Source organism: Acidovorax facilis (assembly GCF_023913775.1).
In the GTDB taxonomy this organism is placed as follows: domain Bacteria; phylum Pseudomonadota; class Gammaproteobacteria; order Burkholderiales; family Burkholderiaceae_C; genus Acidovorax; species Acidovorax facilis.
Genome location: NZ_JAMXAX010000037.1, coordinates 1 through 41,034 on the forward strand (window position 1 = coordinate 1; position 41,034 = coordinate 41,034).

Sequence of the window (41,034 nt, forward strand, 5' to 3'; positions counted from 1 at the left end):
TACCTCGATTCGTACCTGGGGTGGTTCAGGTTGTTAGACCGATCAGGCCCGATGGGTCCACAACCCGCCCTGGTGCTGGGTGCGGCCATGGGGAATCAAGACGTCACTAGCATTCGCTAGAAGAGCCCATTTTTTCTTGAACTTTTGACCCACGCCACGCCGCCAGGCCCTCAGCGGCCCACCATATTGCCCGGCACCACCCACTGGTCGAACTGCTCGCCCGTCACATGGCCCGAGGCCACGGCCGCTTCGCGCAGGCTGGTGCCTTCCTTGTGGGCCTTCTTGGCGATGAAAGCGGCCTTGTCGTAGCCGATGTGGGTGTTGAGCGCGGTCACCAGCATCAGCGAGCGATCCACCAGTTCGGTGATGCGCTCGCGGTTGGGCTCGATACCCACGGCGCATTGGTCGTTGAAGCTGGCCATGCCGTCGGCCAGCAGGCGCACGCTCTGCAGAAAGTTGTGGGCCACCATGGGGCGGAACACGTTGAGCTCGAAGTTGCCCGAAGCGCCGCCGAAGTTGATGGCCACGTCGTTGCCGAACACCTGGGCGGCCAGCATGGTCACCGCCTCGCTCTGAGTGGGGTTGACCTTGCCGGGCATGATCGACGAACCGGGTTCGTTCTCGGGGATGCTGAGTTCGCCAATGCCGCTGCGCGGGCCGCTGGCGAGCCAGCGCACGTCGTTGGCGATCTTCATCATGCTGGCGGCGAGGGTTTTGAGCGCGCCGTGGGCATGCACCAGCGCATCCACAGACGCCAGGGCTTCGAACTTGTTCGGCGCGGTGACGAAGGGCAGACCCGTGAGGCGCGCCAGCTCGGCGGCGGCCTGCTCGGCATAGCCCTTGGGCGCGTTCAGCCCTGTGCCCACCGCCGTGCCGCCCAGCGCCAGCTCGACCAGGTGGGGCAACGCCGCGCGCACATGGCGCTCGCCATGGTCGAGCTGGGCCACGTAGCCCGAGAACTCCTGGCCCAGCGTGAGCGGGGTGGCGTCCTGCAAATGGGTGCGGCCGATCTTGACGATGCCGTCGAAATCGTGCGCCTTCTTGGCCAGCGTGGCGCGCAGCTTGGCAATGGCGGGCAGCAGGCGGTGCGTGAGGGCTTCCACGGCGGCCACGTGCATGGCGGTGGGGAACACGTCGTTGCTCGACTGGCTGCGGTTCACGTCGTCGTTGGGGTGCACCAGGCGGCCTTCGCCGCGCTCGCCACCCAGGAGTTCGCTGGCGCGGTTGGCCAGCACCTCGTTGACGTTCATGTTGGTCTGCGTGCCCGAGCCCGTCTGCCAGACCACCAGCGGGAATTCGCCGGGGTGCTTGCCCGCGATGACCTCATCGGCAGCGGCCACGATGGCCTGGGTCTTCTTCGCGTCCTGCAAGCCCAGTGCCTGGTTGACCACCGCCGAAGCCCGCTTGACCTGGGCCAGTGCCTTGATGATCTCGCGCGGCTGCTGCTCGCCGGAGATGTCGAAGTTCTGCAGCGAGCGCTGCGTCTGCGCGCCCCAGAGTTTGTCGGCCGGGACTTCGATGGGGCCAAAGGTGTCGCGTTCGGTGCGGGTGGTCATGGGCAGCGGTTCTCCAAGTGAAATAACAGGTGGGCCACACGGTTGGGCGCCCCCGTGTGGCCATGGGGCAAGCAGGGCGGGCCAGCGTCTGGACGGAAACAGGTGCGGCCTGGCAACGGGGTCGCGCCCCGCAGAATAATGCAAAAAATAACCATTCTCATTTAATACGCAGCACTGCTGGTGCGCAAGCATGCGCTCGTCAGTGTGTGGCAAGCCCCGCTGCAGAGCGCAAAAAACGGTGCCGTCATCACTACCGGTGGGGGCTTCGCTTCGGCCCGCTGTGAGGTCTTGACAAGGCCCCACACCTTCTCGCGCTCAATCGTCGGCTTGTTCTTACACCGCACGGGCGCCAGCGGGCACACCATGGCAGTGCAGCAACTTTCCTCGCCGCGAATCCACGGAGACCACCATGGCCAAAAGCAGCCTGCTTGGCATCGATGCCGACAACCTTTCTCCCCTTCACAGCGCCAAGGGCAACGACAGCCTGGGCCCCAGCGATGCGTCCGACTCGGGCAGCGACAGCACCGGGCTGTATGGCACCGACCCCGACAATGACACCGACCGCTACGGAACCGGCGAACGCGCGAGCGTGGAGCCCGAACTGCAGCTGGAGTCGCGCGACATCCTGCCCGACCATCTGGAGTCGATGGACACCGACGACGACACCGCTGAAAACGGCGATGTGCGGGCGGGAGCCGACCGGTATCCGGACGATGACCCGGCGGACGACCCGGAGCTGGATCCGGACTCCGGCGACGGTGCCGAAGCGTAAAAAGCACGGCGAGGCCTCCAGCCAATCTGCCGTTGAGGCTACTGAGCTTTGAGAGGCGGGCCAGACTGCGATAGCCGCGTTGTCCACAGGTAGTCTGCGCCAAGGCCGCGCCAGCGCCGTGTCAGCAGGGGGGTGGGATAATTGCGGGCTGCGTGCCCCGGCATGCGTTCGTTCCCGCCTCACGACAGAACCACGATGACCACCACAATCCAATACGACGACCTCGTCGAGTCCATTGCTGCCGCGCTGCAGTACATCAGCTACTACCACCCCACTGACTACATCGCCCACTTGGCCCGTGCCTATGAGCGCGAGCAGAGCCCGGCAGCCAAGGACGCGATAGCCCAAATCCTGACCAACAGCAAGATGAGCGCTACCGGCCAGCGCCCCATCTGCCAGGACACCGGCATCGTCAATGTCTTCCTGAAAGTGGGCATGGACGTGCGGTGGGAGGGCTTTACCGGCAGCCTGGACGACGCCATCAACGAAGGCGTGCGCCGGGGTTACAACCACCCCGACAACACGCTGCGCGCCTCGGTCGTGGCCGACCCGCAGTTCGCCCGCAAGAACACCAAGGACAACACGCCCGCGGTGATCTTCACCGAGATCGTTCCCGGCAACACCGTGGACATCACCGTGGCCGCCAAGGGCGGTGGCTCGGAGAACAAGTCCAAGATGTACATGCTCAACCCCGGCGACAACGTGGTGGACTGGGTGCTCAAGACCGTGCCCACCATGGGCGCTGGCTGGTGCCCGCCCGGCATGCTGGGCATCGGCATTGGCGGTACGGCCGAAAAGGCCGTGCTCATGGCCAAGGAAAGCCTGATGGACGACCTGGACATGTATGAACTGCAGGCCAAGGCCGAAGCCGCCAAGACCGGCGGCCCCGCGCTCGACAAGGTCGAGGAGCTGCGCCTGGAGCTGTTTGAAAAGGTCAACGCGCTGGGCATTGGCGCCCAAGGCCTGGGCGGCCTGACCACGGTGCTGGACGTCAAGATCAAGATGTACCCCACGCACGCGGCCAGCAAGCCCATCGCCATGATCCCGAACTGCGCCGCCACACGCCACGCGCACTTTGTAATGGACGGCTCGGGCCCCGTGTACCTTACGCCCCCGAGCCTGGACCTGTGGCCCAACGTGAACTGGGCGCCCGACTACAACAAGAGCAAGAAGGTCAACCTCGACACGCTAACCAAGGAAGAAGTCGCCAGCTGGAAGCCCGGCGACACGCTGCTGCTCAACGGCAAGATGCTCACGGGCCGCGATGCTGCGCACAAGCGCATTCAGGACATGCTGGCCAAGGGCGAAAAGCTGCCCGTGGACTTCACCAACCGCGTCATCTACTACGTGGGCCCCGTGGACCCCGTCAAGGGCGAGGCCGTGGGCCCTGCCGGCCCCACCACCGCCACGCGCATGGATGGCTTCACCGAGATGATGCTGGCCCAGACCGGCCTGATCGCCATGGTGGGCAAGGCCGAGCGCGGCCCGGTCGCCATCGAGGCCATCAAGAAGCACCAAAGCGCCTACCTCATGGCTGTGGGCGGCGCCGCCTATCTGGTCTCCAAGGCCATCAAGGCCGCCAAGGTCGTGGGTTTTGAAGACCTGGGCATGGAAGCCATCTACGAATTTGACGTGGTGGACATGCCCGTGACCGTGGCCGTGGATGCCGGCGGCACCAGCGCCCACGTCACCGGCCCGGCCGAATGGCAAAAGCGCATTGCCTCGGGCGAATTCAAGGGCATCGGGGTCGCCGCGGCCTGAGGCCCCACTCGGCGTCGCCCTGGCGGCAGACTCGACGCTGGTACCAGGGCAACCGCTCTCCCAACCGCCTTCGGGCGGTTTTTTCTTGGGGCTCGCCCAATCCGGCACGAAGGCTGCGTCTTTCCTACAATCCACGCTTTCCTCCAAATGCCAGAGCTTGGTTCCTCGATGCCGCAGGCCTCTTCTCCCATCGGTGTATTTGATAGTGGCGTCGGTGGGCTGAGCGTGCTGCGCGCCCTGCTGGCCGCCATGCCCCACGAACGTTTCGTGTATCTGGCAGACAGCGCCAACGCCCCCTATGGCGAGCGCGGCGATGCCTTTGTGGCCGCCCGCACCCACGCCATCACCGAGTACCTGCGCGAGCAGCACCACATCAAGGCGCTGGTTGTAGCCTGCAATACCGCCACGGCAGCGGCTATCCACGAAGTGCGCAGCAGCCACCCGGAATTACCCCTTGTGGGCCTGGAGCCCGCCATAAAGCCCGCCCTCGCGGTGACAAAGACAGGCCACGTGGGTGTGATCGGCACCCGGGGCACGCTGACCAGTGCGAAGTTCGGCAAGCTCATGGCCTCGCTGGCTGACCAGGCGCATTTTGTGGTGCAACCCTGTGACGGCCTGGCCCATGCCATCGAGCGCAGCGTGGCGCTGCCAGTGGCCGACCAAGGCAGCCCCGTCCATGCCACTGAGACCGGGGCGCTGTGCGCGCGTTATGTCCAAGCCATGGGCAGCTTTGGCACCGCCCCGGGGCAGATGGACACGCTGGTACTGGGCTGCACGCACTACATCTTTGTGGCGCACGAGCTGCGCGCACTGGTCGGGCCGGGCGTGCAGTTCATCGAGACCGGTGAGCCCGTCGCCCGCCAGACGCGGCGCTTGCTGGAGACTGCGGGGCTAAAGGCCGCGCCCGATGGTGCCGTGGCCACGGATGCACCACGCACCCGCCTGTTGACCACCGGGCCGGTGGCCATGCTTCAGGCGGCTGCAGAGCGCTGGCTGGGTTTGCCCGCAGACTGCTGTGAAACGGTGTCTGTGCCTTGACCAACCACTGTTTTAGGGCCTGGCGCTTTGCCAGCAAGCGCAAATTGCAAAGTGCCATCAACAAAGTGGCGTTCAACTTTTCTTCTACCCAGAACTAGTTTCAGCAGCAGCGCTCCACAGCCGTTCACCCGCATGCTCCACATGGGTGAGGTACAGGCGCAGGTCGAACTCGTATTGGTGGTACTGCGGCTCCATGTGAGTACACAGTTGGTAAAAAGCCTTGCCGTGGTCCTTCTCACGCAGATGGGCCAGCTCGTGGACCACAATCATGCGCAGAAACTCGTCGGGTGCTTGTTTGAACATCGACGCAATGCGGATCTCATGCTTGGCCGCCAGCCGGTTGCCCTGCACGCGCGAGACCGCCGTGTGCAACCCCAAGGCATGGCGCACCACGTGGATCTTGTTGTCAAAAAGGACCTTGTTGACCGTGCCCGCATTGCGCAGGTAACGCGCCTTGAGTTCCTGCGCGTAGTCATACAGCGCCTTGTCGCTGCGCACCGCATGGGCCTGGGGATACTTGCGCTGCAACATGCCCCCCAGCCGCCCCTGCGCAAGCAGATCACGCGCCTGGTCCTGCAAAGACACCGGATAGGAACGTAGATACGGTAGATCAGAGGTCATGGAAAGCACGACAGTTCGAAGAGATCACAGAACTGCGCAGGACCGCATTGAATACAACGCACACGGGCACAAGTCATTGCCACAGCCTGTCGATCAACTTTTGCCACCAGCACATGCAAGGCAACCCCACACGGGGACACCAGTGTGAGGTTGAATGAAAGAATCAGTGCAGGTGGCGCGGACGGCGACCACCACCGCCACCATGACCACTGCCGGAGCCGCCCCCACCAGGGCCACGCGGCGGTTTTCCGATCTCCAGCGAGTTCACCAGCGCATCAAAGCGCTGGCTGAACAGCTTGTCGATCTCGGCCACCACGCCGCCCAGTTCGGCACCATCAAAGTGGCGCTCCATCATGTTGACAACGTCCTGCACCAGCAAATCACGCTGCACCTGCATGATGGCGGCGGGCGTGGGGCCGACAAACAGCATGACGAAATCGTCGCGCGACTCCGCACCCTGCTCTTCCTCGTCCTCGTCGAAATCTGCGTCGTAGAACGTGACTTCGATGGCAGCACCTTGCTCGGCAAGCTCATTGAGGCTCATGCACATTTCGTCCAGAACTTGGCGAAAGTCTTCATCCCCCCGCACCGTCCAGCACATCTGCAGCAAGTGTTCCTGCGCGTCGTATTTGATGCCGGGCTCTTCTTCGTAGGCGCTGGCTGCGCCATCAGCCAGCGAGCGGGCTCCGGCGTACTTCCACAAGGGTTTGAGCGCCTCCTGGAGTTGGTCAAAGCTCACATCAGCGCGCAGCTGGACTTGTCCGTGGACGTGGATTTCGAAGGGAGCGTTGTAACTTGACATGATTGAATCCTAGAGCCTGTTCAATGTCCTTTTGGAGTCGCACAAGTACCTTACCGGGATGGGCTGCTAGGCGCGGTGCGCAGTTGATAGCCCGGCTATCAACAAGCGCCGCAACGCCGCAGACCGCCCGGCAAGGCACTTGCCCAAAGGGTTGGAGTGAAATCGGGCGATTGGACGCCCCGGCTGCTTGCATGGGCATGAGCCCATACTGCGCAGCCGGAGCATCCACTCATCCCGATTGCACTCCAATGCGATCTCCAAAAGGACATTGAACAGGCTCTTCGTGGTGCCCCGAGCCGGGGTCGAACCGGCACGCCCCTTTTCAGGAAAGCGGCGGATTTTAAGTCCGCAGTGTCTACCAATTTCACCATCGGGGCGCCGGCTGCCCAACGCACTCCTGCGTCGCAGCGTAACCCGGGCAGCGCATGCGCGCAATGCCCTGTCGTATCTCTGGTCACAGGGCCGACGCCCCGCCGAGCCGCCCGCCTTGCACCACCAAGAAAAAAGGGAAGCCGAAGCTTCCCTTACAAATATGGAGCGGGAAAAGAGTCTCGAACTCTCGACCTCAACCTTGGCAAGGTTGCGCTCTACCAACTGAGCTATTCCCGCATTCGCCTACTGCACCCGACGTTTCCATCAGAGCTAATCAGCAAGCCTCAAATTATATCGCTATTTTTTGGCTCTATTCGATTGCAAACCAAAAAATCAACCAATCACCATCCATCCTTCAACAGTCATCTTGATTACGACGATCACAGAAGATCTTCAGACATCAAGACACAGACCGTATCTGGAGGCGCGGTCCGGAGTCGAACCGGACTAACCGGATTTGCAATCCGGGGCATAACCGCTTTGCTACCGCGCCAGAAATTCACATTTCTCTGACAAAAAAGGGAAGCATTTGCTTCCCTTTTTGTGGAAATTGGAGCGGGAAAAGAGTCTCGAACTCTCGACCTCAACCTTGGCAAGGTTGCGCTCTACCAACTGAGCTATTCCCGCATTTTACCGAAGCCTCACATTGTACAACGTTTGCTGCGATGGAATGAATTGTAGCGCATTTTTTGGGGTTCTCAAAAAAATTTGCGTCAATGTTTCAGGCCATCTGTCGCGGACGACGCTGCAACGGCCTTGTCCGTCGAGGGCGCAGCCACGACCGCCACTTCCTCATCCGTCAAGGGCACAGGCTTGGTTTCCAAGGCCACTTCCAGCACCTTGTCGATCCAGCGCACAGGCACGATCTCAAGTCCACTCTTCACGTTGTCCGGAATCTCGGCCAGGTCTTTGACGTTCTCTTCGGGGATCAGCACCGTCTTGATGCCGCCGCGCAGAGCCGCCAGCAGCTTTTCCTTGAGGCCACCAATGGCGGTAACTTCCCCGCGCAACGTGATCTCACCGGTCATGGCAACATCGCCGCGCACGGGAATACCCGTGAGGGCCGAAACAAACGCCGTCGTCATCGCAGCGCCCGCACTCGGACCATCCTTAGGGGTTGCCCCGTCTGGCACATGGATGTGGATGTCGCGCTTCTCAAACGCTTCGTCCTTGATGCCCAGAATGCGCGAGCGGCTGCGCACCACCGTGCGGGCAGCCTCCACCGACTCCTTCATCACATCACCCAAAGAACCGGTGCGCGTGATCACACCTTTTCCGGGCATGGCGGCGGCTTCAATGGTCAGCAGATCGCCGCCCACCTCGGTCCAGGCCAGACCAACCACCTGGCCCACTTGGTTCTGCGCCTCGGCACGGCCGTAGGTGTATTTGCGCACGCCCAGAAAGTCAGGCAGGTTGTCGGCGGTGACAACGACCTGGGGTTCGAGCTTCTTGAGCTGCAGACCCTTGACCACCTTGCGGCAGATCTTGGACAACTCGCGCTCCAGCGAACGCACGCCGGCTTCCCGCGTGTAGTAGCGCACCATGTCTCGCACGGCAGGCTCGGTGATCAGCAGTTCTTCGTCCTTCACGCCATTGTTCTTGAGCTGCTTGGGCAGCAAGTACTTCATGGCGATGCTGGTCTTCTCGTCCTCGGTATAACCCGACAGGCGGATCACTTCCATGCGGTCGAGCAGGGCCGGCGGAATGTTCATCGAGTTCGACGTGGCGACGAACATCACGTCGCTCAGGTCGAAGTCCACTTCGACGTAGTGATCGCCAAAGGTGTGGTTCTGCTCGGGGTCCAGCACCTCCAGCAGCGCACTCGACGGGTCGCCTCGGAAGTCCGTGCCCAGCTTGTCGATTTCGTCCAGCAGAAACAGCGGATTGCGCGTGCCCACCTTCGACAGGCTCTGCAGCACCTTGCCAGGCAGCGCGCCGATGTACGTGCGGCGGTGCCCACGGATTTCAGCTTCGTCGCGCATGCCACCCAAGGCCATGCGCACGTACTTGCGGCCCGTGGCCTTGGCAATGGATTGCCCCAACGAGGTCTTGCCCACGCCAGGTGGCCCCACCAGGCACAGGATGGGAGCCTTCACCTTGTCCACGCGCTGCTGCACCGCAAGATATTCAAGGATGCGGTCCTTGACTTTGTCCAGGCCAAAGTGGTCTTCGTTGAGCACGCCTTCGGCATTGACCAGGTCGTGCTTGATCTTGGTCTTTTTGCTCCAAGGCAGCGCCGTGAGCACGTCAATGTAGTTGCGCACCACGGTGGCCTCGGCCGACATGGGCGACATCAGCTTGAGCTTCTTGAGTTCTGCATCAGCCTTCTTGCGTGCCTCGGCAGGCATCTTGGCGAGCTTGATCTTTTTCTCGATCTCCTCGATGTCCGCGCCTTCGTCGCCTTCGCCCAACTCCTTCTGAATGGCCTTGACCTGCTCGTTCAAGTAGAAGTCGCGCTGGTTCTTCTCCATCTGGCGCTTCACACGCCCACGGATCTTCTTGTCCACGTTGAGGATGTCCACCTCGCGGTCAAGCTGCTCGAACAGGTTTTCAAGGCGCGCCTTCACATCCGACAGGTCCAGCACCACCTGCTTGTTCTCGAGCTTGAGCGGCAGGTGCGCGGCGATGGTGTCGGCCAGACGGCCTGGATCGTCGATGCTGGAGATCGATGTGAGGATCTCCGGGGGAATCTTTTTGTTGAGTTTGACGTACTGGTCAAACTGCTGCATCACAGCACGGCGCAGCGCTTCAATCTCGCTAGGCTTATTGGCCTCGGGTGTGGCTTCTACCGGCGTGACGGTGGCCGTGAAATGGGTCTCAGCGTCCTCGATGGACGTCACCAGAGCGCGCTGCTGGCCTTCGACCAGCACCTTCACGGTGCCGTCAGGCAACTTGAGCATCTGCAGGATGGTGGAGACGCAGCCGACATCGAACATGTCCGACACCGAAGGCTCGTCCTTGGCTGCAGCTTTCTGTGCCACCAGCATGATGCGACGGTCGGCCTCCATGGCCAACTCAAGCGCCTTGATGCTCTTGGGACGCCCCACAAAAAGCGGGATGACCATGTGGGGAAACACCACCACGTCACGCAAAGGCAACAGCGGTAGATCGATAGGGGTGGCTGGCAGGGGGGTATGTCCGGACATGGAAATCCTCAAAGTGCTCTGTGGAAATGGGTCCACATGTGGGGATTTTCAACCCTTACGCGCAAGCCGCGCTGGCACAAGGGTTGATGGTTCAATGGGCGACACCAATGCGCCCGCTCCGGTCATCTCAGACGGTGTGAAGGATTCCGGCGTGTCCATGCGGGCATCGCAGACTCCTTCACGCCTTCTCAGGCCTTCTTGGCCGCTTCGCGATAAACGAGCAGCGGCGGCTTGTTTTCTTCGATGGTGGACTCGTCCACCACCACTTTTTCAACGTTGCTCGTATTGGGCAAGTCGAACATCGTGCCAATCAGCGATTGCTCCAAGATTGAGCGCAGGCCGCGGGCTCCGGTCTTGCGGGCCAAGGCCTTGCGAGCGATGGCCTTAAGCGCGGCAGGACGGATTTCGAGGTCCACACCTTCCATGGCCAGGAGCTTGCTGTATTGCTTGACCAGCGCGTTCTTGGGCTCCGTCAGGATCTGCACCAGCGCATCCTCGCTGAGTTCAGCCAGAGCCGTCACCACGGGCATGCGCCCCACGAGTTCAGGAATCAGGCCGAACTTGATCAGATCTTCGGGTTCGATCTCGGTGAACACCTCTGTCAGCGAACGCTGCTTCTTGCTCTTGACCGATGCGCCAAACCCGATGCCCGAGGCTTCGGTGCGGTTCTCGATGACCTTTTCCAGTCCCGCAAACGCACCGCCACAGATAAACAGAATGTTGGTCGTGTCGATCTGCAGGAAGTCCTGATTCGGGTGCTTGCGTCCGCCCTGCGGCGGCACGCTGGCCATCGTGCCTTCGATGAGCTTGAGCAGCGCCTGCTGCACGCCCTCGCCCGAAACGTCACGTGTGATGCTGGGGTTGTCCGACTTGCGCGAGATCTTGTCGATCTCATCGATGTAGACGATGCCGCGCTGCGCGCGCTCCACCTCATAATTGCAGCTTTGCAGCAGCTTCTGGACGATGTTCTCCACATCTTCGCCCACATAACCGGCTTCCGTCAGCGTGGTGGCGTCGGCCATCACAAACGGAACGTCCAGCATGCGGGCCAGGGTCTGCGCCAGCAGTGTCTTGCCCGAACCCGTGGGCCCAATCAGCAGGATGTTGCTCTTGGACAGCTCCACATCGTCTTTGTGGGCCTTGTCCTTGTGGCGCAGGCGCTTGTAGTGGTTGTACACCGCCACCGCCAGCGTGCGCTTGGCCACGTCCTGACCAATCACATAGTTGTCGAGGTTGGTCTTGATCTCTACGGGGGTGGGCAGGTCACTGCGGCCTTCGCGCGCCAGGTCGCCAGCCGGGAGCTCATCGCGAATGATCTCGTTGCACAGGTCAATGCACTCGTCGCAGATAAAGACCGACGGACCGGCGATCAGCTTCTTCACTTCATGCTGGCTTTTGCCGCAGAAAGAGCAGTAAAGGGTTTTTTCGCTGGAAGAGCCTTTTTTCTCGGCCATGGGGGCAATGCCTTGCTTGTTACGGAAAGTTGTCGGGATGATAACCAAATAAAAAACGGCGTCTTCCCCAAAGGAAAACGCCGCTGTTTGACCCTCTGGCTATCAGGAGCGCTTGCTGATCACCTGATCGACCAAACCGTATTCCTTGGACTCATCAGCCGACAGGAAATAGTCACGCTCGGTGTCGCGCTGGATCTTTTCCAGCGGCTGGCCTGTGCGCTCGGCAAGGATCTTGTTGAGCTGCTCGCGGGTCTTGAGGATTTCGCGGGCGTGGATCTCAATCTCGGTTGCCTGGCCCTGCATGCCGCCCAGAGGCTGGTGGATCATGACCTTGGAGTTGGGTAGCGCAAAACGCTTGCCCTTGGCTCCTGCGGCCAGCAGGAAGGCGCCCATGCTGGCGGCCATGCCGGTGCACAGGGTCGAGACATCAGGCTTGATGAAGTTCATGGTGTCAAAGATCGCCATGCCGGCGCTTACCGAGCCACCTGGGGAGTTGATGTAGAACGAAATGTCTTTGTCGGGGTTTTCACTCTCCAGGAACAGCAGCTGAGCCACCACCAGGTTGGCGGTCTGGTCGTTGACCGGACCCACCAGAAAAATCACGCGCTCCTTGAGCAGGCGCGAGTAGATGTCGTAGGACCGTTCGCCACGGCCCGACTGCTCGATGACCATGGGAACCATGCCCAGGCCTTGTGTTTCCAATGCGCTCATGTTTTTCTCCAGACAAGCAGGTACTGTACCCAGAAATGAATTGGGGCTTGTGCACGAAAGCACAAGCCCCTGTATGCAACGGCAACAACCGGGCAATTCGATAACAAGCCGCCCAGTCGACAGCCTATCAGCCTTGCTGGGCCATCAGTTCGTCAAACGACACGGCCTTCTCGACCACCTTGGCCTTGGACAGCACAAACTCGGTCACGTTGTTTTCGATCACAACGGCTTCGACTTCCGCCAGGCGCTGGCGGTCGCCGAAGTACCAGCGCACCACGTCTTCGGGCTTCTCGTAGCTGGCAGCCAGCTCATCGATGTGGGCCTTGAGCTGTTCGGGCTTGGCCTGCAGCTCATTGGCACGCACCAGCTCGGCCAGCACCAGGCCCAGGCGCACGCGGCGCTCAGCCTGGGGGCGGAACACGTCTTCAGGGATCTCGGCCTTGTCGGCGTCCTTGATGCCGCGTTGCTTGAGTTCAGCGCGGGCACCTTCCAGCAGGCGGGCGATTTCAGCTTGCACGCTGGAGTTGGGCAGGTCCAGCTCAGCCTTGGCCACCAGGGCATCCATCACGGCTTGCTTGTTACGGGCCAGCAGACGGAACTTGACTTCACGCTCCAGGTTCTTCTTGATGTCGGCGCGCAGGCCTTCCACGGAGCCATCGGCAATACCGAGCGACTTGGCCAGGGCATCGTTCACTTCGGGCAGGTGGGCAGCTTCGATCTTCTTGATGGTCACCAGGAAGTCAGCTGTCTTGCCAGCCACATCCTTGCCGTGGTACTCCGCAGGGAATGCCAGGGGGAAGGTCTTGCTTTCGCCAGACTTCATGCCACGCACGGCGTCTTCGAACTCCTTGAGCATCTGGCCTTCGCCCACCAGGAACTGGAAGTCTTCGGCCTTGCCGCCTTCAAACGGCTCGCCGTCAATCTTGCCTTCGAAATCGACCGTCACGCGGTCGCCGTCTTGCGCAGCAGCATCCATGGCGCGCTGGGCGAAGCTGCGGCGCTGCTTGCGCAGGATGTCGATGGTCTTGTCGATGGCAGCGTCCGTCACTTCAGCCGACAGCTTTTCGACTTCGGCATCAGACAGATCGGCAATCTTGACTTCTGGGAACACTTCGAAAATGGCATCGAAAGTGACCTGGCCTTCAGGAGCGCCTTCCTTTTCGGTGATGCGGGGCTGGCCAGCAACACGCAGATTGGCTTCGTTGGCAGCCACGGCAAAGGCTTCACCCACCTTGTCGTTCAGCACTTCGTACTGCACCGAGTAGCCGTAACGCTGGGCCACCACGTTCATGGGCACCTTGCCGGGACGGAAACCGTCCATCTTGACCGTGCGGGCCAGGCGCTTGAGGCGCGTGTCGACTTCGGACTGGATCAGGGTGACGGGCACGCTCAGCGTAATCTTGCGCTCGAGCTTCTCAAGGGTTTCAACAGTAACGGCCATGGCTATTCCTCTTATGAATGTGGATCGTGCTGGCTGCAGCGCAGCAGCGCCGTGTTCCGCAAAGTCTCACATGGGTGGTGCGCGGGGGGGGACTCGAACCCCCACACCATTGCTGGCGTCAGGACCTAAATCCGAATCAACCAAACGCGCACGGATTAAATTTTCATAGGGGAAGTCGAAAAAAACGGACTGATTTTTTCGACTTTCCCAAACTATTTCCCAAACTCGAGCAGAATCCCAAACAGGTCCCTACCCGCTTAGAGAGGCAATGCCTCCCTCTGGGGAACTCGGCATTCTAACTGACCAGACTTTTCAGGTAAGGCAGAACCCATGGCAAACATTTCGAATCGCTCCCCTTGGCAAGTCAAGCTGGCCGGTCAAAAGGAGCAGAGGTTCCGCCTCAAATCCAAGGCCGTGGAGTACCTGGCAAGCCAGGGACAAACCGACCTCAGCAAGCTGCCCAAGAACGCGTTGAAGCAACTGGAAACGGCCTTCGAGGTCCAAATTAAGCTGGCCGACAAGGATGGCAATGTCGTTATCCGAAGTGCCACGCACGACACCATGGACAAGGCGAAAGCTTGGGCCAAGGAGCAAGAGGACGAAATCAAGAGCATCCGCACGAAGCACGGCGGGTTCGTTGCCGAGTACGAGACCATCACCATTGAGCAGGCGCTCAAACGGTTTCACACCCAACATTACGCGGGCAAGCGCTCGTTTAAGGAAGTGAGCTACCGCGTCACGCACCTGTCCGAATGGCTGGGCAAGAACACCCTCTTACGGGACCTGACCAAAAAGGACTTCATGCGACTCAGGGACCAACTGCTCGAACAGAAATACTCTGCCTCGTCAGTTCGGAACTACTTCACGGTCCTGACCTCCCTCTACTCCCACGCGGCCAATGAGTGGCTTTACCCCGTGGACAACCCGCCCAGTGGGATTTCGCTTCCCAAGCCTCAGAACAATGTCCAGCGCTCATGGATGGGCAACGAGTACGAGCGCCTGATGGCATCGCTCGAAGACCACTCCCCTTGGATGGTGCCCATCGTGAAACTGGCGCTGGCCATGGCTTTTAGGCGGGGGGAAATTGTCCAGAGCGCCAAAGACAAGAAGACCGGCGAACAATCAGGCGGCATGCGCTGGGAAGACGTGGATTGGGACAATAACGTCCTGCGACTGCCCCGCGAAAAAAACGACCACACCAAGAGCGTGACCCAGTCCCTCGGGCGTTCGGTCCCACTCACCCCCGAAATGCAAGACATCTTGCGGCCCCTCTACGAGGCCAGCGAAACGAAATCAGGATTGATTTTTACGAACACCATCAACTCCGTGACCGGCGCGTTCACCATCGCTTGCACCAAAGCCAAACCGCCTATCGAAGACCTGACATTCCACTCGCTGCGCAAGATTGCGACCAAGAACCTGTCCAAGAAGGTCAACAACCCCATGGAGCTAAGCCGACTGACCGGCCACAAGAGTTTGGATGTGTTGAATCGGCGGTATTTCGATGTGCAGGTTGAGGAGCTGTACGCCCTCCTTGTTGAGAACTCGGGCACGGTTCGGCATCGAGGCATCAGCGCACTGACTAAGGTACTAGGGCTGGCGGATGCCAAGAAGTTCATCGAGGAAATCCGCGAGCTTTCGTCGGTTGAGGATGCATTCCGTTGATGCGCGGCGTTCAGGGATTTTTAGCCATAACAGGCCCGACTTTGTCAAGTCTGTGGTTCTCTGTGGTTCCGTACAAAAACACCACGCTTTGAAATCATTCGTCCTGTCAACCAAACGAAAGGACGAACATGAACCACACAGCAACAGCCTCCACGATTCCAACATCCCCCGTTGCAATGAACGCCACATCAACGGACACGGACGAGCTGGTTTTTGCATTGAGCAACGACGAGCCCACCGCGCAGAGCACCCCCCTGCCCCAACTAACCCAAATGGCTACCAACTTAGTTCAGGCCATTAGCTGCACGACGCAGCCACAACAACAACAACCCCAAAATCCCCGCGACTTTCGCCCAGGTGAAATCGGCTTCGCGGACCGGCTGGCCGACCAATTCGGTGACCTGTTGCGCTTCGATGCCTCTCACCAAGCGTGGATGGTTTGGACCGACACGCACTGGGAAAAAGACGAAACCGGTTTTGCAGTGGAATGCATGAAGAACGTTGCTACCCGAATGAAGGAGGTAGAGGTTCCTGTGATGCGTGCTCAGATTCAGAACTATGGAGACCACTTCACACTTCGCGCCAAAGAGCTGGATGCGGATGCCAAACGACTGCATGGCAAAAACGCAATCTGCGCCGCCCTTGCGCTGGCGCAGTCACTGCCACAGTTGGTGACCAAGCACCGCGACTATGACGCCGACCCTCTTTTGCTCAATTGTCTCAGCGGTACCGTAGATTTGCGCGATGGTTCACTGCGCTCTCACAACCGAGACGACCTCATCACAAACATCACAAGGATTCCCCTGGCCGAGACCTCAGAGGGTTGCCCGCGCTGGAAACGATTCTTGCTCGAAATCATGCAAGATGACGTTGAAATGGTCAGTTATCTCCAACGCATGGTGGGCTACATCCTGACCGGGTCTACTCAAGAGCAAGTTTTTTTCTTGCTCCACGGCACTGGGGCCAATGGCAAATCGGTGTTTTTGAACGTGCTGCACCGTTTGCTGGGCGACTATGGAAAGGTCGCCGACTTCACCACGTTCTTGGATATGAACCGAGGTGGAGCGCCGCGCAACGATTTGGCTGGCTTTGCGGGAAAGCGCTTGGTCGTCGCATCGGAGTCGGCCCAAGGCAAGCAACTCGACGAAACCGTCATGAAGCAGTTCACTGGTGGCGACGTCATCTCTGCGCGTATGTTGTACAAGGACTTTGTGGAGTTCAAGCCCGTCGGAAAACTTCTGCTGGCCACCAATCACAAACCTAAGGTGCAAGGTACCGACTACGGCATCTGGCGGCGAATGCGTCTGATTCCTTTCTTGGCTTCATTCAAGGACGAGCAGCGTGACCCGCATTTGGAACAGAAGCTGATGGAAGAAATGCCAGCCATCTTGCGCTGGGCTGTGGAGGGCTGCATCCAGTGGAGAGAAATGGGCTTGGGCATGCCAAAGGCGATTGAAGAAGCGGTGAGAGAGTACCAATCCAGCATGGACACGTTTCAACACTTTCTGGACGACATCTGCGAAACCGGAGACAACCACAAAGAGTCGTCGCAACGACTGTACGATGCTTACAAGACCTGGGCACAGAACTCCGGGATGCGTTTTCCAATGACTCAGCCCGTGTTCAACAGCACACTTGCACAGCGTGGGTTCACCCCCAAGCGCACTAGCCGCAGCAACGTCTGGTTGGGTCTGCAACTGTGTGCCAACAAGAGCGAGCAAGTCAGAGGTGACCTGTGTTTCGACTGACCCAACACATCGACCAAGCGGCGCATGGCGTCGAAGAATTTGGTAGGAGGCCGAATTTCGCTTGGCCGATGCTGGACCACCATAAGCGAATACGACCACATAGAGTCCACACATCCGGTGAGTGGTCGAAGAATCCAAAGCAACTGCCCCACAGGCCATCTTTATAGGTGGCCTTTTTCTTTTCTCAAGCAGTTGGCATGAACGCAGCGACACTGACCAAGGACTCGCAAAGCTCCGTAGTACCCCTCTCGGGACGGGGTAAAAACGGCGGAATCTCCGCCAGTCACTTGAGTTGTGTGGGGGATGGAACCAATGTAGGCTTTTTAAACTCTTTTTTACTTCTTCTGTCCTTCTAACCAAAGTAAAAAAGGCTCCATTCCCTCCACTGACTCCACAGTGAGGTACTGCGAGCGCCAACGGTTCGACACCCGTAGGCGGCCAAGCACAAAGCGCAAAACCCATACGTGTTCGATAGTGTGGAAAAGGTCACAAATACGCTGTCAGGAATGCCGCCCCCCCCTCGAAGAAGGAGCATCAACTCAAGGCGGGAATGGGTAAAGTAAGACACAGTCATGAGCGATTCCATGCGATGACTGTCGAGAAGTAGCCTAGTCCGTCTGGAAGGCCCTTCGATTGTTTTTTACTCAATGAAAATTCATGTCGCGGTCAACACACTCAGTCAACGTCCTGTTCACAGGCTTGATGCTTTTGCTGGCATCAATAGGTGTCACTCAAAACGCATATGCATGGAACCCTGGGACCCCGCCTGCTGCGTTCGATGTCGTAGTGAAGCGCATTCTGACCCTCAGGAATTGCCAGCGGCCTGACCGCATCACGCTAGTTCGGCTTGTCGATGAGGAAGCACAGCGCATCTCACCTACTGAGGCTGCATCAAAAATCACGAACAAGAGTGTTGTCTTGATTGCCATCGACACAGAGACCTGGTCCGATGAGACTCTTCTTTTTGGCCCTGTCAGCAACGTACCGTCAAAGCATCAACTTGATGGACTGATTGGGAAAGCGACTTGCGTGCAATAGGGTGCGCTGGGACTAGCTCGCACGGACACACAAAGTGCACCGGTGTGAACAAGGCATCAACTGATGCGCAAAAGCCACAGATAGCCTCGTGCAAACCACCGTTGACGCGAAAAAAGTCACGGCAGGAACGGCTGGCGATTGCCTTTGCCATAAAACATCTGCTACATTTTTAACTGAATGTAACTGATTTTATTGTTGAAAACTCCCAGATGAAGCAAAAAGCAAACCAATAAAATTATTGAGTATGGCATTTCGACATTTCTTGAAGAAATTATTTTTCACAAATAACCAAATTAAATAAAATAAACCACACCTCCAAAATGTCTGAAAATGCAAAATTTGAAATTAGCACAGCTTGTAGCACATTAGAAATTTCATTTGAATTAGGCACAGTAAAAAGCCGCCAGCCATTTGAATATAAGCAATCATCCCACAACCATGATTGGATTGGAAAAAATATCCAATGCTCTGCCGTTTCATGGATTGAATGGGATAACAAACAATTGCCGGACAAGGTTGTTTTTGATGACGCCTTTGCCATCGGTCAAAGAGTGGCGATTTTGGATGTCAACTGCAGAAACAAAGGCGGTGAAAGTGAGCTTGAAAAAGCGATGGTGCTGATAAATCTATCAACACGAAGAGCATATCACAATGCAGAAATCGAATCACCACAGTTTGGCCAATCCTATATTCCAGACCTATCAGAAAAACGCTGGACAGGAATGAGAGATTTCTCCGTTCAATCGGAGAGCGCACGTGGATATTCATTTGCACGAAAAATCGGCTTAGCGGGTGGCTTCATCTTCACTCTCCTCCACTATTTCAACACCCTCTATGTCAAAACCATACAAATCATTGTTAATTTTGTCGGTGTTGGCCTCGTTTCGTATTTTATAGGAATACTAATCGCACTAGCACTGGGGTTATTTGGAAAAACAACAAAATATAATCATGAGTTCAACACAAAATTCAAAGAAATAGTAGATAAAACCATTTCAATTATAAATTCAACACAGACAGCCTAAAAAATCATGAAAATTTCCTCTATTGCCATCTCAATCATTGCAACCACTCTTTTAACAATCGGATGCGGTGCGAACGCTCAAAATAACCAATCAAATCCGCTCTTGGGAACATGGGTATTTGTTTCATGCACACCAGTCGAGAAAAATCCTTGCGCCGACCATACAACATCGACAAGCGAATTTTCAAAGCTTATATTCAAGTCCAAACATATGGAGTTCGCGGACGGTGATGTCCTCCCTATAAGGTACATCATAGAGGACGGCGAAGTTATTGTTGATTCAGATGGCACTTTCAATTCCGAAAAATTTACATTTCCCAGCTCTAAAAATGAGGCGACGTTGAATTTCAGAAACATCATAAGCGGCAAAGCCATCATCAAATATAAGCGCCCTTAAAACACTAACTCCTAAAAATTTAGAAAGCCAAATATGAAATCACTTTCACTCGTTGCACTTGGCATCGCCATCGCCGCGTTTAGTTCCCACATAAACGCCCAGAGCAATGACATTATTTTCAGCGAACTGAAGCCTTCTGACAAACCGATTATTATTGACATAGCTCGCAATCGCTTGCCGAAGGGCGATGGAGGCTCAACCTGCCCTGACACTCAATTATGCCAATATATTTTAGACGGATGGATTATGGGATTGAGGGAAGAGCCACAAGGTCAAAAATATCTGCAAGCACTTGAGAGCAAGCCCCCTCACATAAAAAATCAAAATTTAACTGCTGATTTTTCAAAACGATATGAACAACTCTCAAATTTGAAAAACAGCACCCTATGTTTTGACGACGACGGATGGAAAATGTACAACGACAGGAGCGGGTACTACTTTGGACAGGAACGGAACTTCGCAGGCGACTTGACCGTGTTCTCTAACGACCTCCCTTCCTTAGCCAACGTAGTTCTTCGAGATAATCAGAAATTACTTCAAAAGATACCAAATGAATACATTACGGAAGATGTCTTTAAGAAGATTTCATCATTAGGAAACGAGCGGTTTATGAGGATATGCGGAAAGCTTACTTCCGCCTTTGTTTCGGAAAAATATCGCAAAAGAAAACTTCAACTGCACGAAATTGGCGTTGAGCCAGCGCTATACGAATTCACAGTAGAAAGGCCAATTGAATTTTTCAAGAAGGGCGACAAAAAACCCACTCTGACAATTCCTCTTGCTTGGTTTAAGTGAGTAGAACAAATCGCCTTATCACCTCACACAATTTATTTCCAATTTGGTATCGAAACGACGTCGTTAGGCTGTCGTTTCGATACCTCCGCAAGCCACATGAGTGCGGCAAGGATGCGCTCCCTGTCATACGGCAACGAAATATCACCCAAATGACTGGCTAACGTATCCGAAACGTCGTCGTTTTGACGATGAGAGTGCTGCGAGCCTGCAAGCACCCAATCCAAACCGGCTTTCTGTACCAGTGCACCGAGGATAATTTTCTGGTGCGCATCCACCTTTCTGGCAAGCCTGTTCTGGTGCGCATCGCGCACCCGCATCAAATGCGCTGCACGCGCTTGAAGTTCCTGTGCCTGAGCTAGCAACATGACCTCTCTTTTCCGAAGCCGTGCCAGGGTGTCTGTCCCGGGGTCGTCGCGAGCGGTTGAATCTGCGGATTGAGTGGTCGTCATGAAGTCCTCCCCCTGTTAATGCTTGAGTTGTTGCTATCAACCTGGCACCTTGAAGGGAGACAGTCAAGCATTTCCCAGAGGCAAGAGCTGACAAGCGCACTGATACAAACTGAAGTTTGTGTGCGCCTGCCAGGGGGCAAAAACCGAATTCCGCAAGACGGATTCGCGAACGATAGCCCTTCCCTTCCATTGTTGTGCCGACCGTCGGCCATCAACAAAGGAGGTACCCATGGCCATCTTTCACTCAACCACCAAAATCATCGCTCGCAGCGATGGTCACAACGCAGTTCAAGCCGCCGCTTATCGGGCGGGAACTCGACTGCGATGCAAACGCACGGGTCAAGTTTTCAACTTCACCCGAAAAACCGAGGTGACCCATCGGGCCATTCTCGCTCCACCGGGCTCCCCGTCCTGGGCAACGGACCGTTCAGTTCTTTGGAACCAAATCGAAAGCAGCGAGACGCGAAACAACAGCCAACTCGCCCGCGAGGTAGAAATCGCCCTCCCTGTGGAGCTGACCCATCAGCAGCACATCGACCTCATCACTGAGTATGTGTCTCAGCAGTTTGTGGCAATCGGCATGGTGGCTGACATAGCCATCCACAGCAAAGTTGGGAAAAACGGAAAACCTGACAACCCTCACTGTCACATCATGCTCACGCTGAGGCAACTAACACCGGACGGTGTCGGAGCCAAGCGACGTGACTGGAACCAAAAATCCTTGGTGACTAAATGGCGGGCTGCATGGGCGGATGCCTGCAATAGTGCATTGCAGACCATAGAGACCAGTCAGCGCATCGACCACCGGAGTAACCGGGTACGTGGCATTGAACGCCCGGCCACTGTTCACGTGGGGCGCCAGACCCCTTGGAACGCCGAAGCATTTGAAGAGCGAATAGAACACAACAGAACAGTGGAAGCTTGGACTCAGGCGAACACTAAACTTCAGCGGGTTCTGGCTGAGGTCAAACACGTTCAAAGTCAGTTGCTGGACCTCACCAGCTCCATCAGCCAAGCACTGGCAATGCGGGACGCACCAACACCGACCACGTCAATTCCGCCAGCAGCGATTTGGACCCCGCATTCTGGAACCCTCACCGCCCCAGTTACAGGAGCGGAGCTGAGAAAACGTCCAGGCGCATTGCGCCATCCAACCCAACGCAAAAAATCGACACACCCCACTATTTCCAGCATCTCCATTTTGCCCAGTGGGGGGCACGGCCCATCAAACGGAAACGGGGGGGCGCCATGCTGACTCTACTTCTTCGATTGCTGGCCGAACTGTTCTGCGCACAACGACCAGAGGGAATGACCCAAGGCCAGCAATCACCTCACGCTGAACGTGCTGTCGCCGAGATTGAAAACCGCTACCTCTCAGCACACCCCATCAAGTGGACAAAGCCCAATGAACATTTGATTGCAGCGATGCGGTTGGCCGAGTGCATCAGGGACCGACATGACCTGACAGCCTTTCGCCGCCAAGCACCTGTCACTTTCCGAGCATCGCCATTGGGACAGGAAGGAGGCAATCTATGAACATCGAAACATTAAGCACGCCTTCGGTCAAAGCCAATGAGTTGCCGCCATCCATTGCGCCAGGCTCATGTTGGATGCCGTCCATGTACTTGCACCGGGTAGCAGACCAACAGGGATTCGACTGGCTCTCAAAACTCCGACCAGGTGTTGAGGGTACGCCAGCAGGTGTTGCACAGGCCTTTGGAATTCACCTCGCATACCTGCACCATGATGTGTTGACCCACTATCCGCGAGAACTGGTGTTGTCGCTGCCTTCCCTGCGAGCGCCCCCCGTAGACCATTTTTTTGTCTGCACGTCCAAAGGGCAGCGATGGTTTTGGGTTGTTGTACTGCGACGCAATGCCGCAGCCTCCTATGGACTGGTGTTTGAGGTTTCGCCGATGGTGCTGATGTTGCCCATCACGGGACTGCGAGACCAAAGCGGTACACATATGGCGATTCAATATCGGCCAGAGGTTTTGGCTCCGATGGATGGCCAACAAATCTGGTGCCAGAAACTCAACCCGTCAACAGGCGAATACTTTGTTGTTCACGAGATGCTGTCCGACGGTCCGCAAAGAGCAGGCCAAGCACAGACTCCTCAGGCGGTATTGGCCGAAGCACTTGGGCTTGCTCCAAGCACACAGCCCACAGCCCAATTGGAATTCTCAGTTGGCTCACCGGCGTTTTGCATGCCCATCCAGGTCAATACAGATGCGGCCTTGCTGAATCTCGTTGCCTCGATGGGTCCACATTCCGGTCAGGACACCCAGGCAGGAGGCGCCCTATGAGCAAAAAAGGCACATTAGAACGTGGCAAAAACAAGCCACGGCGCGACCTCTATCAAGAAGTCACTGACAAAATCATCGCTGCCATTGAAGCAGGGACTGCACCATGGCAGCGCCCTTGGAAAGATGTGCAAGTCTCTGGCATGCCGATGAACGGAATCAGTGAACGGCACTACAACGGTGTCAATGCGCTCTTGCTGATGATGACGGCTCAGTCCGAGGGATATACCGACCACCGCTGGTACACGATGAAGCAGGCTAACGATATGGGGCTCCGTGTTCGCAAGGGCTCCAAATCAACACCTGTGTATTTCTTCAAAATGCTGGATGTACCAGGGCGCGAATCTGAACGCGATATCCCACAGCCCCGCGAGTCCTCCGAAGACACGCGGCGCATCCCATTCTTGACGGAGTATCGCGTTTTCCATGCGAGCCAGATTGAAGACCTGCTACCTCTCGCAGCGCCTGAGCACAAGTGGCAACCCATTGAAGCGGTGAACGACATAGTGTCTCGATTGCAGCCAGAACTTCGCCATGGCGGAAATCGAGCCTTCTATTCGCCATCGGGCGACTTCATCCAGATGCCACACAAGGGAGCTTTTGCAGATGCAGCAAGCTACGCAGGGACTTTGCTCCACGAACTTTCGCACTGGTCTGGCCATGAGTCCAGACAAAATCGCTCCTTCGGGCGATGGGGAACAGATGCATACGCAGTGGAGGAGCTGAGAGCTGAGCTTTGTTCCACGTTCATGTGCGGACTCCTTGGGGTGCCGGGACCAGTGGACTCGCATGCCAGCTACATTGAATCGTGGGTGAAGGTACTCCGCAGCGACAACCGAGAAATTTTCCGGGCTGCCAAAGATGCACGCCTCATGGCAGAATATCTCACGGCAAACTCAAGCCTCAACGCCACAGCGACCATCGACACGAAAACAGATGCCTTACCCGTTTTTGGACAATCGGCCACAGCCGGAAACGTTGGCATCAAGTTAGACGCCTCTACTGAACCTTCACTAGCAGTAGCCGCTGTGCTGGCAAAGGCAAGAAGCGGAACAGGAGTTGGCCGCTCGCGGCAAGCAGTTAGAAGAAATGCACTCACTCCAATTTCTGCTGTGCCACAGCCCTCACCAGCGCCTTGAACGACAAGGCGGGCCACACACCAGCGTTGTCGTTCATTCACCGAATGGCATGTCCGTCGCATCAGTGCCGTGGGATGCCAGTTGACCTGCTGTCGGAAAAAGCTGCTCGACAATTTCAAAGGGCAGCAGGAAATGGTCAATGGCCTGCTGAATTTTAGGCACGAGCGGTATGAGGTCCGACGATTCGAGCCTGCCCGCCATGGGCATGCTCATCCCAGCCATGAAGGTCATACTGGGAGACTCGTCCTCGACGTCCAACGTCAACGAAATCAATGTATCTGACTGCGTAGACTTCACGGCTTCCAATGTCACCATCAAATCGTTCCAATAGAGGTAGGCGCGGCCCAAACCACCTTCGATGAATACAACGCTCCAATCCAGCAATCGGCGATTGGGTGACTCACTTGAAACACGGGGGACTTGATAAGACAACTTCATTGTTATTTCCTAAATGCATTATGAATAACAAATTAACAAACAAAAAATCATATAGTCAAGTCATGGTCCAGTCGCTCATTTGCGGGATGGAGCGAGATTCCAATGAGCGCTGAGCCGCCCATGGGCACTAGACACGACCCAAGCCACCGTTGGGACTTATTGCTTGCAATACAAAACCCCACCGATGCCGACTGCCTGTCAGCTTTCGCGACCACCGAAGGAGTAGAGATGCTTTCGGAATACTCGAACATCGTGGCGCGAGCCGCCAAAGTATTCCCACGATTGCCCGAACTGCTTTCGACGCTACCAACCGAATTGGTGGCAGCGGGTGTTCAAGCAACTTTGTCAGGAGCGGACATATTTGCACCAGTCAACCTGGACGACGTCGGCGATGTGTTCAGCTGATGCCGATGTGGTTGCCTCAGAGAGCCAAAAGTGCCTGCCGCCTATGGTCCGCCACTAGCTGCGGAACCGTGGAAGCATTCATCGCACAGTTTTGGATGGTGGCTAGACGTGCAGACTCGTCGTTCCACACCATGGCCAGACCTTGAACCCAAGTTCGCCACAACACTTCCGTTTTCCTGGATAAGAACCAATCGGACGTTTGTTGCGCTGAATTCCAAGCAGGCCCCAGAACCAAGCCTGCCTCGTCCTCAAAAAATGGGAAGTCAGCCTCGCCAGAATCCACCGAAACCACTGTGGTTCCCCATGCCATGCAATGCCCGACTGGGTCATCGCTAAGTAGATGGGAAACAACTGGCCGGGAGAAGAAAGCACGCGACAGAGGGTCAAGCTGTGGAATGCCAGGGCTCTGACTTTTCTCGGACTTACTCATCAGGCGTTCAAACGTTTCGTCACCCGCATGAGCATCCTTGACAAGGAAGTCCACCAAGGTGCTTAGTCGGTACAAAACACGCTTGCCTTTTTCACCGCCAGCAAATCCGCCAACCGGTGGTGGCGGTACTTTCTTCTTGGCGTAATCCTCCAGAGTCCGCTTGGACAACCCGAGGAACAAAGCTGCCTTATCTCGACTAACGAACTCATGCTCCCTCTGCTGCGCTGGCATTTGCATGACCAGGGCGAGGAAGTCGCGCCTGAGATGGGTTGTCACCGCCTAGACCCCTAGCAGCGTACTTCGTCGGTTGCTGTCCACAGCTTTGTACAGGTCCGGCATCACCACCGCCATCTTTTCAAGCCAGGCCAGCCGTTTCGCCTCATCAAGCCAAACCAAGGAGAGAGCAGACGACCACGTCATCCAATGCACACGATAGTCTGCTTGCTGTGCCACCTCTACGCCATCCAACTCGATAGGCAAAGCCGCGACCAATCCGTCAGGGCTCAGGAAGAACGGAATCTGTCTGGCCGCGTAAGGGATGTCAGATGACTCAGCATGTGAGAGTCTCGCGTGTACCGCCTCAAATTCGTTTGATGCAATCTCAACAGTAGCCGAAAGTCGCGACACCGTCTGACGCAAACGCTCCCCGTCGCTCAGGGTTTCCTCCCCATCAAGAACCGAATTGGACAGGCCCTGCCTGATACCCGCGAGCAATTCCGTGGCACGAACCCGGTAAATGGCAGAACGAAGTTCGCTCTGGAAGCCATAAACAGTCGGGCTGGTTTTGGATGTGGCGCCTCGGGGACGCCCGCGCTTTTTGACGACCAGCTCAGCGGGTTGCGGAGGTGGGGGACTGTACTCCGACAGCATCTCCTTATCGAGGTAAGCCGCCATCTCGACAACCGAGACAAGAATTTTATTGCCCACTCCCCGACTGACCTTGAACGGCAATTTGCCTTCGCAGTGGAGGTTGTACAGGTGGCCACGTCCATATCGCATCAAGGAAGCAATTTGGTCGATGTCGAGCATCAGCACGCCGGGAAACATCGCTTGCAGCAATACGAGGTGTTTTGGCGGCATACGAGGAGCGATGAAATCGGTGTTAGACGTTCAGCAGCATATACACAGTCTGGAAGTTGTCGCGTTTCAGCAACTTAAGCCCTCTCCCAAACTTCCCAAAATTTTCCCAAACTACAGGGATGAATTTGGGTGAAAAATGATGAAAACCGATGAAACCTAATGAAAAGAAGGGAGAGCCTAAAAATCACACAAGTCTTTGATTTCCAATGGCTTTCCCCGCTATCACTGTGGTGCGCGGGGGGGGACTCGAACCCCCACAGTATTGCTACCGTCAGGACCTAAACCTGGTGCGTCTACCAATTTCGCCACCCGCGCGGTTCTACAACAAACAAACAGGCGGCAACCTCAGCTGCCGCCTGTGTGAAATCGGTCAACCTTCTATTTTACCCTGATGCGGGCAGGGTGGGAATCAAACCCCTCCAAGGACCTCCGGCACAGGCCTTTTCACACGGAACCACGCGGCATACATCGCGGGCAGCGCCAGCAGCGTCAGCACGGTGGCCACCACCAGTCCGCCCATGATGGCCACGGCCATCGGGCCCCAGAACACGCTGCGTGACAGCGGGATCATGGCCAGCACCGCAGCCGCAGCCGTCAGCACGATAGGACGCAGGCGGCGCACTGCCGATTCAACAATCGCATCCCACGCAGGCACGCCCCTCGCGCGGTCCTGTTCGATCTGGTCGATCAGGATCACCGAGTTGCGCTGGATCATGCCCATGAGTGCAATCACCCCCAGCAACGCCACGAAGCCGAACGGACGGTTGAGCAGAATCAGCGCCGCAGCCACCCCCGCCAGGCCCAACGGCCCGGTCAGGAACACCAGCATCGCGCGGCTGAAGCTGTGCAGTTGCAGCATGAGCAGCGTGAAGGTGATGAACAACATGACCGGAATGCCGGCTGCAATCGACGCCGAGCCCTTGGAGCTTTCCTCCACAGCACCCGCCACTTCGATGCGGTAGCCGGTCTGCCCGGCAGCACGCCACTTCGCCTCAATGTCCTTGAGAGCAGGCAACAGCGCCGCCGTCACCGTGGCCCCCTGCAGCCCCTCAGTCACGTCGCCCTGCACGGTGATGGCGTAGTCGCGGTTCTCGCGCCACATCACACCGGGCTCCCAGGTGAAGACCGGCTTGGCGATCTGCGTGAGCGGGATCGACTTGCCCGAGGCCGTGGGCAGGTAGGCGTTGGCGATGTCGGTGATGGCGTTGCGCTCGTCCAGCGGCTGGCGCAGCAGGATGTCGATGAGCTTGTCACCCTCGCGGTATTGGCCCACCTGCGTACCCGACAAGATGGTTTTGGATGCCTGGGCGATGGACTGGCTCGTCACGCCCAGCGCGCGCGCCTTGGCTTGGTCCACTTCTAGGCGCAGCACCTTCACAGACTCGTTCCAGTTGTCGTTCACACCGCGCATGTCCGGGTTCTTGCGCAGCTGGGCTTTCACTTCATCGGCACGCTCACGCAGCACCAGCGGATCAGGCCCCACCACGCGGAACTGCACGGGGTAAGGCACCGGCGGTCCATTGGGCAGCAGCTTGACGCGACCACGCACCTCTGGGAACTCCTCAGCCAGCAGCGCAGGCAACTTCACGCGCAGGGACTCACGCACCTTCAGATCCTGGGGCAGAACGATGAACTGCGACACGTTGCTCTGCGGAAACACCTGGTCCAGCGGCAAATAGAAACGCGGCACGCCGGAACCGACCCAGGTGCTGACAGAACTGACACCAGGTTCAGAGAGCAAGCGCTGCTCCACACGTTTGGTCACTTCTTCATTGCCTGCAAAGGAGGTGCCCTCGGGGAACCAGATGTCCACCAGAATTTCAGGCCGGCTCGAATCGGGGAAGAACTGCTGCTGCACCTTGCCCATGCCCACAATGCCCAGCGCAAAGGTCAGTACCGTGGCGCCGATGGTGATCCAGCGGTGCAACACACACCAGTCCACCAGGCGGCGGAAGGTGCGGTAGAACGGGCTGTCAAACACTTCGTGTGGATCGTCGGTGATGCCCTTGTTGGCCTGGGCAGCCAGCACATGCGGCGGCACCTTGAGCAGCAGCGTGCCCAGATACGGCACAAAGTACACCGACACGAACCAGCTGAGCACCAGCGCGATCACGGTGACCGCAAAAATGGCGAAGGTGTATTCGCCCGTAGTGGACTTGGCCAGGCCGATGGGCAAAAAACCCGCCGCCGTGATCAGCGTGCCCGTCAGCATCGGCATGGCCGTGATCTCATAGGCAAAGGTAGCGGCGCGCACCTTGTCGTAGCCCTCTTCGAGCTTGAGCACCATCATTTCGACCGCAATGATCGCGTCATCCACCAGCAGGCCCAGTGCGATGATGAGCGAGCCCAGCGAAATCTTGTGCAGGCCAATGCCCCAGTACCACATGGCCAGGAAGGTCACGGCCAGCACCAGCGGAATGGTGATGCCCACCACCAGCCCCGGGCGCGGATCGATGTACCAGCGCTTCCACAGCGGGTTCTTGCCGGGGCGCTTGTGCAGGCCCAGCGCGATGAAGCTCACCGCCAGCACGATGACCACGGCCTCGATCAGCACCTTGACGAATTCATTCACCGAGGTGGCCACCGCCTTGGGCTGGTCTTGCACGTTGACGAGCTTCACCCCCGCTGGCAGCGTGCCGCCAATGCGGTCGGTGGCAGCATGCAGCGCCTTGCCCAGCGCAATGATGTCGCCGCCCTTGGCCATGGAGACGCCCAGCGCAATCACTTCCTGCCCCTGGTGGCGCACCTTCACGGTGGCCGGGTCCACATAGCCGCGCTTGACCTCGGCGATATCGCCCAGGCGCAGTTGTGCGCCCGACGGGCCACGGATCGGCATGGCGCGCAGGTCTTCAATGGCGTTGAACTGACCCTGCACCCGCACCTGCACCTGGTCTTGCGGAGTCTGAATGGCTCCGGCGCTCTCCACGGCGTTTTGCTGGCCCAGCTGGGCCAGCACCTGGTTCATGTCCAGGCCCAGTTGCGACAGGCGCTTTTGCGAGATTTCGATGAACAGCTTTTCGTCTTGCACGCCAAACAGCTCAACCTTGGCGACATCGGGCACACGCAGCAGTTGCTGGCGTGCGTCGTCGGCAAATTGCTTGAGTTCGGCGTAGCTGAAGCCCTCGGACTCCAGCGCGTAGATCACGCCATACACATCGCCAAAGTCGTCGTTGAAGAACGGGCCCTGGATGCCCTGTGGCAAGGTGTAGCGCATGTCGCCCACCTTCTTGCGCACGCTGTACCAGACGTTGGCCACCTCGCTCGCCTTGGACGAATCCTTGATCTGAAAGATGATCTGCGACTCGCCGGGCTTCGAATAACTGCGGATCTTGTCGGCGTAGGGCACCTCTTGCAGCGTGCGCTCGATCTTGTCAGTGACCTGCTCGGCCACCTGCTGCGCCGTGGCGCCCGGCCAGTAGGTACGCACCACCATGGCACGGAAGGTGAACGGCGGGTCCTCGTCCTGCCCCAGCTGGAAATAGGCGGCAAACCCCAGCAGCATCAGTACCACCATCAGGTAGCGCGTGAGGGCGGGATGGTCGAGCGCCCACTTGGAGAGGTTGAACCCCTCTTTGGGTTGTACTTGCGTCATGGCCGGCCTCAGTTGGCTGTGGAAGCTGCGGGTGCCGCTGCTGTGGCAGCAGGCGCGGCAGGCATTGCTACTGGATTGGTAGCTGTCTGCGCTTTACTGGCGGGCGCTGAGGCCGTTTTTGGCTGATAAATCAGCACTTTCTGCCCAGGCGAGAGCACATGCACACCCGTGGCCACCACCTGCATGCCGGGGGCTAGACCCGCCGCCACCACGGCCTCGTTGCCATCGGCCGTGGCAATCTGCACCACCTGCGACTTCACCGTGCTGCTGGCCGCGTCATACACCCACACCGCCGTGGACTGCCCCTCCTGGCGCAGCGCACTGGTGGGCAGTTTGATGGCCGGAATGCCCGCATGGCTGAGCGCCTTGGGCGTGACGTACACGGTGGAGCCCAGGGCAGGCGCATCGGCACCGTCGATGGCCACCTTGATTTGGTAAGTGCGCGTAGCGGCGTCGGCACTGGCGGCCACTTCGCGCACGCGGCCCGTCAGGTTGGCGCCACCGGACCAGCCGCGCACCGCCACTTCTGAGCCTGGGGTGATCTGCCCCACCTTGTCCTCCGGCACCGCAAACACCACATCGCGGGGGCCATCCTGCGCAATGCGCACCACAGGCGTCCCGGCCGACACCACCTGGCCAGGCTCGGCGTCAATGCCAGTGACAACGCCCGCCACATCGGCCACCAGCGTGGTGTAGGCCGCCTGGTTGCCTTGCGATGACAGCTGCGCTCGGGCCTGGTCCAGCGTGGCCTGGGCGGCTTTCAGCGTGGCGTCGCGGCGCTCCAGCTCGGCGCCGCTGATGAAGTTCTGGTCCTTCAGGGCTTGGTAGCGCTTGTAGTCGGCAGCGGCCAGATCACGCTGCGTGGTGGCCGATGCCAACTGCGCGCGCGGCGTCGGTGGCCAGTTGGTAATCCTTGGGGTCCAGCTGGGCCAGCACCTGTCCGGCCCGCACACGCTGGCCCAGTTCGGCCTGGCGCTGCACGATCTTGCCCGCCACGCGGAACCCCAAGCGCGACTCCACGCGCGCCCGCACCTCGCCCGAATACTCCAGGCTGGACTGCAGCGCACCCACCCCCACCGTCAGCAACTTGACGGAGCGCACAGGCTCTTCGGGCGGCGCGGGGCGGGAACAGGCGGCCAGCAAAGCAGCGGCGGCCACCATCAGCAAGGTCCGGCAGTGCCGTTGAAAAGGCCGCGAAGCGGAGGATGTGCGCATGGGAAATCCGGTGAATAGAGAAGGGCTACAAGGAGTTGCAGGGGCTGCACGCAAAACGCAGGCACGAATGCCTGCGCTGAAAACGGAACTGCGGTAACAGTTACCGGCCAGCCTCCTTGTCCCTGATTGAATTGGTTTTTTGATTACTGACTGACCGGTTAGTAATCTATGAGAAGCCCTTGGCATTGTCAAGCGACAATCCAGGGTGTGAACGACCGATCCCCCCCTCCCCAGCCTGAAGTGGCGTCCGCTGCAACTTACGCGCCACAGCCGCTCCAGACCGCACCACACCATGCGTCTGCCACCCTGGCCGCCCCTGTCACGCACTACGAGAACTTCCCGGTCGCGTCCCTGCTGTGCCCACCGCACCTGCGCCAGCCCATTGCCGCCATCTACGGCTTTGCGCGCACCGCCGACGACATCGCTGATGAGGGCGACGCCCTGGCTGCCGCCCGCTTGGCCGACCTGGCCGCCTACCATGCCGACCTGATGGCCGTCGCCCAAGGCCAGCCGCCCTCGCCCCGCTGGGCCAGCGTGTTCTTGCCGCTGCAAGCGGTGCTGCGTAGCCACCAGCTGCCCGTGCCACTGCTGGCAGACCTGCTCAGCGCCTTTGCCCAAGATGTTGAAAAAACCCGTGATGCCGAGGGATACGCTGACCGCGCCGAGCTGCTGGACTACTGCCGCCGCTCAGCCAACCCCGTGGGCCGGCTGCTGCTGCACCTGTACGGCGTAACAGACGCCCAGGCGCTGCAAGAAAGCGATGCCATCTGCACCGCGCTGCAGCTCATCAACTTCTGGCAGGACCTCTCCGTGGACATCCCCCGAGGGCGCCACTACCTGCCCCGCGCTGACTGCGCCGTTCATGGCGCCTGCCAGGCCGAGCTGCTGGCACTCAGAAGTACCCCCGAGAACGTGCGCCTCATCTCCGACTGCGCCCGCTGGGCCCGCGCCAGCATGCAAATAGGCGCCCCCTTGGTGCACCGCCTGCCCGGCCGCGCCGGGTGGGAGCTGCGCCTGGTGGTGCAAGGCGGCCTGCGCATTCTGGACAAGGTGGACGCCCTTAAAGGCGGCAGCCTGCACACCCGTCCACGCCTGCATGCGTGGGATTGGTGCGTGATGCTGGGCCGCGCGCTGGTGATGTAAGAAAGATTCATGGGCCACAAGGCGCGCTGACATCGGCATGGGTTTTGGCCAAAATTACAAGCCAAATTGGCTCCTAGCGCTTATCTATCAATCGCTGGCAGCTATCAATTCAGGAATGCTTTCCCTGCTGGGCGCTGCACGCTGATGAAGGGCAATCCCGCAAGGCAGGGATAGCGAGCATCCGGCTGCTGCAGCGCGCGGTTAGCCTCGCGGCCACCAACCGCCCCGTGCGGCCCCATCACGCAACCCAAGCCCGCGCCACAAGCGCTGCGGCCCCGGGCCCTTCCGGTACGCACCCACCATGTCCGTCAGCGTTTTCGACCTCTTCAAGATTGGCGTCGGCCCGTCCAGCTCCCACACCGTGGGCCCCATGATTGCGGCGCGGCAGTTTGCCTGCCATGTGCGTGACACGCTGGGCCTGGCCGCCGTGCACCACGTCACCGTAGAACTCTTCGGCTCGCTGTCGGCCACCGGCGTGGGCCACGGCACCGACAAGGCCGTGCTGCTGGGCCTGGCCGGGCACGAGCCCGACCACATCGACCCGGACCAGATCCAGCCTGCCATTGCCGACATCCGCATCCGGCAAACGCTGGAGCTGCTGGGCGAGCATATGGTGCCGTTTGTCGAAAAAGAGCACCTGCTGTTTCGCCGCAAAAGCCTGCCGCTGCACCCCAACGGCATGGCGTTTCACGCGTTCGACGCGCAGGGCAACGAGATTGCGGCGCGTGAGTACTACTCGGTGGGTGGCGGTTTTGTGATCGACGCGGCGGGCGAGCGTGTACTCAACAGCGCCGCCACCGCTGGGCCCGATGCGGCCGGCCATGCCCAAGGCCTGCCCCACCCTTTCCGCACGGGGGCCGAGCTGCTGGCCCAGTGCCAGGCCACCGGCCTCACCCCCGCCCAGCTCATGGCGGCCAATGAGCAACACTGGCGCAGCGCATTCGAGGTGCGCCGCCAGCTCATGGCCATCTGGAAGACCATGGCCGGTGCCGTGCAGCGCGGCTGCGCCAGCACCGGTACGTTGCCTGGCCCCATGCACGTGCGCCGCCGCGCGGCCGAGCTGCACCACAAGCTCAGCACGCAGCCGGAGGCCGCGCTGCGCGACCCGCTCTCGATGCTGGACTGGGTGAACCTCTACGCCATGGCCGTCAACGAGGAGAACGCCGCTGGCGGCCGCGTAGTGACCGCACCCACCAACGGCGCGGCGGGCGTGATCCCGGCCGTGCTGCATTACTACGTCAACTTCTTGCCCGGCGCCAACGAGGACGGCATCGCCACCTTTTTGCTCACGGCAGGCGCCATCGGCATCATCTACAAGGAAAACGCCTCGCTATCGGGCGCCGAGGTGGGCTGCCAGGGCGAAGTGGGGGTGGCCTGCTCCATGGCGGCAGGCGCGCTCGCGGCCGTGATGGGCGGCAGCCCCGAGCAGATCGAGAACGCCGCCGAGATCGGCATGGAGCACAACCTGGGCATGACCTGCGACCCCGTGGGCGGCCTGGTGCAGATCCCCTGCATCGAACGCAACGCCATGGGCGCCATCAAGGCCATCAATGCCGCCCGCATGGCGCTGCGCGGCGACGGGCAGCATGTGGTCTCGCTCGACAAGGTCATCAAGACCATGATGCAGACCGGCGCGGACATGAAGGTCAAATACAAGGAGACCTCGCGCGGCGGCCTGGCCGTGAATGTTGTGGAATGCTGACAAACCTGTCACCAATGTGACACAACAGCAGATGCCGCAGCACAATGCGCGGCGTGCAGCCTCGCGCGCTTCCTGCGACGCCTGGCATGCATGGCCCCGTCACCTTTTCCGTTTCCTATGCACCTCTTCTCTGCGCTGCGAGCCCTGCTACTGATCCTTCCCCTGTCCTGGATGTCCCCTGGCGCCTGGGCGCAAGACACCCTGACCCACATTGCCAAGACCGGCGAATTGCGAATGGGGCACCGCGAGGCATCCCACCCCTTCTCCTACAAAGACCCAGCCACTGGACAGGTGCGTGGCTACAGCGTTGATATCTGCACCAAGATTTACGAGGAGCTCAAGAAGGAACTCAAGCGCCCTGACCTGCGCCTGACCTATGTACTCGTAGACGGCAAGAACCGCCTTGCGGACCTGAAAAACAACGTAGTGGACCTGGAATGCGGCACGACCACCAACACCCTGGAGCGCCAGAAGGAAGTCGCCTTCAGCCACCACATCTTCATCGCCACCACTGCGTTCCTCGTGCGCAAGGACTCGGGCATCAAGACGGTGGACGATCTGAACGGCAAACGCATTGCCGTCGAACGGAAAACCACCAATGACGGCCTGCTGGCCACGAACGAACGCACCTACCACCGCAAATTCATCTACGTGCCGGTAGACAGCACCGCACAGGGATTGGATGCACTCACGCGCAGGGAGGCAGATGCGGTTTTTGCAGACGATGCAGGCCTGTGGAGCCCCATGACCCGGCTGGGCAAGGCCATGGGTGACTACCAGTTTCTGGAAAAGCGCCTTTCGGTAGAGCCCTACAGCATTGGCCTGCGCAGGCAAGACCCTCGTTTCAAGGAGCTGGTAGACCAAGTCACCCGCCGCCTGATCCAGACCGGGGAGATGGCGGCTCTCTACAAAAAGTGGTTCCACTCGGACCAAGGCACGCTCCCCATGAGCGTCTTCATGCGCGAAGCGCTCAAGCGGCCCAGCGACGTGGGCGTGGAACAGATCGCCTTTTGATGCCCTTCGGCCTGCCGCAGAACTGCCGCAGAACAGGCAGGCCAAACTGGGGAACTGCGGCCTCCACCAGCTGCCAGGTTGCATTCGCGGGCCATGTCCGCCATGGGACAATCGCGCCCCATGACCCCACAGCAATACGTACAGCAAAAAGCCGTGGCCTCGGGCAGCAGCTTCTACTACGCCTTCCTGTTCCTGCCGGCCCCGCGCCGCGCCGCGATCGCGGCGTTTTATGCCTTCTGCCGCGAAGTGGACGATGTGGTGGACGAAGTCTCCGACCCTGGCGTGGCGCGCACCAAGCTCGCCTGGTGGCAGGCCGAGGTGGCCAAGGCCTATGCGGGCCAGCCCACCCACCCTGTGATGCTGGCACTGATGCCACTGGCGGCCGACTATGGCATTGAACAACGCCACCTGCAGGCCGTGATCGACGGCTGCCAGATGGACCTGGAGCAGACCCGCTACCTCGACTTTGCGGGCCTCAAGGGCTACTGCCACCTGGTGGCGGGCATCGTGGGCGAAGTCGCCGCACGCATCTTCGGCCAGACCGACCCGCGCACCACCGAATACGCCCACACGCTGGGCCTGGCCTTCCAGCTCACCAACATCATCCGCGACGTGGGCGAAGATGCCATGCTGGGCCGCATCTACCTGCCGGTGAGCGAGCTGCAGCAATTTGACGTGAAGGCGCACGAGATCCTGAAGCGCCAGTATTCCGACCGCTTCACCGCGCTGATGCGTTTTCAGGCCGAGCGCGCGCACCGCCTGTACGACGAGGCCTTCGCCCTGCTGCCCGATGCCGACCGCCGCGCCCAGAAGCCCGGCCTGATGATGGCCAACATCTACCGCACCCTGCTGCGCGAGATCGAGCACGAGAACTTCCAGGTGCTGCACCAGCGCATCCGCCTCACGCCGCTGCGCAAGTTCTGGCTGGCGTGGAAGGTGCAAGCCCTGGGCCGGATGTCTTAGCCGTGGGCCCGCGTCCATGAAGGTCGCCGTCATCGGCGCAGGCTGGGCCGGCATGGCCGCCGCCATCGCCCATGTGCAGGCAGGGCGCCTGGTCACCGTGTTCGAGGCCGCGCGCACCGTGGGCGGCCGGGCGCGCGCCGTGCCGGGCGCGCTGCCCGATGGCACACCCGCCACGCTCGACAACGGCCAGCACATCCTGATCGGCGCCTACGCCGAAAGCCTGCGCCTTATGCGGCTGGTGGGCGTGGACATCGATACCGCCCTGCTGCGCCTGCCACTCACGCTTCAATTCCCTGATGGCCAGGGCCTGCAACTGCCCGACCTGCCACCGCCGCTCGATGCGCTGCTGGGCATTGCCCGCGCCAAGGGCTGGGGCTGGCGCGACAAGCTGGCACTGCTGCGCACAGCCACGGCCTGGCAGCTGCGCGGTTTTCGCTGCGCGCCCGCCACATCGGTGGCCGCGCTGTGCGCGCCGCTCACGCCCCGGCTCATGACCGAGTTCATCGACCCGCTGTGTGTGTCGGCCCTCAACACCCCTGCCAACCAGGCCAGCGGCCAGGTGTTTCTGCGTGTGCTGCAGGACAGCCTGTTCAGCGGGCGCGGCGGCTCCAACCTATTGCTGCCACGCGCAGACTTAGGCGCCCTCTTTCCCGAAGCCGCTGCCCGCTGGCTGCAGCAGCAAGGCGGCCAGGTCCTCACCGGCCAGCGCATTCAGCGCCTGCAGCCGTTGCCCGGCGGGCGTTGGCAGCCGGTAGTGGCGGCCAACGGCACCGAAGAGCCCGGAGCGTTCGACCACGTCACCCTGGCCTGCCCGTCCTGGGAAGCCAGCCGCCTGGTCGAAGGCCTGGCAGGCACGGCGGGCCTGGCCGGTGCAGCCCGCTGGAGCGCCACCACCAGCGCCCTGCGGTTTGAGGCCATCACCACCGTCTATGCCCACGCCCTGGGCGCCCACCTGCCCCTGCCCATGCTGGCGCTGCGCAACACCGCTGCCCACCCGGCGCAGTTTGTGTTCGACCGGGGCCAGCTCGACGGCCAGCACGGGCTGCTGGCCTTTGTGGTGAGCGCCAGTGATGGGGACCGCGCCTTGATCGAGCAGCAGGTGCTGCAGCAGGCCGCCGCCCAGCTTGGCCTGCCTGGCCTGCAGCCCGTGCAGACCGTGGTGGAAAAACGCGCCACCTTTGCCTGCACCCCTGGCCTGCAGAGGCCCGGCATGCAGGTGCTGCCGGGGCTGGCGGCCTGCGGCGACTATGTGGACGGCCCCTACCCCGCCACGCTGGAAGGGGCCGTGCTAAGCGGCACGGCAGTAGCGGCACTGGCGTAATCCTCGCTCCGTCGGCGCGGGGCGCCTCGGGTAAACCCCAGGCCGACTGACAGCATTCCGAAAGCACGCTCCGCACACCATACGCCGGGCAACGCCGCAATGGCTTTCACGGAGACACCCATGCTGTTCGACAACGACATTTCCCCCGCCTTCTATCCCACCCGCCGCCACCTGCTGGGCGCAGGCAGCGCCCTGGCCCTGGGCGGCCTGCTGCCCACCGCCGCGTTGGCCCAGGCCGCGTGGCCCGCCAAGTCCGTGCGTTTTGTGGTGCCCTTTGCACCGGGCGGCAGCTCTGAAATCGTGGCGCGATCCACGGCGGCCGAACTGAGCAAGACCCTGGGCCAGAGCGTGTTTGTGGACAACAAACCTGGCGCCGCAGGCAACATCGCCATGCAGGAAGTGGCCCGCGCCGAAGACCAGCACACCCTCATCCTGGGCCACATCGGCACGCTGGCCGTGAACCCTTACATCTTCGACAAGCTGCCCTACGACGCCAACAAGGACTTCAAGCCCGTGAGCCTGCTGGCCAAGGTGCCCAGCCTGTACGTGGTGCACCCCGACGTGCCTGCCAAGAACCTCAAGGAGTTCATCGCCTACGCCAAGAAGAACCCGGGCAAGCTCAGCTACGGCTCGGCAGGCAACGGAAGCGCGGGCCACCTGGCGTTTGAATACCTCAAGATGACCGCCGAGATCTTCATGCTGCACGTGCCCTACCGGGGCACCGGCCCCATGATGACCGACCTGCTCTCGGGCCGGCTTGACGCCGCTTCGGTGGGCGCTGCGGCCCTGCTGCCGTTCATCAAGTCCGGCAAGGTGCGCTGCATCGCCACCGGCTCCACCCAGCGCCTGCCCCAGCTGCCCGATGTGGCCACCGTGGCCGAACAGGGCTTCCCCGGCTTCGAGATGACGCAGTGGTACGGCATGCTGGCCCCCGCGAGCCTGCCCAAGGAACACCTGGACAAGCTGGCAGCCGAAACCATGAAGGCCGTCAAGGCACCCGAAGCCCTCAAGCGCCTGAACGGCGACGCCGCCGAAGCCATCGGCGGCACGCCCGCGCAGTTTGCACAGTTCATTGCGGCGGAGCAGGCGCGCTGGCAGAAAGTCATCAAGCGCGCGCAGATCAAGCCGGACTAGGAAGCCCCCCTGAGCCGCTTCGCGTCTTCCCCCGAGGGGGACGCCACCGGTGGCCGGGCAAAGCCCGCTCCACGGTGGCACTGGCTTTGGGGGCGCGCCAGTTTCAACAGCCTGCTGGCGGGCCGGGCCACGGCACAACGGCATTAGCATCCACCCATGCGCATCCTCCTGGCCGAAGACGACCACAACCTGGGCACCTGGCTCAGCCGCGCGCTGGAGCATGCAGGCATCCAGGTGGAATGGGTGAACGACGGGCGCCTGGCCGACCGTGCGCTGCAGCAGCACGACAACTACGACGCGCTGGTGCTGGACCTGGGCCTGCCCGGGCTGGACGGCCAGGCCGTGCTGCAGCGCCTGCGCGACCGCGACCAGCGCCTGCCCGCGCTGATCCTCACGGCCCGCGATTCGCTCGATGAACGCGTGCGCTCGCTCAACGCCGGGGCTGACGACTTTCTGGCCAAGCCCTTCGAGCTGGCCGAGCTGGAAGCCCGCCTGCATGCACTGGTGCGCCGCGCGCGTGGCAACGAGCACCCGCGTCTGGCCTGCGGCGCGCTGGTGTACGACAACCCGCGCAAGCAGTTCACGCTGCATGGCGAGCCCCTGGCCCTGTCACCGCGCGAGCATGCCGTGCTGCGCGTGCTGGTGCAGCGCAGCGGCGAGCCATTTTCCAAGCAGCAGATCCTGGACCGCGTGTTCTCTGACGACGAGGACGTGCACCCCGAAGCCGTGGAGGTGTTTGTGCACCGTCTGCGCAAGCGGCTCGATGGCAGCGGTGTGCGCATCACCACGCTGCGCGGCCTGGGCTATGCGCTGGAAGCTAGTGATGTGGCTCCCCCCTGAGACGCTGCGCGTCTTCCCCCCTGAGGGGGGACGCCACCCGTGGACTGGCAAAGCCAGTTCCACGGTGGCACTGGCGTGGGCCACGCGCATGTTCAGGGCCGCGCACTGTTTTTTGCGGCGGAGTCCGCTGCCATGTCTTTGATACAACGCCTGCGCCGCGCCAGCCTGTGGCGGCTGCTGGCCCTGCTGCTGCTGCCGCTGCTCGCCTTGGTGACGGGCGTGGAGCTGTGGATGACGCGACACGACGCGCTGGAGGCGGCCAACGCGGCCTACGACCGCTCGCTGCTCGGGGCGCTCAAATCCATTGACGCCAATATCTCCACGGCGTCGGGCGGCCTGTCGGCCGAGCTGCCTTACAGCATGCTCGAATTTTTTGAACTCACGGCCAGCGGCAATGTGTACTTCCGCGTGGCGTCGTCCGACGGGCTGGTGGAGCTGGGCAACGCCGACCTGCCTCTGCCGCCCGACCCGCTCACGCCCGGAGTGCCCCGCTTCTACGACGCCACCTACTTCGGCGAATCCGTGCGGCTGGCCGCCTACCGCCGCGCGGTGGAAGGCGCCGCGCCCGGAGCCGATGCCAGCAGCGTGCTGGTGCAGGTGGCTGAAAGCACCCGCTCGCGGCAGGAGTTCACGCGCCGCTTTGTGCGCCGGGCCGCGCTGCGCGACACGCTGGTGCTGGCGCTCATGGTGCTGGGCACGGCCGCCACACTGGCCGTGGCGCTGCGCCCGCTGGCGCGCCTGGCGCGCGAGGTGCAGGCGCGCAGCCCCGACGACATGACCCCCATGGCCGACACCGACCTGCCCGCCGACATCCGCCCCCTGGTGGCTGCCGCCAACCAGCAGATGGCGCGCACGCAAGACCTGGTGGCCCAGCAGCGGCAGTTTCTGGACGATGCCTCGCACCAGCTGCGCACTCACCTCACCACGCTGCAGATGCAGATCGACTATGCCCGGCGCGAGGCCGACACCACCCAGGTGCAGCACACCCTGGAAGCCATCGGCGGCGAAGTCGCGCGCGCCACGCGCAGCACCCAGCAGCTGCTGGCCCTGGGCCGCAGCGACACGGCCGCAGTAGAGCTGGCCCCGTTCGATCTGGCCGCACTGCTGCGCGCCGTGGCGCTGGAGCTGCTGCCCCGCGCCCGCGCCCGGCAGATCGACTTTGGCATCCACACGCCCACGCCCGAGTTCATGGCCGTGGGCGACAGTGGCCTGCTGCGCGAGGCGCTCACCAACCTGGCCGCCAACGCCATTGCCTACACGCCCGAACACGGCACGGTCACCGTGTCCGCCGCAGGCGATGACCTGGGCTGGAGCCTCAGCGTGGAAGACAACGGCCCCGGCCTGCCCGCCAACGAACGCGATGCACTGGGCCAGCGCTACCGGCGTGGCTCGCAGGCGGCGGCAGGTGGCTCAGGCCTGGGGCTGGCAATCGCGCGCTCCATCGCCGAACGGCACCGGGGCGGCCTGCGGCTCGAAGAACGCGCGGGTGGGCCCGGCCTGCTGGCCATCCTGTGGTGGCCCCGGG

Annotated in this window: 32 protein-coding genes, 5 tRNA genes and 2 pseudogenes; 21 read left to right on the forward strand and 18 right to left on the reverse strand. The window is 60.2% G+C overall.

Going from position 1 to position 41,034, the window contains the following annotated elements; genetic code table 11:
• A pseudogene (locus tag NFX52_RS12635) lies at positions 1 to 120 on the forward strand (IS1595-like element ISAte2 family transposase); the annotation flags it as partial.
• 50 nt (positions 121 to 170) lie between these two features.
• On the opposite strand, the gene fumC reads toward NFX52_RS12635, so the two are convergent.
• On the reverse strand, positions 171 to 1,556 hold the full coding sequence (fumC, locus tag NFX52_RS12640; protein WP_055399535.1) for a class II fumarate hydratase: 1,386 nt from the start codon (positions 1,554 to 1,556) through the stop codon (positions 171 to 173).
• 409 nt (positions 1,557 to 1,965) lie between these two features.
• Between fumC and NFX52_RS12645 the strand changes: the two genes are divergently transcribed.
• The 3 genes from NFX52_RS12645 (at position 1,966) to murI (ending at position 5,127) form a co-directional block, all read left to right on the forward strand.
• Positions 1,966 to 2,328, forward strand: a complete 363-nt coding sequence (locus NFX52_RS12645; RefSeq protein WP_055399533.1) for a hypothetical protein — start codon at positions 1,966 to 1,968, stop codon at positions 2,326 to 2,328.
• A gap of 195 nt (positions 2,329 to 2,523) precedes the next feature.
• Positions 2,524 to 4,089, forward strand: coding sequence for a fumarate hydratase (locus NFX52_RS12650; protein ID WP_055399531.1), 1,566 nt, complete (start codon positions 2,524 to 2,526; stop codon positions 4,087 to 4,089).
• Between the two features lie 168 nt (positions 4,090 to 4,257).
• A complete protein-coding gene (gene murI / locus NFX52_RS12655) occupies positions 4,258 to 5,127 on the forward strand; it encodes a glutamate racemase (protein ID WP_055399529.1) in 870 nt (289 codons plus the stop codon).
• An 84-nt stretch (positions 5,128 to 5,211) separates the two neighbouring features.
• On the opposite strand, the gene NFX52_RS12660 is transcribed toward murI, so the two are convergent.
• From NFX52_RS12660 to tig, 10 genes are all read right to left on the reverse strand, one after another.
• Positions 5,212 to 5,748 carry a M48 metallopeptidase family protein gene (locus tag NFX52_RS12660; protein WP_055399527.1) on the reverse strand — a complete coding sequence of 179 codons (537 nt, stop codon included), beginning with the start codon at positions 5,746 to 5,748 and terminating at the stop codon, positions 5,212 to 5,214.
• 163 nt (positions 5,749 to 5,911) lie between these two features.
• On the reverse strand, positions 5,912 to 6,550 hold the full coding sequence (locus NFX52_RS12665; protein WP_055399525.1) for a DUF6806 family protein: 639 nt from the start codon (positions 6,548 to 6,550) through the stop codon (positions 5,912 to 5,914).
• A gap of 284 nt (positions 6,551 to 6,834) precedes the next feature.
• Positions 6,835 to 6,927 (reverse strand) — tRNA-Leu (locus tag NFX52_RS12670).
• A 156-nt stretch (positions 6,928 to 7,083) separates the two neighbouring features.
• Positions 7,084 to 7,159, reverse strand: a tRNA-Gly gene (locus NFX52_RS12675).
• Positions 7,160 to 7,341: 182 nt separating this feature from the next.
• Positions 7,342 to 7,415, reverse strand: a tRNA-Cys gene (locus tag NFX52_RS12680).
• A 58-nt stretch (positions 7,416 to 7,473) separates the two neighbouring features.
• Positions 7,474 to 7,549: transfer RNA gene (locus tag NFX52_RS12685), tRNA-Gly, on the reverse strand.
• A gap of 86 nt (positions 7,550 to 7,635) precedes the next feature.
• A complete protein-coding gene (gene lon / locus NFX52_RS12690) occupies positions 7,636 to 10,068 on the reverse strand; it encodes an endopeptidase La (RefSeq protein WP_055399523.1) in 2,433 nt (810 codons plus the stop codon).
• A 188-nt stretch (positions 10,069 to 10,256) separates the two neighbouring features.
• Positions 10,257 to 11,522, reverse strand: a complete 1,266-nt coding sequence (gene clpX / locus NFX52_RS12695) for an ATP-dependent Clp protease ATP-binding subunit ClpX (RefSeq protein WP_010460566.1) — start codon at positions 11,520 to 11,522, stop codon at positions 10,257 to 10,259.
• Positions 11,523 to 11,624: 102 nt separating this feature from the next.
• A complete protein-coding gene (gene clpP, locus NFX52_RS12700; protein ID WP_055399521.1) occupies positions 11,625 to 12,233 on the reverse strand; it encodes an ATP-dependent Clp endopeptidase proteolytic subunit ClpP in 609 nt (202 codons plus the stop codon).
• 127 nt (positions 12,234 to 12,360) lie between these two features.
• Positions 12,361 to 13,674: a trigger factor gene (gene tig, locus NFX52_RS12705; RefSeq protein ID WP_055399519.1), complete on the reverse strand. Its 1,314-nt coding sequence runs from the start codon at positions 13,672 to 13,674 to the stop codon at positions 12,361 to 12,363.
• A gap of 330 nt (positions 13,675 to 14,004) precedes the next feature.
• Here tig and NFX52_RS12710 point away from each other — a divergent pair, with 330 nt between their 5' ends.
• The 5 genes from NFX52_RS12710 to NFX52_RS12730 all read left to right on the forward strand — a co-directional run bounded on the left by NFX52_RS12710 (position 14,005) and on the right by NFX52_RS12730 (position 20,341).
• The gene (locus tag NFX52_RS12710) at positions 14,005 to 15,339 is read left to right on the forward strand and encodes a tyrosine-type recombinase/integrase (RefSeq protein ID WP_055399517.1); all 1,335 of its coding nucleotides are present in this window, start codon (positions 14,005 to 14,007) and stop codon (positions 15,337 to 15,339) included.
• 128 nt (positions 15,340 to 15,467) lie between these two features.
• Positions 15,468 to 17,087, forward strand: a complete 1,620-nt coding sequence (locus NFX52_RS12715) for a DNA primase family protein (protein WP_082437501.1) — start codon at positions 15,468 to 15,470, stop codon at positions 17,085 to 17,087.
• Between the two features lie 1,358 nt (positions 17,088 to 18,445).
• Complete coding sequence (locus NFX52_RS12720; RefSeq protein WP_156358772.1) at positions 18,446 to 19,150, forward strand: ABC transporter permease; 705 nt, start codon at positions 18,446 to 18,448, stop codon at positions 19,148 to 19,150.
• A gap of 6 nt (positions 19,151 to 19,156) precedes the next feature.
• Positions 19,157 to 19,546, forward strand: a complete 390-nt coding sequence (locus NFX52_RS12725) for a hypothetical protein (protein ID WP_156358771.1) — start codon at positions 19,157 to 19,159, stop codon at positions 19,544 to 19,546.
• A 33-nt stretch (positions 19,547 to 19,579) separates the two neighbouring features.
• Entirely contained in the window at positions 19,580 to 20,341 is a 762-nt protein-coding gene (locus tag NFX52_RS12730) for a hypothetical protein (protein WP_156358770.1), read from the forward strand.
• A 32-nt stretch (positions 20,342 to 20,373) separates the two neighbouring features.
• On the opposite strand, the gene NFX52_RS12735 is transcribed toward NFX52_RS12730, so the two are convergent.
• Positions 20,374 to 20,790 (reverse strand): conjugal transfer protein TraD, encoded by a 417-nt coding sequence (locus tag NFX52_RS12735; protein WP_156358769.1) that lies wholly within the window; start codon positions 20,788 to 20,790, stop codon positions 20,374 to 20,376.
• 229 nt (positions 20,791 to 21,019) lie between these two features.
• On the opposite strand from NFX52_RS12735, the gene mobQ reads away from it, so the two are divergent.
• The 3 genes from mobQ (at position 21,020) to NFX52_RS12750 (ending at position 24,232) form a co-directional block, all read left to right on the forward strand.
• Positions 21,020 to 22,045 carry a MobQ family relaxase gene (gene mobQ / locus NFX52_RS12740; protein ID WP_082437500.1) on the forward strand — a complete coding sequence of 342 codons (1,026 nt, stop codon included), beginning with the start codon at positions 21,020 to 21,022 and terminating at the stop codon, positions 22,043 to 22,045.
• A 277-nt stretch (positions 22,046 to 22,322) separates the two neighbouring features.
• Positions 22,323 to 23,096, forward strand: coding sequence for a hypothetical protein (locus NFX52_RS12745; RefSeq protein WP_156358768.1), 774 nt, complete (start codon positions 22,323 to 22,325; stop codon positions 23,094 to 23,096).
• Entirely contained in the window at positions 23,093 to 24,232 is a 1,140-nt protein-coding gene (locus NFX52_RS12750; RefSeq protein WP_082437499.1) for an ArdC family protein, read from the forward strand. Before NFX52_RS12745 ends, NFX52_RS12750 begins: the two co-directional genes overlap by 4 nt.
• Positions 24,233 to 24,265: 33 nt before the next feature.
• Here the strand turns inward: NFX52_RS12750 and NFX52_RS12755 are convergent, their stop codons facing one another.
• Positions 24,266 to 24,670: a hypothetical protein gene (locus NFX52_RS12755; protein WP_060984249.1), complete on the reverse strand. Its 405-nt coding sequence runs from the start codon at positions 24,668 to 24,670 to the stop codon at positions 24,266 to 24,268.
• Between the two features lie 120 nt (positions 24,671 to 24,790).
• Here NFX52_RS12755 and NFX52_RS12760 point away from each other — a divergent pair, with 120 nt between their 5' ends.
• The gene (locus NFX52_RS12760) at positions 24,791 to 25,075 is read left to right on the forward strand and encodes a hypothetical protein (protein ID WP_156358767.1); all 285 of its coding nucleotides are present in this window, start codon (positions 24,791 to 24,793) and stop codon (positions 25,073 to 25,075) included.
• A gap of 16 nt (positions 25,076 to 25,091) precedes the next feature.
• On the opposite strand, the gene NFX52_RS12765 is transcribed toward NFX52_RS12760, so the two are convergent.
• From NFX52_RS12765 to NFX52_RS12785, 5 genes and pseudogenes are all read right to left on the reverse strand, one after another.
• On the reverse strand, positions 25,092 to 25,781 hold the full coding sequence (locus NFX52_RS12765) for a hypothetical protein (protein WP_055399505.1): 690 nt from the start codon (positions 25,779 to 25,781) through the stop codon (positions 25,092 to 25,094).
• Between the two features lie 3 nt (positions 25,782 to 25,784).
• Positions 25,785 to 26,585, reverse strand: coding sequence for a MerR family transcriptional regulator (locus tag NFX52_RS12770; protein WP_055399503.1), 801 nt, complete (start codon positions 26,583 to 26,585; stop codon positions 25,785 to 25,787).
• Positions 26,586 to 26,813: 228 nt separating this feature from the next.
• Positions 26,814 to 26,900, reverse strand: a tRNA-Leu gene (locus NFX52_RS12775).
• 94 nt (positions 26,901 to 26,994) lie between these two features.
• Positions 26,995 to 30,177 (reverse strand): efflux RND transporter permease subunit, encoded by a 3,183-nt coding sequence (locus NFX52_RS12780; protein ID WP_055399501.1) that lies wholly within the window; start codon positions 30,175 to 30,177, stop codon positions 26,995 to 26,997.
• A gap of 8 nt (positions 30,178 to 30,185) precedes the next feature.
• Positions 30,186 to 31,392: pseudogene (locus NFX52_RS12785) on the reverse strand (efflux RND transporter periplasmic adaptor subunit).
• Positions 31,393 to 31,599: 207 nt separating this feature from the next.
• Between NFX52_RS12785 and hpnC the strand changes: the two are divergent.
• The 8 genes from hpnC to NFX52_RS12825 form a co-directional block, all read left to right on the forward strand.
• Positions 31,600 to 32,535 (forward strand): squalene synthase HpnC, encoded by a 936-nt coding sequence (gene hpnC, locus NFX52_RS12790; protein ID WP_238385662.1) that lies wholly within the window; start codon positions 31,600 to 31,602, stop codon positions 32,533 to 32,535.
• Positions 32,536 to 32,836: 301 nt separating this feature from the next.
• Complete coding sequence (locus NFX52_RS12795) at positions 32,837 to 34,237, forward strand: L-serine ammonia-lyase (protein ID WP_055399498.1); 1,401 nt, start codon at positions 32,837 to 32,839, stop codon at positions 34,235 to 34,237.
• 117 nt (positions 34,238 to 34,354) lie between these two features.
• Positions 34,355 to 35,251, forward strand: a complete 897-nt coding sequence (locus NFX52_RS12800; RefSeq protein ID WP_228894547.1) for an amino acid ABC transporter substrate-binding protein — start codon at positions 34,355 to 34,357, stop codon at positions 35,249 to 35,251.
• 120 nt (positions 35,252 to 35,371) lie between these two features.
• Entirely contained in the window at positions 35,372 to 36,214 is an 843-nt protein-coding gene (gene hpnD, locus NFX52_RS12805; protein WP_252635663.1) for a presqualene diphosphate synthase HpnD, read from the forward strand.
• Between the two features lie 16 nt (positions 36,215 to 36,230).
• Positions 36,231 to 37,535 (forward strand): hydroxysqualene dehydroxylase HpnE, encoded by a 1,305-nt coding sequence (gene hpnE / locus NFX52_RS12810; protein WP_207401993.1) that lies wholly within the window; start codon positions 36,231 to 36,233, stop codon positions 37,533 to 37,535.
• 120 nt (positions 37,536 to 37,655) lie between these two features.
• A complete protein-coding gene (locus NFX52_RS12815; protein ID WP_055399494.1) occupies positions 37,656 to 38,669 on the forward strand; it encodes a Bug family tripartite tricarboxylate transporter substrate binding protein in 1,014 nt (337 codons plus the stop codon).
• A gap of 156 nt (positions 38,670 to 38,825) precedes the next feature.
• Positions 38,826 to 39,509, forward strand: a complete 684-nt coding sequence (locus NFX52_RS12820; RefSeq protein WP_055399493.1) for a response regulator — start codon at positions 38,826 to 38,828, stop codon at positions 39,507 to 39,509.
• 132 nt (positions 39,510 to 39,641) lie between these two features.
• On the forward strand, positions 39,642 to 41,034 hold a 1,393-nt coding region (locus NFX52_RS12825; protein ID WP_252635664.1), incomplete at its 3' end, for a sensor histidine kinase.

Bases quoted from the DNA above. Each gene is read 5' to 3' on its own strand.
- NFX52_RS12815 (WP_055399494.1), top strand. From the start codon at position 37,656: ATGCTGTTCGACAACGACATTTCCCCCGCCTTCTATCCCACCCGCCGC.
- lon (WP_055399523.1), bottom strand. From the start codon at position 10,068: ATGTCCGGACATACCCCCCTGCCAGCCACCCCTATCGATCTACCGCTG.
- clpP (WP_055399521.1), bottom strand. From the start codon at position 12,233: ATGAGCGCATTGGAAACACAAGGCCTGGGCATGGTTCCCATGGTCATC.
- NFX52_RS12665 (WP_055399525.1), bottom strand. From the start codon at position 6,550: ATGTCAAGTTACAACGCTCCCTTCGAAATCCACGTCCACGGACAAGTC.
- NFX52_RS12750 (WP_082437499.1), top strand. From the start codon at position 23,093: ATGAGCAAAAAAGGCACATTAGAACGTGGCAAAAACAAGCCACGGCGC.
- NFX52_RS12715 (WP_082437501.1), top strand. From the start codon at position 15,468: ATGAACCACACAGCAACAGCCTCCACGATTCCAACATCCCCCGTTGCA.
- NFX52_RS12800 (WP_228894547.1), top strand. From the start codon at position 34,355: ATGCACCTCTTCTCTGCGCTGCGAGCCCTGCTACTGATCCTTCCCCTG.
- NFX52_RS12725 (WP_156358771.1), top strand. From the start codon at position 19,157: ATGAAAATTTCCTCTATTGCCATCTCAATCATTGCAACCACTCTTTTA.
- NFX52_RS12770 (WP_055399503.1), bottom strand. From the start codon at position 26,585: ATGCCGCCAAAACACCTCGTATTGCTGCAAGCGATGTTTCCCGGCGTG.
- clpX (WP_010460566.1), bottom strand. From the start codon at position 11,522: ATGGCCGAGAAAAAAGGCTCTTCCAGCGAAAAAACCCTTTACTGCTCT.
- hpnE (WP_207401993.1), top strand. From the start codon at position 36,231: ATGAAGGTCGCCGTCATCGGCGCAGGCTGGGCCGGCATGGCCGCCGCC.
- mobQ (WP_082437500.1), top strand. From the start codon at position 21,020: ATGGCCATCTTTCACTCAACCACCAAAATCATCGCTCGCAGCGATGGT.
- NFX52_RS12660 (WP_055399527.1), bottom strand. From the start codon at position 5,748: ATGACCTCTGATCTACCGTATCTACGTTCCTATCCGGTGTCTTTGCAG.
- NFX52_RS12735 (WP_156358769.1), bottom strand. From the start codon at position 20,790: ATGACGACCACTCAATCCGCAGATTCAACCGCTCGCGACGACCCCGGG.
- murI (WP_055399529.1), top strand. From the start codon at position 4,258: ATGCCGCAGGCCTCTTCTCCCATCGGTGTATTTGATAGTGGCGTCGGT.
- hpnD (WP_252635663.1), top strand. From the start codon at position 35,372: ATGACCCCACAGCAATACGTACAGCAAAAAGCCGTGGCCTCGGGCAGC.
- NFX52_RS12645 (WP_055399533.1), top strand. From the start codon at position 1,966: ATGGCCAAAAGCAGCCTGCTTGGCATCGATGCCGACAACCTTTCTCCC.
- NFX52_RS12755 (WP_060984249.1), bottom strand. From the start codon at position 24,670: ATGAAGTTGTCTTATCAAGTCCCCCGTGTTTCAAGTGAGTCACCCAAT.
- NFX52_RS12710 (WP_055399517.1), top strand. From the start codon at position 14,005: ATGGCAAACATTTCGAATCGCTCCCCTTGGCAAGTCAAGCTGGCCGGT.
- NFX52_RS12745 (WP_156358768.1), top strand. From the start codon at position 22,323: ATGAACATCGAAACATTAAGCACGCCTTCGGTCAAAGCCAATGAGTTG.
- NFX52_RS12720 (WP_156358772.1), top strand. From the start codon at position 18,446: ATGTCTGAAAATGCAAAATTTGAAATTAGCACAGCTTGTAGCACATTA.
- fumC (WP_055399535.1), bottom strand. From the start codon at position 1,556: ATGACCACCCGCACCGAACGCGACACCTTTGGCCCCATCGAAGTCCCG.
- NFX52_RS12760 (WP_156358767.1), top strand. From the start codon at position 24,791: ATGGGCACTAGACACGACCCAAGCCACCGTTGGGACTTATTGCTTGCA.
- NFX52_RS12730 (WP_156358770.1), top strand. From the start codon at position 19,580: ATGAAATCACTTTCACTCGTTGCACTTGGCATCGCCATCGCCGCGTTT.
- tig (WP_055399519.1), bottom strand. From the start codon at position 13,674: ATGGCCGTTACTGTTGAAACCCTTGAGAAGCTCGAGCGCAAGATTACG.
- NFX52_RS12650 (WP_055399531.1), top strand. From the start codon at position 2,524: ATGACCACCACAATCCAATACGACGACCTCGTCGAGTCCATTGCTGCC.
- NFX52_RS12780 (WP_055399501.1), bottom strand. From the start codon at position 30,177: ATGACGCAAGTACAACCCAAAGAGGGGTTCAACCTCTCCAAGTGGGCG.
- NFX52_RS12820 (WP_055399493.1), top strand. From the start codon at position 38,826: ATGCGCATCCTCCTGGCCGAAGACGACCACAACCTGGGCACCTGGCTC.
- NFX52_RS12795 (WP_055399498.1), top strand. From the start codon at position 32,837: ATGTCCGTCAGCGTTTTCGACCTCTTCAAGATTGGCGTCGGCCCGTCC.